Annotated in this window: 57 protein-coding genes (2 of these 57 cut by a window edge); 9 read left to right on the top strand and 48 right to left on the bottom strand. The window is 28.3% G+C overall.

Annotation, left to right across the window (positions count from 1 at the left end):
* From GPX08_RS09475 to GPX08_RS09360, 24 genes are all read right to left on the bottom strand, one after another.
* Nucleotides 1–250, bottom strand: the start of a protein-coding gene (locus GPX08_RS09475) for a PTS sugar transporter subunit IIC (RefSeq protein WP_156626572.1). The gene continues 1,070 nt to the left of window position 1, outside the view; 250 of the gene's 1,320 nt are visible here — the first part of the coding sequence; it begins with the start codon at nucleotides 248–250; the stop codon falls past the left edge of the window.
* A gap of 93 nt (nucleotides 251–343) precedes the next feature.
* Entirely contained in the window at nucleotides 344–685 is a 342-nt protein-coding gene (locus GPX08_RS09470) for a PTS sugar transporter subunit IIB (RefSeq protein WP_156626571.1), read from the bottom strand.
* Between the two features lie 31 nt (nucleotides 686–716).
* Nucleotides 717–1,019: a PTS lactose/cellobiose transporter subunit IIA gene (locus tag GPX08_RS09465; protein WP_156626570.1), complete on the bottom strand. Its 303-nt coding sequence runs from the start codon at nucleotides 1,017–1,019 to the stop codon at nucleotides 717–719.
* 489 nt (nucleotides 1,020–1,508) lie between these two features.
* Nucleotides 1,509–2,213: an MgtC/SapB family protein gene (locus tag GPX08_RS09460; RefSeq protein WP_156626569.1), complete on the bottom strand. Its 705-nt coding sequence runs from the start codon at nucleotides 2,211–2,213 to the stop codon at nucleotides 1,509–1,511.
* 179 nt (nucleotides 2,214–2,392) lie between these two features.
* Nucleotides 2,393–3,376, bottom strand: coding sequence for a PHP domain-containing protein (locus tag GPX08_RS09455; protein WP_156626568.1), 984 nt, complete (start codon nucleotides 3,374–3,376; stop codon nucleotides 2,393–2,395).
* On the bottom strand, nucleotides 3,363–3,833 hold the full coding sequence (locus tag GPX08_RS09450) for a hypothetical protein (protein ID WP_156626567.1): 471 nt from the start codon (nucleotides 3,831–3,833) through the stop codon (nucleotides 3,363–3,365). Before GPX08_RS09450 ends, GPX08_RS09455 begins: the two co-directional genes overlap by 14 nt.
* Nucleotides 3,834–3,858: 25 nt before the next feature.
* Nucleotides 3,859–4,317, bottom strand: coding sequence for a hypothetical protein (locus tag GPX08_RS09445; RefSeq protein ID WP_156626566.1), 459 nt, complete (start codon nucleotides 4,315–4,317; stop codon nucleotides 3,859–3,861).
* Between the two features lie 90 nt (nucleotides 4,318–4,407).
* The gene (locus GPX08_RS09440; RefSeq protein ID WP_156626565.1) at nucleotides 4,408–6,288 is read right to left on the bottom strand and encodes an HTH domain-containing protein; all 1,881 of its coding nucleotides are present in this window, start codon (nucleotides 6,286–6,288) and stop codon (nucleotides 4,408–4,410) included.
* Nucleotides 6,289–6,423: 135 nt separating this feature from the next.
* A complete protein-coding gene (locus GPX08_RS09435) occupies nucleotides 6,424–7,533 on the bottom strand; it encodes a PTS fructose EIIBC subunit family protein (RefSeq protein WP_156626564.1) in 1,110 nt (369 codons plus the stop codon).
* A gap of 67 nt (nucleotides 7,534–7,600) precedes the next feature.
* Nucleotides 7,601–7,909: a PTS fructose transporter subunit IIB gene (locus tag GPX08_RS09430; RefSeq protein WP_156626563.1), complete on the bottom strand. Its 309-nt coding sequence runs from the start codon at nucleotides 7,907–7,909 to the stop codon at nucleotides 7,601–7,603.
* A gap of 455 nt (nucleotides 7,910–8,364) precedes the next feature.
* Nucleotides 8,365–9,345, bottom strand: coding sequence for an MsnO8 family LLM class oxidoreductase (locus tag GPX08_RS09425; RefSeq protein WP_156626562.1), 981 nt, complete (start codon nucleotides 9,343–9,345; stop codon nucleotides 8,365–8,367).
* Nucleotides 9,346–9,549: 204 nt separating this feature from the next.
* A complete protein-coding gene (locus GPX08_RS09420; RefSeq protein WP_156626561.1) occupies nucleotides 9,550–10,188 on the bottom strand; it encodes a nitroreductase family protein in 639 nt (212 codons plus the stop codon).
* A 74-nt stretch (nucleotides 10,189–10,262) separates the two neighbouring features.
* Nucleotides 10,263–10,742: an Rrf2 family transcriptional regulator gene (locus GPX08_RS09415; protein WP_156626560.1), complete on the bottom strand. Its 480-nt coding sequence runs from the start codon at nucleotides 10,740–10,742 to the stop codon at nucleotides 10,263–10,265.
* Between the two features lie 586 nt (nucleotides 10,743–11,328).
* Nucleotides 11,329–11,481, bottom strand: a complete 153-nt coding sequence (locus GPX08_RS09410; RefSeq protein WP_136007378.1) for a cytochrome C551 — start codon at nucleotides 11,479–11,481, stop codon at nucleotides 11,329–11,331.
* Nucleotides 11,482–11,874: 393 nt separating this feature from the next.
* Nucleotides 11,875–13,326 carry a family 1 glycosylhydrolase gene (locus tag GPX08_RS09405; RefSeq protein ID WP_156626559.1) on the bottom strand — a complete coding sequence of 484 codons (1,452 nt, stop codon included), beginning with the start codon at nucleotides 13,324–13,326 and terminating at the stop codon, nucleotides 11,875–11,877.
* 12 nt (nucleotides 13,327–13,338) lie between these two features.
* Complete coding sequence (locus GPX08_RS09400; protein WP_156626558.1) at nucleotides 13,339–14,190, bottom strand: MBL fold metallo-hydrolase; 852 nt, start codon at nucleotides 14,188–14,190, stop codon at nucleotides 13,339–13,341.
* Between the two features lie 36 nt (nucleotides 14,191–14,226).
* Nucleotides 14,227–15,603, bottom strand: coding sequence for a PTS beta-glucoside transporter subunit EIIBCA (locus GPX08_RS09395; protein ID WP_156626557.1), 1,377 nt, complete (start codon nucleotides 15,601–15,603; stop codon nucleotides 14,227–14,229).
* 122 nt (nucleotides 15,604–15,725) lie between these two features.
* Complete coding sequence (locus tag GPX08_RS09390; protein ID WP_156626556.1) at nucleotides 15,726–17,501, bottom strand: HTH domain-containing protein; 1,776 nt, start codon at nucleotides 17,499–17,501, stop codon at nucleotides 15,726–15,728.
* 267 nt (nucleotides 17,502–17,768) lie between these two features.
* Nucleotides 17,769–18,317, bottom strand: coding sequence for an NADH peroxidase (locus GPX08_RS09385; RefSeq protein ID WP_156626555.1), 549 nt, complete (start codon nucleotides 18,315–18,317; stop codon nucleotides 17,769–17,771).
* Nucleotides 18,318–18,558: 241 nt separating this feature from the next.
* On the bottom strand, nucleotides 18,559–19,509 hold the full coding sequence (locus GPX08_RS09380) for an ABC transporter substrate-binding protein (RefSeq protein ID WP_156626554.1): 951 nt from the start codon (nucleotides 19,507–19,509) through the stop codon (nucleotides 18,559–18,561).
* Between the two features lie 164 nt (nucleotides 19,510–19,673).
* Complete coding sequence (locus GPX08_RS09375) at nucleotides 19,674–20,429, bottom strand: ATP-binding cassette domain-containing protein (protein WP_156626553.1); 756 nt, start codon at nucleotides 20,427–20,429, stop codon at nucleotides 19,674–19,676.
* Complete coding sequence (locus GPX08_RS09370) at nucleotides 20,426–21,379, bottom strand: iron chelate uptake ABC transporter family permease subunit (RefSeq protein ID WP_156626552.1); 954 nt, start codon at nucleotides 21,377–21,379, stop codon at nucleotides 20,426–20,428. The genes GPX08_RS09375 and GPX08_RS09370 overlap by 4 nt, the downstream gene beginning before the upstream one ends.
* Nucleotides 21,379–22,314, bottom strand: coding sequence for an iron chelate uptake ABC transporter family permease subunit (locus tag GPX08_RS09365; protein ID WP_156626551.1), 936 nt, complete (start codon nucleotides 22,312–22,314; stop codon nucleotides 21,379–21,381). Before GPX08_RS09365 ends, GPX08_RS09370 begins: the two co-directional genes overlap by 1 nt.
* 537 nt (nucleotides 22,315–22,851) lie before the next feature.
* A complete protein-coding gene (locus GPX08_RS09360) occupies nucleotides 22,852–23,643 on the bottom strand; it encodes a GTP pyrophosphokinase family protein (RefSeq protein ID WP_156626550.1) in 792 nt (263 codons plus the stop codon).
* 155 nt (nucleotides 23,644–23,798) lie between these two features.
* On the opposite strand from GPX08_RS09360, the gene GPX08_RS09355 reads away from it, so the two are divergent.
* Entirely contained in the window at nucleotides 23,799–24,539 is a 741-nt protein-coding gene (locus GPX08_RS09355) for a DUF2225 domain-containing protein (RefSeq protein ID WP_156626549.1), read from the top strand.
* A gap of 1 nt (nucleotide 24,540) precedes the next feature.
* Nucleotides 24,541–25,515, top strand: a complete 975-nt coding sequence (locus GPX08_RS09350; RefSeq protein WP_156626548.1) for a chemotaxis protein — start codon at nucleotides 24,541–24,543, stop codon at nucleotides 25,513–25,515.
* Nucleotides 25,516–25,670: 155 nt separating this feature from the next.
* Here GPX08_RS09350 and GPX08_RS09345 read toward each other — a convergent pair whose 3' ends face one another.
* From GPX08_RS09345 to GPX08_RS09325, 5 genes are all read right to left on the bottom strand, one after another.
* Nucleotides 25,671–26,078 (bottom strand): hypothetical protein, encoded by a 408-nt coding sequence (locus GPX08_RS09345; protein ID WP_156626547.1) that lies wholly within the window; start codon nucleotides 26,076–26,078, stop codon nucleotides 25,671–25,673.
* A gap of 741 nt (nucleotides 26,079–26,819) precedes the next feature.
* Nucleotides 26,820–27,818, bottom strand: coding sequence for a sensor histidine kinase (locus GPX08_RS09340; protein WP_156626546.1), 999 nt, complete (start codon nucleotides 27,816–27,818; stop codon nucleotides 26,820–26,822).
* Nucleotides 27,815–28,474: a response regulator gene (locus GPX08_RS09335; protein WP_156626545.1), complete on the bottom strand. Its 660-nt coding sequence runs from the start codon at nucleotides 28,472–28,474 to the stop codon at nucleotides 27,815–27,817. Before GPX08_RS09335 ends, GPX08_RS09340 begins: the two co-directional genes overlap by 4 nt.
* 58 nt (nucleotides 28,475–28,532) lie before the next feature.
* The gene (locus tag GPX08_RS09330; protein WP_156626544.1) at nucleotides 28,533–30,512 is read right to left on the bottom strand and encodes an FtsX-like permease family protein; all 1,980 of its coding nucleotides are present in this window, start codon (nucleotides 30,510–30,512) and stop codon (nucleotides 28,533–28,535) included.
* Nucleotides 30,502–31,272 carry an ATP-binding cassette domain-containing protein gene (locus GPX08_RS09325; RefSeq protein WP_156626543.1) on the bottom strand — a complete coding sequence of 257 codons (771 nt, stop codon included), beginning with the start codon at nucleotides 31,270–31,272 and terminating at the stop codon, nucleotides 30,502–30,504. Before GPX08_RS09325 ends, GPX08_RS09330 begins: the two co-directional genes overlap by 11 nt.
* A 740-nt stretch (nucleotides 31,273–32,012) precedes the next feature.
* On the opposite strand from GPX08_RS09325, the gene GPX08_RS09320 reads away from it, so the two are divergent.
* Nucleotides 32,013–32,186 carry a hypothetical protein gene (locus tag GPX08_RS09320; protein WP_156626542.1) on the top strand — a complete coding sequence of 58 codons (174 nt, stop codon included), beginning with the start codon at nucleotides 32,013–32,015 and terminating at the stop codon, nucleotides 32,184–32,186.
* A gap of 373 nt (nucleotides 32,187–32,559) precedes the next feature.
* Here GPX08_RS09320 and GPX08_RS09315 read toward each other — a convergent pair whose 3' ends face one another.
* From GPX08_RS09315 to GPX08_RS09240, 16 genes are all read right to left on the bottom strand, one after another.
* Entirely contained in the window at nucleotides 32,560–32,751 is a 192-nt protein-coding gene (locus tag GPX08_RS09315; RefSeq protein WP_156626541.1) for a PspC domain-containing protein, read from the bottom strand.
* Between the two features lie 48 nt (nucleotides 32,752–32,799).
* Nucleotides 32,800–33,531 (bottom strand): lantibiotic immunity ABC transporter MutG family permease subunit, encoded by a 732-nt coding sequence (locus GPX08_RS09310; protein ID WP_156626540.1) that lies wholly within the window; start codon nucleotides 33,529–33,531, stop codon nucleotides 32,800–32,802.
* A complete protein-coding gene (locus tag GPX08_RS09305; protein ID WP_156626539.1) occupies nucleotides 33,528–34,289 on the bottom strand; it encodes a lantibiotic immunity ABC transporter MutE/EpiE family permease subunit in 762 nt (253 codons plus the stop codon). Before GPX08_RS09305 ends, GPX08_RS09310 begins: the two co-directional genes overlap by 4 nt.
* On the bottom strand, nucleotides 34,289–34,990 hold the full coding sequence (locus tag GPX08_RS09300; RefSeq protein WP_156626538.1) for a lantibiotic protection ABC transporter ATP-binding subunit: 702 nt from the start codon (nucleotides 34,988–34,990) through the stop codon (nucleotides 34,289–34,291). The genes GPX08_RS09305 and GPX08_RS09300 overlap by 1 nt, the downstream gene beginning before the upstream one ends.
* Before the next feature lie 249 nt (nucleotides 34,991–35,239).
* A complete protein-coding gene (locus GPX08_RS09295; protein ID WP_156626537.1) occupies nucleotides 35,240–36,577 on the bottom strand; it encodes a sensor histidine kinase in 1,338 nt (445 codons plus the stop codon).
* Nucleotides 36,553–37,227 (bottom strand): response regulator, encoded by a 675-nt coding sequence (locus GPX08_RS09290; RefSeq protein ID WP_156626536.1) that lies wholly within the window; start codon nucleotides 37,225–37,227, stop codon nucleotides 36,553–36,555. The genes GPX08_RS09295 and GPX08_RS09290 overlap by 25 nt, the downstream gene beginning before the upstream one ends.
* Nucleotides 37,228–38,073: 846 nt before the next feature.
* Nucleotides 38,074–40,566, bottom strand: a complete 2,493-nt coding sequence (locus GPX08_RS09285; RefSeq protein WP_156626535.1) for an NAD(P)-binding protein — start codon at nucleotides 40,564–40,566, stop codon at nucleotides 38,074–38,076.
* Nucleotides 40,567–40,799: 233 nt separating this feature from the next.
* Complete coding sequence (locus GPX08_RS09280) at nucleotides 40,800–41,087, bottom strand: metalloregulator ArsR/SmtB family transcription factor (RefSeq protein ID WP_156626729.1); 288 nt, start codon at nucleotides 41,085–41,087, stop codon at nucleotides 40,800–40,802.
* Between the two features lie 88 nt (nucleotides 41,088–41,175).
* On the bottom strand, nucleotides 41,176–41,829 hold the full coding sequence (locus GPX08_RS09275) for a helix-turn-helix domain-containing protein (protein WP_156626534.1): 654 nt from the start codon (nucleotides 41,827–41,829) through the stop codon (nucleotides 41,176–41,178).
* A gap of 117 nt (nucleotides 41,830–41,946) precedes the next feature.
* Nucleotides 41,947–42,183 (bottom strand): NrdH-redoxin, encoded by a 237-nt coding sequence (locus GPX08_RS09270; protein WP_156626533.1) that lies wholly within the window; start codon nucleotides 42,181–42,183, stop codon nucleotides 41,947–41,949.
* A gap of 83 nt (nucleotides 42,184–42,266) precedes the next feature.
* Nucleotides 42,267–42,590: a hypothetical protein gene (locus GPX08_RS09265; RefSeq protein WP_156626532.1), complete on the bottom strand. Its 324-nt coding sequence runs from the start codon at nucleotides 42,588–42,590 to the stop codon at nucleotides 42,267–42,269.
* A 201-nt stretch (nucleotides 42,591–42,791) separates the two neighbouring features.
* Nucleotides 42,792–43,202, bottom strand: coding sequence for a DUF454 family protein (locus GPX08_RS09260; RefSeq protein WP_156626531.1), 411 nt, complete (start codon nucleotides 43,200–43,202; stop codon nucleotides 42,792–42,794).
* A gap of 310 nt (nucleotides 43,203–43,512) precedes the next feature.
* Nucleotides 43,513–43,803, bottom strand: a complete 291-nt coding sequence (locus tag GPX08_RS09255) for a nitrous oxide-stimulated promoter family protein (protein WP_156626530.1) — start codon at nucleotides 43,801–43,803, stop codon at nucleotides 43,513–43,515.
* A gap of 282 nt (nucleotides 43,804–44,085) precedes the next feature.
* Nucleotides 44,086–45,756: a thiol reductant ABC exporter subunit CydC gene (gene cydC, locus GPX08_RS09250; protein WP_156626529.1), complete on the bottom strand. Its 1,671-nt coding sequence runs from the start codon at nucleotides 45,754–45,756 to the stop codon at nucleotides 44,086–44,088.
* Between the two features lies 1 nt (nucleotide 45,757).
* Nucleotides 45,758–47,512: an ATP-binding cassette domain-containing protein gene (locus tag GPX08_RS09245; protein WP_156626528.1), complete on the bottom strand. Its 1,755-nt coding sequence runs from the start codon at nucleotides 47,510–47,512 to the stop codon at nucleotides 45,758–45,760.
* Between the two features lie 281 nt (nucleotides 47,513–47,793).
* The gene (locus tag GPX08_RS09240; RefSeq protein WP_156626527.1) at nucleotides 47,794–48,135 is read right to left on the bottom strand and encodes a hypothetical protein; all 342 of its coding nucleotides are present in this window, start codon (nucleotides 48,133–48,135) and stop codon (nucleotides 47,794–47,796) included.
* Between the two features lie 163 nt (nucleotides 48,136–48,298).
* Between GPX08_RS09240 and GPX08_RS09235 the strand changes: the two genes are divergently transcribed.
* Nucleotides 48,299–48,526, top strand: coding sequence for a hypothetical protein (locus GPX08_RS09235; RefSeq protein ID WP_156626526.1), 228 nt, complete (start codon nucleotides 48,299–48,301; stop codon nucleotides 48,524–48,526).
* A gap of 140 nt (nucleotides 48,527–48,666) precedes the next feature.
* On the opposite strand, the gene GPX08_RS09230 is transcribed toward GPX08_RS09235, so the two are convergent.
* The 3 genes from GPX08_RS09230 to GPX08_RS09220 form a co-directional block, all read right to left on the bottom strand.
* Nucleotides 48,667–49,353 (bottom strand): serine/threonine protein phosphatase, encoded by a 687-nt coding sequence (locus GPX08_RS09230; protein ID WP_156626525.1) that lies wholly within the window; start codon nucleotides 49,351–49,353, stop codon nucleotides 48,667–48,669.
* A gap of 159 nt (nucleotides 49,354–49,512) precedes the next feature.
* On the bottom strand, nucleotides 49,513–49,764 hold the full coding sequence (locus tag GPX08_RS09225) for a flagellar biogenesis protein (protein ID WP_156626524.1): 252 nt from the start codon (nucleotides 49,762–49,764) through the stop codon (nucleotides 49,513–49,515).
* Between the two features lie 97 nt (nucleotides 49,765–49,861).
* Nucleotides 49,862–51,970, bottom strand: coding sequence for a hypothetical protein (locus tag GPX08_RS09220; RefSeq protein WP_156626523.1), 2,109 nt, complete (start codon nucleotides 51,968–51,970; stop codon nucleotides 49,862–49,864).
* Between the two features lie 162 nt (nucleotides 51,971–52,132).
* On the opposite strand from GPX08_RS09220, the gene GPX08_RS09215 reads away from it, so the two are divergent.
* The 5 genes from GPX08_RS09215 to GPX08_RS09195 all read left to right on the top strand — a co-directional run.
* Complete coding sequence (locus tag GPX08_RS09215) at nucleotides 52,133–53,158, top strand: tetratricopeptide repeat protein (protein ID WP_156626522.1); 1,026 nt, start codon at nucleotides 52,133–52,135, stop codon at nucleotides 53,156–53,158.
* A 17-nt stretch (nucleotides 53,159–53,175) separates the two neighbouring features.
* Nucleotides 53,176–54,246 carry a tetratricopeptide repeat protein gene (locus GPX08_RS09210; RefSeq protein WP_156626521.1) on the top strand — a complete coding sequence of 357 codons (1,071 nt, stop codon included), beginning with the start codon at nucleotides 53,176–53,178 and terminating at the stop codon, nucleotides 54,244–54,246.
* A 48-nt stretch (nucleotides 54,247–54,294) separates the two neighbouring features.
* Nucleotides 54,295–55,371: a hypothetical protein gene (locus GPX08_RS09205; RefSeq protein ID WP_156626520.1), complete on the top strand. Its 1,077-nt coding sequence runs from the start codon at nucleotides 54,295–54,297 to the stop codon at nucleotides 55,369–55,371.
* A gap of 289 nt (nucleotides 55,372–55,660) precedes the next feature.
* Nucleotides 55,661–56,344 (top strand): response regulator, encoded by a 684-nt coding sequence (locus GPX08_RS09200; RefSeq protein ID WP_156626519.1) that lies wholly within the window; start codon nucleotides 55,661–55,663, stop codon nucleotides 56,342–56,344.
* Nucleotides 56,345–56,347: 3 nt separating this feature from the next.
* Nucleotides 56,348–57,671, top strand: the 5' portion of a protein-coding gene (locus tag GPX08_RS09195) for a HAMP domain-containing protein (RefSeq protein WP_156626518.1). The gene runs 104 nt beyond the window's last position; the window shows 1,324 of its 1,428 coding nt (coding positions 1–1,324); it begins with the start codon at nucleotides 56,348–56,350; its stop codon lies beyond the right edge, outside the window.

The following is a 57,671-nucleotide window of genomic DNA, read 5'->3' as shown; positions in this document are numbered from 1 at the left end:
TAAATGGTATATTTAATATATCTGCATTATTAACAAAAAACTCTTTAACTCCACTACCATCTGGGAATAATTGTCCTATAGCTGATATAACTAGCGTAAATGATCCTACCATTAATATTGAAATTAGTGACATCATACCATTTTTAATTGATTGTACATGTCTTTGTCTTTCTACTTTAGCTGCAATTGGACCTAAGTGCTTTTCTAATTTATTAACAAACTTATCCATTTTTCCTTTATTATTTGACATTTTTCTTCCTCCCTCGCTTCTTAACTTTGTATTTACATTTTTCAGTAGTTTTATAATTCTTATAAACTTAATTAATCATTATAAATAACAAAATTATTTGCTTGATTGTATTTTTAAATAAATAGCTTGTTTTAATATATTAGCTCCATTTACAGTTCCATAATCTTTTGTATCAATTACTTCAATTGGTTTATTATGTTGATCACAAATTTTCTTTAAATCTTCATATCTATGCTTAATTTGTGGTCCTATTAACACTACGTCAAAATCATTTATAAATTCTAAAATTTCTCCTGCTGGATGAGCTTCAATTCTTATATCTGTTCCTTCTAACTTTTTACTCGCTAAAGCAATTTCTCTCATTTTATTAACCATAACACCTGTTGATGCTCCTAAGTTGCAGCAAAGTAAAACATGTAATCTATCAAAATTCATAATTAAACACTCCTTTTTATTAATTTAATAATTACTTATTTTTATACATTTCTATAAATTCTTCAGTAATTGTTTCAAATAGTATCGCATTCATCATAGTATCTTGAGCATGCGATAATAATATTGAAAACTCTGGTGTTTTACCTTCCGTTTCTGCTACTATTAACTTAGTATGTACATTATGTGCTTCCATTAATGTATCTTTAGCTTTTTGAAAAGTTTCTTCTGCCTTTTCAAACTCTCCTTTTTTAGCAAAGTTAATTGCTTCTCTCATTGTTGCAAATGCATCTCCTGCATAAGATATTATTGAAAAACTAATCTCTTCATAATTCATACTCTACTTCCTCCTAAATGCTTAGTTAATTGTTTGTTATCTCTTTCTTGATTTAATCTTATATCATCTGAAAACGTATAACAATTATTTAAAATAGTAACTTTTTCTTTCGAAACCTTTATACATGGAACTTATTTTATTAATTAAATTTCAAAAAGTTTCACTTCCGTACTTGTGATTATTCTTTCATATTTATCCTAAGCTTTATAAAAACTATATTTTCTATTAAAATCACTTATTCTACTTTATAAAAGATCTATTTTTAAATATACTTTCCATAAAAGCTTTATATTAAATCTATAAAGGCTACTACTTTTATTCACTATTTAATTTAACTATCCATTAGGGTGAAAATAGGAATATAATTTATAAATCTAAATCTTCCATTTTTTTTATCATTACTCCCTACAATATAACTGTACTTCTTATATGAAATCACTTCAATTTCTTTAATAAGTCTTCTAGGTGACATTTCTATTACATTAATTTTTAACTAATCTTTTTAACATTTTGTATATTTTCATTTATTATCAAATTATTTATAATATCATTTATGTGAACATACCTTGGAACAGAGATTTTGCATATCATCGATTTATACCTATACCCATCTTTTTCCTCTTCTTTATCCACTTCTAACTTAATTGGTCTTATATCTTTTGAATTAAATATTCTAGTTATATACTCTAATGTTTCCTTATCATTTTCATATATAATTTCAAGTTCTACATATCTAGCTCTAGTTATAAACTTCTTTTGAAATCCCTTTAGTGCAGACAGCGTTATTACAATAAATATTCCTCCAATTATGCTTATATTGTAATATCCCATCCCAATTGCTAATCCTAAAATTCCTACTACCCATAAAGATGCTGCTGTTGTTAATCCCCTAATCGCTCCCTTTGAATGCACGATTGTTCCAGCTCCTAAAAACCCAATACCAGTAACTGCTTGTGCTCCTAATCTAGCATAATCTACTTTTATAACTTCTGCTAATTCTGGTTGTAAAGTAACTAATTGCATTGCATTTTCTGCCATAGTTAATTGTATTAAAGAAACTACAGTTGTTCCCATACAAACTAATATATGTGTTCTAAAGCCTGCCGGCCTATTTTTATTTTCTCTTTCATATCCAACTACCCCACCTATTATTATTGCTAATATAAACTTTAATATTATTTCCTCATTTCTCATAATTCACCTCAAAAATATGGAGCTGTCGCACAATGAAAAATTAAGAATGAATAATGAAAAATTAATGAAAAAACTCCCGAAGGAGTTTTGAAAAGAAATTAATTTTAGTAATTCTTCATTTTTAATTTTTAATTCTTAATTTAGACTGTTTGTACGACAGCCCCATTTATTTCTATCCTCTATTTAAAGTAAATTGGATTAGTAAAGGAAATTATGATTTCTTCATTGTCAATATTCCTATAGAGTTCTCCTCTAATCCATTTAAATTCAATATTCTCCAATCTAACCTCTACTTTATCCTTATTATTAATAATGTTGCTATAAACCTCACCATTATTAGTTACTAATTTTATAATATATTTATCATCATCATACTTATAATTGGTCTTTACTTTACTTTCATTAATCATTATGGTTATATCCATATCATTAATCTGATCTTTATTTATAGAATCACCAATATAATAACTATTTTTATCAATATTACATATGATATCTAAGAAGTATTCACAGCCAACAGAAATTTTACCCTTTTTAATTGAATTTATACCATCAAACTTCTCATTATCCTTATGCCCTAGATATGTACATGAAATATATTTTTCTGTCCCATTTGTATGATGCCAATCCCTACCTGATACTGCTGATATCTTATATCCCTTATTTAATAAACTTGTCCACCAATCAAAAGCCTTCTTATTTATATAATTTTTTCCAGGTAAAAGACCTGACCAAACTTCAATATAATCAATATTATTATAATCACTAATTTTGTATTCAAAATGTGAACCTGTGGAAATAGGACCACCTATTGAAAAAGGATGTGCTATCCCAATTAACTTCACATCATTTCGTATATTTTCAATTTTTTCATTTATATTGTCTAGATTCACATCTCGCCATTCAACATATTTATTTAATCCTAGCAGCAATATATGTCCATAAAATGTTGTCCATTCCATTCCTGGTATAATATCTATTTGATACTTTTCACTCATATTGTCTAGCATATTAAATGTAGAAATTGTATTATGATCAGTCATAGCAAATCCATAAAGATTTAATTTTTTTGCCTCACATGACAACTCTTCTATGGTCTGTTTGCCATCACTATGATTTGTATGTGTATGTAGCTCGTAAGGTAACCATTTAAACATAATCATCCTCCAAATCTACAACAGTTATTTTATATTTACACTCCTCAGTAACTAGTGCATGAACACTAACTGTCATTATAAATTCACCTTTTGGAATTACTCCCTTAATAAATCCAGGAGAAGCTTCATCTTTACTTAATATATGTTTTTGAACTTGATCTCTTCTGTGTGCCATACCTCTAAACCCATTTGAATCATCAATAGAAATAGTTATATTGTTCTTTATACCTTTATACTTTTCCCATGACTTAAGCTCACGTATTCTGTCTTCTCCTTCAGTATATTTATTTATTGTATCAACAATTATTTCTTTTTCTCTCTTATGATCTTCTATATATTTTGGTCCATACTCAAATATTACTTGTAACTTATTATATTCTTTAGCTAAGTTTAAATTATGATAAGTATGACAATTTAAATTTTCCTTAGTCAATGTATTTTCTTGCTGAAAAATAACATTCATAGCCCCTCACACTCCCAATAAAATTCTAATCATTATTTATTATGCTTGTTATCTCTTTTAACATTTCCTCTGTAGTTGTTATACTCAATAATTTCTTTGTAAACTCTTTATTCATAAGACTTCTTGCTATTTTGGATAATAATTTTAAGTGGGTAGTACCTTCTTCTTCTTCTGGTACTGCTAAACAAATTGCAACTTCTATAACATCATCATCATCTATTCCACCCCATTTAACACCTTCAGAAAACTTTTGTATAAATACAGATGCCTTTTTTACTGCAATAGATTTACAATGTGGAATTGCTATCTTAAATCCTATACCAGTGCTAAACTCTTTTTCTCTCTCTATTAATCCCCTATAAAACAAATCTTTATTATCAATACATCCTACATTTAAAGCCATTTCTCCAAAATTTCTTAAAGCTTCTTCCTTAATGGTACTTTTATTTATAAACTTTATATTTTTTTCTGTTAATTCTATCATATTTACCTCCAAATATTAGTAAATCTCTTTAATTTATCTTAATAGGTCATATAAGCTTTCTTCGAATTAGTAGACAAATGTTTATTACAATTATTGACTAATTACATTAACAAACTCCTCTAAGCTATTTGCCTCAATTAATTTGTTAATCTTTTCTTCACTAGCTGTATTCCTATTTATTAAAGGAAATAGTATTCTTTCTATACCTATCTTAGGATTTATACAAGATATTATCACAACCCTTACTTCACCATTACCCCACTTAATAGGTTTCTCTAAGGTAACTATAGCCCCTATACTCTCTCCATTTTTTATACAGTGTGGTAATCCAACATTGTTGTTTATAATAGTTTCTGATAACTCTTCTCTTCTCATAATATCTACTATTTGATTATCTGTAATATATCCTTTTTCTAACATATGTCTAAATACACAATCTAAAAGTTCTTCCTTATTATTAAACCTAACTTTGTTGAAAAATAAATCTTTCGGTATCTTGTTAAAATAATACTTTCTAACCTTTATTTTATTTACAATATCCTTTATTTTATTGATATCGTCTTCAATTAAATCATGTCTAATTTTAACTAAAGGCTTCTTAAATAAAGTATTAGTTAAATTTGTAGTACTAACTAATAAATCATATTTATCTTCATTAATAGCTGAAAGCATATAACTCGGAACTGTATGCACTATTTCTACTCCTGATAACTTTTCCTCTAGTTTAGACTTAACTAATTGAGAAAAACCTATACCATTCTCACAAATGACGCATATCTTGATTAAATATCCAAAATTCCTTTCATTTGCAGCAGCAAAATGTAATGCTATAAACCCAATATCATCTTCAGATAGAGATACTTTCATCTTCTGAAGTAAAATATCTCTACAAATTAGTGCACAATTATACGATTCAATATATTTACTTTTTATCATTTCTAATATTGGATTATCTAACTCAACTCCCATTGAGTATCTTCCTAAAGAAGAATGTATATGGGATGCCAAGCCATTAATCAAATGTAAGTCATCTGTATAATCTATTTTCATAACATCTTTTATTTTCTCGATACATATAAACATTAAATCTATTATACTTTCATTATTAACTTCTAATCGTTCACCAGATAAATATAAACTATTATTATAATATGAATTACCTAGTAAAGATGATAAATATATATACTCCTCCATTGGTGAATCCATATTAAAATATGAGAATATTTCTTTAACCGCTGTTATAGTATTTTTATCTAATGTAAAAATTTCTTGATTTTCTAATATAATAAGGTTATTACTCTTAATTCTTTCCATATTTACAAATACAACTTTAGTTATATATTCTATATAGTTGTCAGATTTATATATATTATTATTCATTAATATAGAAATAACTTTTTCCTTTACACTCTCAAATTCTTCTAACCTCATATAGAAATACTCTTGAAATAATCTTTTATTATTAATAATATTTTCTAAGTATGCATAAATTAATTTTCTTTTATCCCTTTCACTACCTTCAACAAAATATCCATAATAGGGCTTATTTTTTAACTTCAAATTATATTTTTTAAGTATTTTTTTTGAATATAAAATTTCTTTACTAATTGTTGACTTACTTATATATAAACGCTCTGATAATTCATCCATTGTAATATTTTCATTTAAAACTAAAAATATTGCTATTATATCTGGTCTTGAACTCTGTTCTCTATTTGAACAAATCCCCAATTCTTTTCCAATAACCTTATTATTAAATATATCTTCATTTATAACTGTCAATATATATCCTTTATTAGAACTTACTATTCTATATCCAAAATCATCATTATCAGATAATAGCTCTTTTAAATATCTTTTTATAGTCCTCGTACTAGTTCCAAGCAGTTCTGCTAACTCTTGACTTGTTACGAAATTTCCATCATTTTCATATAACGTATTAATAATTAGCTTTTTCCTATCTACTGCCACTTCAAACCCTCCTAATATTTTCTTAAATTATATAAATTAGTAATACTAGGATAACTTATTAACATCATAATTTCAAAAATAGAGTTGCCTGAAACAAACAACTCTTTTTTATTTAATTCTAAGTTTTAATTACTTTTATTGTTCTACAGCCATTTTTCTTTGTTCTTTTTTATATAAATAATTTCTTCTAAAAATCATTCCTAATGCAACTATCATTACACCTGTTGCTAATGAGATAAAGAATCCTCCTAAATTAGTTACTAAAGGATATCCATAAAATCCACATGGTACACCCGCAAATGTATGACATCCAAAGTTATATGCCATAGCAGAACCAACTGCTGCACCTGTTACAGTAACTGGTATAGTTCCTAATGGATCTGAAATTGCAAAAGGTAAAGATCCCTCTGATATTCCTAAGAAACCTAAAATCATACATGGAGTACCACTAGTTTTTAATTGTGGTGGGAAAACTCTCTTTCCAACAACATACTTATCTATAATAGTAGCCAAACCTATACCAATTGGTGGTATTATTCCGCCTAACATATTAGGCACGTATGTAAAATTAGTATCAAAATATAATTGCTTTGATATAGTTGATGCTGCTCTTGTTACTGGACCACCAAAGTCAAATCCAACAGCTCCCCCTAATACAGCAGCTAATGCTGTATTACCAGCTTGTCCTATAGTGTTAACTAACCATGTACATCCATAAGTAAATCCTTGCCCGATTGGCCCAACTACATATCTACTCACTATAGCTACCGCTAAACAACCAAATACTGGCATTATAAACATTGATTTTACACCAATATATTGCCTTTTAATCTTTATATGTTTATTCATAAATGTGATTAGGTATCCTGCAAAGAAACCAATTAATAATGCTCCTAGAAAACCTGATTTCATATTATGAGCTAACATACCGCCAAGTAAACCTGGTGCTAGTGCTGGTCTATCTCCAATTGAAAAAGCAACAAATGCAGCTAAAATCGGATACATTAAATTCATAAAGTTTCCACCAGCAATCTTGTTTAACCAAACCATACACTTTACAAATTCACTACTAGATGTTTCAAGTAACTCTAAATCTCCAGGATTAAATCCAAAAGCTTGACCTGCTAAAGATGCAATACCAAGTATAGTACCAGAAGCAACAATTACAGGAATCATATATGATATTCCAGTTAACATATGCTTCTGAACTTCTGTTAACTTTTTATCAAATTTTTCTTTATTCATTTATATACCTCCCAAGCATATACAATCAATTCTTGTATCAATAAAATCCTTTTAATATCAGTAATTATTACCCAATTTTTTCTTTTATTATTTCATCAATTCTTGCAATTGTTGTTTGAAGTGGTACCTCTATTAACTTATCTTTATAATCATCAAATCTTTCACTTTCTCTTATTTTTACTGCTGCAGTTATTATTATTAAATCAGCCTCTTTAATATCTTGCTCAGTCAATCTGTCTTCAATTCCTATAGATCCTTGTGTTTCAACCTTATAATCATACCCCATATTCTTTGCTGCTTGCTCTATTGCATCTGCCGCCATATATGTATGGGCAATTCCTGTTGGACATGCGCAAACTCCTATTACTTTTTTCATAACATTTTTCCTCCCTTTATATAACATTTTTAATATAGATTTAATATTATTTTTATGCAGTTAATTTGTTTATTTCTTACTACACCTAAATCTTATCACCCTAAGTAAAGCATTTCAAACCTCATATTATGTTATTCAGAGTGACAATTCAATATTTTTATATTTAAATAGAATAGGAAGTTGAACTAATTTCTATTTATTACTTAGACTAGTCTTATATCAGTATTTAGAGCACGAAAAGTCCATTTCTACCAATTACATCATCAATGATTTTACATTTCCTAGCTTCTTTATTGTAGTAAAAGTTTATATTAATTCTCTTTGTCATAATAATTCACCTTAATTTTATATAGTAAATTATTCAAAAACTTAAAACTATTCATATAAAAAAGGTGCTGTCGCACAATGAAAAATTAATGAAAAAAACTCCCGAAGGAGTTTTGAAAAGAAATTAATTATAATAATTCTTTAGCTAATAATTTATATGTCCTAAGTTTTGATTCCATTGAATAATTTATTCCAACAATCATAGCCTCATCAATGCCATACTTTTCTTCATTACTTCTTAAAATATCTGCAATTTCCTTTGAAGATCCTACTAACATACGATTGCGATTAGCTTGAATTCTCATCTTATCAATTTCACTATAAGAATGACTCAATGCCTCTTCTGGAGATACAAGAAAGCTTGAAATACCTTTTTCTATATTTAAAAACATTAAATCTAGACTTGCTGCTTCAAACTCAGCTTCTTCCTTTGTTTCTGCTACTACAACAGAATATCCAACATTTATTTGTGGCTTTTGCATAAACTCTGATGGAATAAAGTTTCTTCTATAATCATCAAAAACAGATTCTAATAATCTCCCCCCAATAAAATGTGCATAAGAATATCCAAGTCCAAGCTTTCCTGCTTGAACAGCACTATTTCCACTTGAACCTAACATCCAAGCCTCAGGAAGGGGTGAGCCTATAGGTGCTGCAAAAGCCTTTTTATTTGGGTGATTATTACTAATATACATTAATGTTTCTGATATTTTACTATATAAGTTATGCATTTCTGGATCTTTTCCTTGAGATAATGCAAGCATAGATGCATAATCCCCACCAGGTGCACGACCAATTCCAATGTCTATTCTATTAGGATTCAATGTACTAAGCATATTAAATACTTCTGCAACCTTATAAGGAGCATAATGCATTAACATCACCCCACCTGTTCCAACACGTATATTTTTTGTTACAGAAGCTATATGTGCTACTAATATTTCCGGAGCTGTACAAGCTAATCCTTCACTAGAATGATGCTCAGAATACCATATTCTATGATACCCTAATTCATCTGTAACCTTAGCTAACTCTATTGTATTATTCATAGTATCAATAGCTGTATTTCCCTTTGATATTATACCTTGATCTAAAACACTTAATTTCATATTTAAACCTCTCCTTCTATTTAAATAGCTATTGCTATTAATTTTTTATAATATAGAAAACACCCTATAGATAGACATTCTCATCTTGTCTAACTATGGGGTGAATTTTATATTAATAAACTATAGTCTACATCTAAATAATTACTATTTCATAGTTTCTAAGCTTTAATCACCTCAGACTTAAAAAACTCTAGATTACCAACTTTACTTCCACTGTGCAATTTGGTCAACTGGGAGACGTACCGATTTAAAGCCATTGTCAGCTGATTTACCAATTGAAATAAGCATAACTGGAACATAACGATCTTTATCTAAATCGAATACTTCTGCAATCTTATCCTTCTCATAACCACCTATTGGACATGTATCATATCCATGTGAACGTGCTACAAGCATTAATTGCATAGCTACAAGACCACCATCAATTAATACTGTCTCTTTATTTACTTGTGGATCTACTGTTGCTGCATGTGCTGTAATACCTCTTATTTGTTTTTCCTTAACTTCTATAGGCATATATCCAAGCTCTACAGCCTTACTGTAAATTTCTTCACTATAATCAAAATTCTTAAGATCTCCAAATATAGCTATTACTGCTGAAGATGTTTTAACTTGAAGTTGATTAAAACTTGCAAGTGGCGCAAGTTTTTCTTTCCCTTCCTTGCTTTCAATTACAAGAAAACGCCATGGCTGCATATTAAGTGAAGAAGGTGCAAGTGTTGCTTCTTCAAGTATTTCTGCCATCTCTTCTTTGCTTATTTTTACAGATGTATCATAGGTACGAATTGAACGTCGTCCTCTTAAAATTTCATTAAAATCATTAACCTCTTGTGTATTTCTCATATTTGTAATCCCTTCTTTTCATATTATTTATAAAATTTCCTTAATGTCACCTTGAGTTTTGTATAATGCTTTTATTACAAAACCATATTTTCTTTTATCCATTCTTCTAAGAATTGTACTTTAGGCTTAAAATCATTTTTCATTTTTTCATATAAGGATGCTATTGTTTCACCCTTAAGTACAGACTTCCAAGACTCCTCAGCTTCATTCATTAATCCTGTTAGTAAACACCCACAATCTTCATATTCTAATTCAAGCATATCATTTAACACACCTCTAGAATAATAAAGAGATTGCTGTCCTTCTATAGCAAGATATATATCATATATCCTAATATCTTCTGGTCTTTTACTTAATCTAAATCCGCCCTTAACACCTGGTACAGAAATAATTAAATCTGCATTAACTAACTTTCTTAATAATTTTTGAAAATATGTTGAAGAGGCACCCAATTGCTGACTGATTACTTCTCCTGGTAATACAGCCTTATCTGGTAACATATTCAAGATAAGTATTGCATACACAGACTGTTCAACCCCAGTTTTCATCTTCATTATAAGCACCACCTTTATACATACCCTTTTTATAATTTTTATTTATTTTAGATAATTCGGATAATTATTATCCACTTTAGTTTATCATAAAGTGTATTTCAAAGTCAACTTTTCCATTTTATCAATTATATTCTCTTACTATCATTATTTACATTAGTGTCAATTGCTATAGAAAAAGTCTCAAGAAAAGTAGCCCCAATAATACCTTAACTAAATAAATACTTCTGTAATTAAGTTACATAAAAAATATTAGTTTTAATTTAATATAGTAAATACATAAAATTTTATTTATATAATAAGGAGAGTTTTAGTGATGATAAAATATATTATTGCTCCAATTATTGGCGGATCATTAGGTTATTTATATTATAAAAAAATTGGTTGCGCTAGTGGAACATGTCCAATAACTTCGAATCCATATGCTTCTATCATATACGGGTCTATAATGGGTCTATTATTTGCTTCTTAAAACTATATCAATAAGTATATTAATATACTAAAAAAACAAAAGGGCTGTCTCACAAACAGCCCAAATTAAGAATTAAAAAAGGTTGTAGTATAAACTACAACCTATAACAATCTAAAATTATCTTCTATTTTGTTCTTTTCTTGCTCTTCTACAAGATACGCATCTTGTTGGCTCGTTTTCGAATCCTTTTTCTTTATAGAATTCTTGCTCTCCTACTGAAAATATGAATTCGCTTCCGCAATCTCTGCATGTTATTGTTTTATCTGACATAAATAGTCCTCCTAAAATTAAAGATTCTAAATTGATATAATAATCTCTAAATTATGAGAAACTATTTACCTAAATGAAACTTTTTATTGTTAGCAACTTTGCTACTCATTTATAATAACACACCTTTTGTTCAATAACAACCTTTTTTGTAAATAATTTTTCTTACAACCGATTTTTAACAAGAAAAATAGCCTTTAGCAAGGTATATAAGCACCTAAAACTATACTCCACACTTCTAATTAAACCACTTCTACATTCACTACATTTTCATTATAGTTATACAAGAAAAGGAAGTCATAATCTGATCTGCTCCTCTATAGTTACAGCTTTATTATTTAAGCTATCTACTATAAAGAGATCTTATCAAATCTGACCTCCATTTATCATACAATCCTAGTCTAAATCTTCACCATTAGTTTCTATAACTTTTTTGTACCAGTAAAAACTATCTTTTCTTATTCTTTTATAATCGCCTGTTCCATCATCATGACGATCTACATATATAAAGCCATATCTTTTATACATTTCTCCAGTACTTGCACTTACTAAATCTATAGGTGCCCATGAAGTGTATCCAATTAAATCTACTCCATCAGCTATAGCTTCCTCCATAGCTTTTATATGATCACGCATATAGTCAATTCTATAATCATCATGAATCTTACCATCTTCCACCTTATCAGGTGCACCTAGACCATTCTCTACTATCATTAATGGAATTCTATACCTATCCCACAACTCGTTCAATGTGTAACGTAATCCTTCTGGGTCTATTTGCCATCCCCATTCAGATGCCTTTAAATAAGGATTTTTAACTCCTCCCATTAAATTACCACTTACTTCTTCTACATCATCTTGTACACTAACACAATTTGACATGTAATAACTAAAGCTATAAAAATCTACTACACCTGCTTTAAGTAATTCAATATCTCCTTCTTTAAATTCTATATTTATATTATTTTCTTCCATCCATCTAAAGATATAAGAAGGATATTCACCACGAACTACTACATCACCTGAAAACTTATTAAGAATTCTATCTTTACGTTGACATTCCAATACATCCTTCGGATTACAAGTTAATGGATATTGAGTTATATGACCAATCATACATCCAACTTTGTTCTCAGGATCAATTTCATGTGCTGCAATTACCGTAGCTGCACTAGCTAAAAATTGATGATGTAAAGCTTGAATTTGCTCTTGCATAGATACTTTCAAATCACCTTTGGCTATATCTTCTTTGCTATTTAAATCTTCTTTATTTATTAATCCTAATGACTTATAGGCTCCCATTTGTAAAACGCCAAAATTAATTTCATTAAAAGTTAACCAGTACTTTACTTTTCCTTTATAATATTTCATAACAGTCTTTGAATATTTTACAAAAATATCAATAGTCTCACGACTTAAAAAACCATTATATTTTTTTACAATTTCCCAGGGAATATCAAAATGGCTTAAAGTTACTATGGGCTCTATATTATATTTTTTACATTCAAGAAATATATTTTCATAGAATAGTAAGCCTTCTTTATTAGGTTCTAAGTCATCTCCATTTGGAAAAATCCTTGCCCAACTAATGCTCATTCTAAAACATTTAAATCCCATTTCTCCTAATAATGCAATATCCTCAACATATTTATTATAAAAGTCTATTGCATTATGACTAGGATAATATTCACTTTCATTAATAACTGGCGTAAACATTCTAGGCTTTGATGCAGTTCCACCCTTTACAAAATCCTGAATTGTTAAACCTTTGCCCCCTTCTTTCCAACCACCTTCACATTGATTAGCAGAAATGGCTCCTCCCCATAAAAAACTTTTTGGAAATCCCATGATTTCACCTTCCTATCTTTTGATTTTCCTTCCAATATACTCACTTAATCTATCATCTGAATAAATTAAATTTACGCTTTTATAAAAATGTTGATAACCATTCCCCATAAAAGATCTGAATTCTTTATCATTTTTATAATTATCTATTAATTCTCTTTCAAGACATTCTATCTGATCTTCCACATATGTAATATCTATAGGTGATTTTCCGTGTGCTGGGAAAATATCTTTTATTTCTTCTTTATATTTCATAATCTTTTTTAGACTATTTAAAGCTGTTGAAAATGGTGCTTGGTGATCCCTTGTTGCAAAATACCAAATATTATGCCCTGTAACTTGATCTCCACTAAATAGTCTTTTATTTTCCTTATCTAAAAGCATAATATGACCATAGCTATGCCCAGGTGTGTGAATGACTTCTAACTTCTTATTTCCAAGATCAATTACATCATTATCCTGTAAAAAATGTGGAGTTACTTTATTTAGAATTCTAGTCTCTATAAACTCTTCTTTATTTATTACTTTTCCTAATGACGGCATTTTATTAATTCTATATTCAACAGCTTTTGTTCTAAGTTCTGAATTATCATTCCATAGTAATTTTCCATAGTCTAACTCATGAATCCAAATCTCATCAAAATGCGAACTCCCTAACCCATGGTCTGGATCACCATGACTTAATACTAACATAATTGGTAAATCTGTGATTTCACGAATTAAAGGTTTTATATCTTCATAACCATATCCTATATCAAAAACTAATGCCCTCTCACTACCTATTATTAAATAGCAATGTACACTCTCTGTTTCTGTAATTACGTATAAATCATCGGATAATTTTTTTATTTTATTTAATTCTGACATTTTGTCACCTTCTTAAATTCTTGTAATATCATATTCCTACTCATAACAGCTATCATCAAATCCAATTAACCATGTTGCTGCAAAACTTACTACAATAGTTAAGATTATTGCTATAATTGCAAAATAGAAATTAGTCATAGTTCCATCAGGATTTAGGAAAATAGGCATAGTAAAGAATGATGGTGCTCCAAAGCTATATACACGTACACTAAAAATTGCGCAAAATACTGCATTTACAACACATGCTATCCAAGTTGCAATTAATGGCTTTTTCATACGTACAGAAATACCATATAATGTAGGTTCTACAACACCAGCTAAAAATGATGTTAATGCACAAGAAGATGCTAATGTACGTAAGTTTGAGTTTTTAGTTTTTATCATACATGCTAATGCAACTCCAAATTGAGAAAAATTCATACCAATAAATGCTACAAAAAGCATATTGTCATATCCTACAGTGCTAAACATTGTCATAACTAATGGTATAAGTGCTAAGTGCATACCTGTTAGTACTAATAATGGTACAAGACTTCCTATAACTAATACAGATGCCCAAGGAGCAACATTATTTATTGATGTCATTAATTTACATAAAAGTTCTCCAAGGTAACTACCAATTGGACCTGTTACACATAACATAACTGGAATCATTATTATTAAAGAAAGTAATGGTCTAAATACAAATTTAATTGAACTTGGTACTATTTTATCAACTAATTTTTCTACATAACTGAAAGCAAATATTGTTAATATAATGGGAATTAATGTAGATGTATAATTAACTGTTCTTACTGGAAGTCCAAATAAATCTACATATGATCCAACTTCAGTAAGTCCTATTAATACTGGACTAATCATTATACCCCCAAGAAAAATACTAATCATAATATCAGTACCAAATTTTTTAGCTGAAGTATAGGCTAAAAGTATAGGTAAAAAATATAGTGCTGCATTTCCAACCATATTTATAATAGTGTAAGTACTACTTTCTGGATTTAATCCAAACCTTGTTAAAATTACAAGTAAGGCTGAAATCAAACCACTACACATTATTAATGGTATAGCTGGTCCCATAATAGCAGATAAAACATTTAATAATTTTGAAAAAATGTTTTGCTTATTAGACTCTATTTTTTCAGCTGAATCATTACTAGTACCTAAGTTATATTTTTTTGTTATTACATTAAATACCTTAGTTACATCATTACCTATAATTACTTGTATTCCTCCCACACTACTAACAGCACCTAATACACCATTAATTTTTTTTATTTCTTCAAGGTCCACAACATCTAAGTTTTTAAGTTCTGTACGTAACCTAGTTGCACAGTGATAAATTTTTGTGATATTTTCTGGGCCACCTAGCTTCTCAACTATTTTCTTTCCAAGCTCATCATAATTTTTACTCATAATTTATCTTCTCCGTTCCTCTTAATTATTACGTTTACATTTGTATTATAATATTAAAATTCCCCATAAGAAACTTGGTCTTTTTCGCTATTAATAGCGAAAAAGACCAAGCTACAATATATTTACACATATGAATTTAATATTGTTTTTACCAAATCAAAAAACTTCACCATATCCTCATCGCCTCCATAATGAACAATAAGTAGTTTTGAAATTTGCTTTCTCTTATATGTAAATGCGTTTTTTACTATAACCTCTTTAATACTACTTTCTTTTGTTCTAGAATGTGATGTTACACATAAAATTTTACTTCCTATACTCTCTATTGAAACTTTATTATCCTTATTTACTTTAAATCTTCTTAATAGATTATCTAATGTTATCTCTTCATCTTTTTCAACCCCATAAAATTCACGTCTAAAATATCTATCATACATTTCCTTTACGTTATTATCAGCTTCTACCTTTTCTATATCTTTTATTTTTTTTCTAATGCTTTCTATTTCATCTGATATTATAAATTGATTAATAAGGAAAAACCTTTTACTTTTTAATGCTAGTTCTTCTTCTGTTGTTATAAATAGCTTATATTTAGAAATATATTCTTTTTGTTTTTGTTTAAATATGTATAACGGTATAGTTTCAATTTCAGTTATTCTTTCACCAATGTAATACTTTAAGTATTGCTGCAAATTATATATAATTGATGCACTCTTATCACTAACAAGAAGAAGCTTAACTTTCTCTCTATTCTTCTCTATAGCTGCTGTAAGATATAAAACTAAATAATCTAATTCAGATTCTGGAATGTCAAACCCTAAAATTGAGCATAGACATGTTTTTAATAAATGTTGCTCCAATGGATATCTAATAGAAAGCTCTTTTGTATAGTTTCCAATGTTAGTTCTTCCACTTAAAATCCTTTTCTTCATACGCATAATATGATTAGCTATGATATCAATTAATTCCTTATCCATATTGAAGTTATAGCCAGTTTGCATATATACTTCTTTTTCAAATCTATTTAAAGAGTCTATAATCATTTGATTTTCTTGTCTTTTCTTTTTTATCAAATTCAACTCTTGAACTCTTAATTGAATATAATATAATTCTGAATTGCTAAAGACATAATTAATTTTCTCTTTTACTTTTAAGGATATTTCAATCACTAAATCCTCAATATCAATATCGTTATTTTCTAGTTCTACTTCTTCAAACATTAACTTGGACCTAAGGATACTAATTGAAAGAAATCTTATAAAATCCTTATAAGATTCACCTGTAGCAATAATATCATAATCTATAAATAATTTAGATATTATATCACTTAATATTTCTTCATAATAATATATATTATTGAATTCATCTATTCCTAAAATAGTAGCGTAGTCTACTTTATTTTCCATAGCCTTCATACAAATTATTCTTTTCCTATTTTCAGAGGCTTGTATACGAATCCCCTTAGATGCTGACACTTCAATATTTACGCCTAAAGTTCTCTCTATAATCCTTCTAACTTGTGCTAAGTTAGTATTAATTGTAGATTTAGATAAAAATAATTTATCAGCTATGTCCCCAATTTTAATATAGTCTTTTTCAAAAAGTAGTAACATTAATATTTGCTTAGATCTCCCATAAACCCCCTGAGAATTTAGCTCTTTTTTATCCTCTGAATTTTGTATATCATTAAAAATTATGTCGGAACAATCTAATAAATATCCAAGCCTATTATTGGATAAAATTACAGGTTTATCTTGATACTGCTCATTAATTTTTTTAATATCCATCTGCAAGGTTTTCACACTTACTCCAATAGTTTCAGCTAATATTGAGCCTTTTACCCATTCTCCAGCTCCCTTTAAAGCTGCTATTATTTTAAACTGTCTTTCAGTAAACATAATTACACCTTCCTACAATAGATATTTCTCTGATTATAAAATAAACTTTTTATAATTTCTTTTTTAATTGTATCATGATTATTTAATTAATGTTACATTTCTTAATAATCCCCATTAAACCTCAAAAATAATTTTTCTATAAAAAAAGCTACCTAATAAGGCAGCTCCATAACTCTAATTTCAGAAATTCATCATTAATTATTCATTTTTCTTAAACTAAAAGAGGTTCAGTACAATATTGTACTAAACCTCTTTACTTATATAATCCTAGTTTTGACCGAAGTATCTGTCTAATAATCCCTTAAATGCTTGTCCGTGTCTAGCTTCATCTTTACACATTTCATGAACTGTGTCATGGATTGCATCTAAGTTTAATTCTTTAGCTAATTTAGCTAAATCCATCTTACCTTGGCAAGCTCCGTGTTCTGCATTAACTCTAGCTGTTAAGTTAGCCTTAGTATCAGCAACAACAACTTCCCCAATTAATTCTGCAAACTTAGCAGCATGTTCTGCTTCTTCGAAAGCAATTCTCTTATAAGCTTCTGCAACTTCTGGGAATCCTTCTCTATCAGCTTGTCTTGACATTGCTAAGTACATTCCAACTTCTGTACATTCTCCCATAAAGTTAGCTTGTAAACCTTCCATAACTCTTGGATCTACATCTTTAGCTATTCCTACTCTATGTTCATCAGCCCATGCTAAATCAGCTGATTGTTCTATAAACTTATCTGCCCCAACCTTACATACTGGACATTGTGCTGGTGGCATATCCCCTTCGTGAACATATCCACATACTGTACAAACAAATTTCTTCATTATTAAACTCCTCCTCTTTCACAACTAAATTTTCATTTACATATTTTAAATATTTGCTATAATTTTTCTTAGCGGTAATTAATCTTTTAATTAATAATTATTATCCGCTAACAATGATTATTATATAATAGTAATTATTGTTTGTAAAGAGGAAACTTAAAATTTTTTAAATAAAAAATCACCTGTAAATTTAAGACTGTTTAAAAGTCTCTTTACAGGTGATTTTAATCTTTAAAACTTCTTATTTAATTCCTACTGCTGTTTCCATATCTGAAATAATAGTATCTATTGCCATTATTCCACTTCCACCAACATACCATGCTTGTGGATCAACATATACAATATGTCCATCTTGATAAGCCTTAGTTGTCTTTACTAATTCATTTTCTATAGCTTCTTTAACTGATGCTTGAGCTCCAGTTATAGCTCCTCTATCTAAAACAAGTAAGTAGTCTGGATTCTTTTCTTTTAAGTATTCAAATGAAATGTTTTGTCCATGGTTAGATGATTCAATATTAGCATCAGCTGGAGTAAATCCAAATTTGCTATAAACCATATCATATCTTGATCCTTCACCATAAACTGATAATGAACCTTCATTAAACATTGCCATTAAAGCTGTTGTATTATTTTCTTTTACCTTAGCATTTACTGCTTCTAATCTCTTATTGATGCTTTCTAATTCAGTAGTAACGCCTTCTTCTTTATCAAATATCTTACCTAAAACTTTAGCATTATTTTCTGCTGAAGCAAATATATCACTGTTAGCTGTACCTAAGTATAATACTGGAGCAATCTTCTTTAAATCTTCATAGTATGATTCTTGTCTACCTTCAATTATAATTAAGTCTGGTGCTGCTTCATTTATTTTTTCTAAGTCAAATTCTTTTAAAGAACCTAAATCAACATATTTTTCATCTTTATATTGTTCTAAATATGATGGTAGTGAACCCTTTGGAAGAGCAACTGGCTCAACCCCTAATTTAGTCATTATATCTAATGAACCATAATCTAATACTACTACATTCTTAGGGTTAACTGGAACTTCAACTTCACCCTTTTGATCAGTAACTACTACTGTCTTGCTTTCTTCTTGTGCTTGTTCACCTGAACCACCTTGAGTTCCACATCCTACGACTCCTACTGCTAATAACATAACCATACCTAAGATGGCTGCGATTCTTTTTTTCATTATATAATACCTCCGGTTATTTAATTATTAATTGATATTTGATAATTATTGATGTAATTTGTTCTAAGTTACTAAAATTTATTATTTATAAAGCTTGTATAAAATTTCTCTGTTTATTTTTTTAATAAATAGCTATTTAATTAAATAATTTAATTTTTATATTTTTAGAAATAAATACATATTTTTTGATTATCTACTTCTTTAATATTGAAATTCATATCATAAAGACGCTTTAAATTATTTTCAGTTATCATTTCTTCTGTTGAAGTATGATTAACTAATTTTCCGTCCTTTAGAGCTACTATTGTATCTGAATAACATGATGCAAAGTTAATATCATGAATTACTATTACTATAGTTTTTCCAAAATCATTTACCATTTGTCTAAGCATTCTCATCATTTCTGCTGAATGCTTCATATCTAAGTTATTTAGCGGTTCATCTAAAAGTATGTAATCTGTATCTTGAGCTAATATCATTGCAATATATGCTCTTTGTCTTTGACCACCACTTAACTCATCTATATATTTATCTTGAATATCTGTAAGCTTCATATAGCTTAAAGCATCCTCAATAAACTTTTCATCTTCCTTTTTAAGCTTTCCTTCACAATATGGGAATCTTCCAAAGGAAACTAATTCTCTTATAGTTAATCTTATATTTAAATTATTATTTTGCTTTAGTATTGATAGTTTTTTAGATAACTCTTTAGAATCCCAAGCTTTTATTTCTTTTCCATCTATAAAAACTTCACCTGAATCAGCATCTAAAAGCCTTGAAATTATTGATAAAACTGTACTCTTACCAGCTCCATTAGGTCCTATAAAAGAAGTTATCTTTCCTTCTTCTATATTAAAAGAAACATTATCTACAACTTTTTTACTTCCATAACTTTTATTAATATTTTTTATTTCTATCATAGCTTACTCTCCCTTAATAATAGATTTATAAAGTATATTCCTCCGATAAAATTAATTACTATACTTATAGTTGTAGTAAAGTTAAATACTCTTTCTACTAAGAACTGTCCTCCTACTAAAGCAATTATGCTAATAAGAGTTCCAACTATAAGAAGGACTGAATGTTTATAAGTTTTCGTTATTTCGTAAGTTAAGTTAACAACTATAATTCCTAGGAAGGTTATTGGACCAACTAAGGCTGTTGATAATGATACTAATATTGCTACTATTACTAATATCTTTTTACTAAACTTATCATATTCTACTCCTAAGTTTACTGCTTGTTCTCTTCCTAAGGACATAACATCTAGCTTATTAAAATCCTTATATAGTAAAATTGCTATTATAGCTAGTATTATTACTGAAACTACTAATATCTCCGTATTAACTAAGCTAAAGGAAGCAAATAATTTTGCCTGCAAAGCATCAAATTCATTAGGATCTATAAGAACCTGCATAAAAGATGACATACTTCTAAATAATGTTCCAACTACAGTACCTACAAGTAGTAAGAAAAATATATTGTTTCTTCCACTCTTAAGAACCACCTTAAATAAAATCATTGCTAAGATTACCATTAAGGTTCCTGATACTAAAAAGTTAACTGTTTTATTAACCATAAATATTGATGTTGATCCAAAGATAAATACTACTATGGTTTGTACTAACCCATATAATGAATCTAACCCAATAATACTTGGTGTTATGATTCTGTTATTAGTTATTGTCTGGAATAAAAGTGAAGCTACTGAAATAGTGCTTCCAGCTATTAGAATCCCTAATACTTTTGGAATCCTAAGAGATAAATTAAATCTATAGTTTTTTGCATTTAATCCCCATACTACAAACAATACTAAGAATGTTATTGCAAGCACGGACATTATAATTATTTTTTTCTTATTATTTCTCATTATTTATTCCTCCTAAATATTAGATAAAGGAATATTACAGCTCCAATAACTCCAATAGTTAAATCTATAGGGATTTCATACGGTGCAATTATTAATCTGCTAATAATATCACAAGCTAGTACAAAACTTGCACCTAGGAGAGCAACTATAGGCATATTTTTCTTAAGGTTGTCCCCTTTCCATATAGAAACTATATTAGGTATTATAAGTCCCACAAAAGGAATACTACCTACTGTTATTACAACTAACGATGAGATTAATGCTACTATTGTAATTCCTATGTTAGTAACCCTCTTATAATTTAATCCAAGGCTTACTGACATTTCCTCTCCCATACCTGCTAATGTAAATTTATGTACATACGAAAAAGCTATAATTACTAAGGGAATACTCAAATAAAGTATTTCATAGTTTCCTTTTAAAACAGTTGAAAAGTTTCCTTGTAAAAAGGCTCCCATACTTTGATTTAAGTTGTATTTATATGCAAAGAAATCTGTTATCGATCCTATTACATTACCAAGCATAATACCAACAAGTGGTATAAATATTATATTCTTTATTTTTATCTTCTTTAGGATAGCCATAAATATAAATGTTCCTACTAAAGAGAATATAAATGCTAGCATCATTTTCTGAAATATATTAGCTGATGTAAATAATATTAAAGAAAATAGAACTCCAAGTTTTGCTGAATCTACTGTTGCTGCTGTACTAGGTGATATAAATTTGTTATTACTTATTTGTTGCATAATAACACCACTTATACTCATTCCTACCCCTGCCACCAATATACTTAAAAGTCTTGGTAATCTACTTATCATAAGGATTTCTATATCCTTAGACTCCATATTTAGAATGTTTATTTCTGATACTCCGATAAAGATTGATATCACTGATAGTATTATAGTAATAATCAATAAAGATTTTTTAGTCATATACTCACTCCCGCTATTTGATAATCCGTATCAACTGAATACTATTATAATTGATAAAGATTATCATTGTCAATATATTTAATTATCTTTTTGTACATTTTTTAGAAACATTTTCTAATAAGTGAAATTCAATTAATAAAAGAGGCAGTATCAAATTAATTTTTTAATTTGATACTGCCTCTTTTATCTATTATTTTACTATTTATATAAATATAATTCTCGAATCTTTTTTAGTGATCAGTTTTTACTTTGATTTACTGCATGACGTGATATTTTCATATAATCATCTACTTCACTTACCGATAAACAGTATATATACAATAAATTTATAGTTTTTGGTTTACTTTAAATTTACTTATAAAAAAGATACTATTTCGTTATGCTTATTGCGAAATAGTATCTTTTTTAATTCTCAACCAAAGAAAAAAGTATGCATCCTAGTCAAACCTATACTACTTTTTCTTAAATTTCTTTTACATTATTATTCTTTTCTCATTATTAATTATTAAGAGTAAAAATATCAGCAAACTGATATTTTTACTCCCTATATTTACTTACTTCTTTTTTTACTAGTACTAATAAATTATTAAGTTCATTTATTTCGCCATCTTCAACTAACTTGTTTAATGAACTTTCAAATCTACTTGCTTCAGCGCTCTTCCCATAAGATCTTAATACCAATATGTTATGCATTATATTTGAAATTATATCTGATTTAATTTCAAATAACTTTTGGGCATCTTTTATTTCATCTTTAATATCTAGCATAAGTTCATCTAGTTCAAAGGCTGCATCTGCTGCTTTTTTAAGCTTTTCTCTTACTACATCTGGTAATTGCTTTTTATATTTATAATTTAGTGAATGTTCTATTGTAGCCCAGAAATTCATAGATAAAGTTCTTATTTGAAATTCTGCTAATATCTCTAGTTGTTCTTCAGCCATGTTAATAGGATACTTTATTACTATATGATAACTTCTATATCCACTTTCCTTAACACCTCTAACATAGTCTTTTTCATAAAGGATTTGCATATCACGCCTTCCCCTTAATATTTCAACCACCTTATCTATATCGTCTACAAATTGACACATAATCCTAATTCCAGCTATATCTTCAACTTCATATTTAAGCCTATCTAAAGGAATTTCGAATTTATTTGCCTTTTCTAAAAGGCTAGATAGCTCTTTAACTCTACCTGTTACAAATTCTATAGGTGAATATTCATTTCTTTTTCTATATTCCTTTCTTATGCTTCTAAGTTTAACTTTTAGTTCTTCTACCGCCTGTTCATAAGGCATGAAAAATTTTTTCCAATCATGATTAACCATATTCATCACCCTTTTCAAACTTCACCTTAATCATTATATCAAAAATCTAAAAAAGTGTAATTATATTATTGAATTATTATTTAAAATTCATATATCTACATTTAATGCTATATTATGCTATAATTAGATATGACTACAAATTTGAGGTGATACATATGATAAATACTAATATAGATAAACGTAATGAGACTATAAATACTAAAGAATCCTCATCTACACTCGATAATGATACTAAGAAAATTAATAATTTATTTTTAAAGGAAGTTAATTGTCCAATATGTAAAAATTCCTTTAAAACACCAACAATGAAAGTTAATGCTCCAAGAGTTGCCTCAAGAGACTCTGATCTTTTTATTAGATATGTTGAGGACAACCCTTATTTTTACGAAGTATGGATTTGTCCATTTTGTGGGTATGCTGCTTTAAAAACTGATTTTCCAAAGCTTAGAAATTTTCAAGCTAAATTAGTTAAAGAAAAAATTACTCCAAAATGGGTTAATAGAGAATATGCTCTACCTTTTAATGAAAGTATTGCAATAGAAAGGTACAAGCTAGCTCTAGTGAATTCTTTAATTATTGAAAGTAAGTCTAGCACTAAGGGAATAATTTGTTTAAAAATAGCTTGGATGTATAGACTTCTATTAGATGAAACTAATGAAAAAAATTACTTAAAACAATCTTTAATTGCACTTGAAGATGCATATACAAATGAGAAGCTACCTATTTACGGTCTAGACAGATTTTCCATTATGTATCTTATTGGTGAATTAAACAGAAGAATTGGTGAAGAAACATTAGCACTAAGATGGTTTTCAGAAGTCATTACATCTATAGGTGCTCCACAAAAAGTAAAAGAAATGGCTCGAGATAGTAAAGATAAAATTAGGAGGTACTAATATGGGTTTATTTTCTAGATCTAAAGGTAATGCTTTAGTTGAAGAAAAAACTAAAATTGAAAATGTAAACGAAACGCCTGCTTATGAGGTGAATGAAAAAGACGAATCAAATGAAATTTTAAAAGATGAAATGGCTAAATTAAGTCAAAGCAGCTCAAGCATTTCTTCAGCTGTTCATGAGGTAAATAATTCTCTTTCCTCATTAACTAATGCAACATTATCACAAGCTGAGGAACTAAGTAGTGCAAGTGAAATCTTAGAGACTTTTAATCATCGTATGGAACAACTTGCATATAATATAACTAATGTGCAAATCTCTGTTTTAGATACTGATAAAGTTGCTGATGAAGGTTTAAATACCTTTACTGATTTAGATAAATCATTAAAATCCTTACAAGAAGCATTTACAACAGTTAGTTCTACTGTTAGTTCTCTAGTTTCAAAATTAGAATCTGTAAATTCTATTACAGACTCAATCAGCCAAATTGCAACTCAAACTAATTTATTATCATTAAATGCTGCTATTGAAGCTGCAAGAGCTGGTGAAGCTGGTAAAGGATTCTCAGTAGTTGCTGGAGAAGTTAGAAAACTTGCTGAAAACTCAAAGCAATCTGTAGAAAGTATAACTAATATATTAGATGATATTAAATCTGACATTTTAAACACATCTAAATCAATGCAAGCTGCAAATGATGTTATAGATAATCAACAAAAAACTCTTCAATATACTAAGGGAAGCTTTAATAATATTAAAACTTCTATAGGTGAATCTATAACAGAAATTGATAGCTGTATAGAAAATCTTACTGTAGCCTCTGGAGAAAAAGATAATGTTTTATCAATAATGGAGAAAGTTTCTACATTATCTCAAGAACATTCTGCACTTTGTGAAGAGATAGCTGCAAATATGGATCTTCAAGCTGGAAGTCTGGAAGAATTAGATGGTACAATTTCAGTGTTAAATAGTAACCTGTAGGTGCTCTTTTATAATTAAAAATTTAAAATGAAGAATTAAGGAAGTAATTTCGAAGAAATTACTAAATTAAAGTATGGGAGCTATTGTTATTGTTTTTTTCTGATAACAATAGTTCCCTTTTTCAATTAACAATTATCATTTAACAATTATTTTTGTTAATCATCTCCCTTGTCCAGGGATAAAATAGCTATTATAAAAGATATTACTAAAATTGATAAATCTGATGCAGATACACTTTCCATAAAATAATCAACTATTGCCATAGTAATTCCTGTTCCAAGGGTATCCATTAAAATAAATAAAACTCTCTCTATTTTTCTATCAATTTTCAAAAGTAAATTCAAAGCTTTTGGTACAGCTTTGATTATAATTTCCAGTGGAAAACCTACAACTGCAACTATTGTAAAATATAAAATAACGCTCCCTACAGAATTATATCTAAACCCAAAAAGTCTCATAATACCACCACCTAAAATAGCCAAAATAGATATAATGGTAATAAGTAAAGTTACGACTAATCCATAACCAGTAATAGATTTAACAATTCCTTTAAAATTCTTCATAGGATCTCCTTATCAAATTAAAATTTTCATTAGTTAATATTTTTATTATATAACTTTTTTATAAGTAACCCAAATTATCTCTACATTTTGATATAAAGATTAATTTGCATATGATAAAAAATACAAAGGCATATTTATTTAATATTTCAATATCAGTAGTAACACTTTTTAGCTTTTTCATAACTATAAAAATAGATAATGATTCAAGACTACCTCAAAATATTAATACTGACTATCATATGAATACATTACCATATATTTATATAATATTGATTTGTTTAACTGCTTTAGTTCTATTAAAGCTATATAAATTTATAAAAAATAAGAACAATAGCATCAAGAGCATCAAGAGTAAAAAAATATGATATCTACAATTCCATTTACTATGTGCTAAACAACTATTATTTATATTGGATACCTCCTTGTACTATAGTTTTTTGTCGGCAAACTTACCATAATTTTATAATGGAGTTTTTTTATTTCTACTCACCACTAGAATCTTTCTAGACCCCCTGGTTAAACCCTTATTATTCTAAATACAAAAAAGCCCGCACAAAGATATAGTTTGTAAGAACCTTTAAATCTGTTGTATATTCAGTTATTAGTGATATGCTGTTAGGTTATGTTTGATTGTGTAGAAATAATACTTAAAGCTTTCCATAACACAAGCCCCATTGAAGCACTTTATAGGCAGATATTTATTGCTTGTCCTTATTGCATTGTTATATTTCAAAATTACTCTTAAAAGTTATGAACCGTTCCTTTAGGGAATGTGATTGTCAATCTCGTATATTCATTCTCTTTAGAAACAATATTTAATTTCAGACCTAATCTATCGCATAATTTATTAGAAAGGTATAACCCCATACCTGTTGCATTTGACTTATTTCTGTTTGAACCAGTAAATCCTTTTTCAAATACTCTGGAGATTTCAGACGACTTTATTCCACAGCCATTATCTTCAATTATCAGCAATATATTTGTGCCGTTATCTTGACTAAATATCGTCAATCTATTTACCTGCTTATTAAAATATTTAATTGAATTTTGCACAATTTGAGATAGAATGAACATAAGCCATTTTTCATCTGTATAAACCACATTATCCATATTATGTATATCAATATTTGCTTTATTATCCATAAGAGCGTGACGGAATTTCAAAATGACGTTGTGCATAACTTCTCCTAAATTCAACTGCTTTACAAAATAGTCCTTTTCTGTATTTTCACTTCTAGCATAATAGAGCATTTGTTCCACTAACTTAAATATCTTATCAGCTTCTTTTTTAAGTGTGTAGTTTTTGGTGTTATCGAAAGTCAATGATAAAGCACTAATGGGTATTTTGATTTCATGTGCAAAGCTCTCTACATATTCTTTATATTCCTGCTTTTCTTCTGTAATTTTACCGATTTCATCATTCATAGACTTGCAGGCTCTTTTTAACGCATAGTAATAGGCTTCATTTTGAAGTTCTTTTGGTTTTGGTAAAATATCAGCGATATAGTAGCTTTCTCTTAGTTCGTCAACTAAATCAATGATATGTTGTGATGTCTTTCGCTTTTTTCTATACAGACACCATTGGAAAGCTCCCTGAACAGCAATAAAAAATACACTTAAAAAAATGACAAATACTATATCTATACCATAGAAAATCAATAGAAATGCAACCAATGCCAAAAAGAAAATCTGAAATAATATTTCAAATATCTTTTCTTCTAAGAATGTAAAAAAACTCATAATTTCCAGCCCTTTCTTCGTATATTTTTCAATAGATGAACGATACCAATTTCTTTCATTTTCTTTTTTAATCTAGTCATATTAACCAGCAGAACATTTTCATCTAAATAGTATTTATCATTCCATAATTTTTCTAGAAGTTCCTCTTTGCTTATCACTTTATCTTCATTCATAAAGAAATAATATAAGATACGAAACTCATTTCTCGTCAGTTCAATACTTTTATCTTGATACTTCAATATTGATAAATGCAAATCAAGGGTACAATCTTTTTTGACAAGCTCACGGAAATTATTCGGGTTTGACAATTGCAATGCACGCTTGATCTTCTCAAGAAGAATAAGCGTGTCATAAGGCTTTGTGATGAAGTCAATTCCGCCCACTTGAATACTTTTTAATTCGTCAGCATTTGTATCTCTGCTTGTTACAAAGATAATGGGTACTGGCATGATTTGTTTTATTTTTCTGCATACTTCATAGCCATTTTCATACGGCAGGTTAATATCAAGCAGAACCAGCTCCACGGAATATTGCTTTAATTCTTCTGTCAGATTTTCAAAGTCAGTCAATAAGATTATTTCATATCCTTGTGTGTTCAATAATTTAGAAAGCTCCAGACGAGTGATTTCATAATCTTCAATAATCGCTATTCTCATTTTCACACCCCCTTGATTTATCATTATAATAATTTCACGGCAGGAGAGCTAGAAAAATCTAACTCTCCTCATTGATATTTCTTTTGAAACCGATATACGTTGCAATCCAATAAATTCCGTATATGAAGAAGAAAATTGCCAAACCACCTATGAAATAGAACAAATAAGTATATTGACTTTCCAATAAAACTTGATAAACATTGTTTATTGAAGTCAGCATACAAAAACTTGCAATAATAGAATAAACAACTGGAACACCAAATAATATCAACAATTGTTTTCTGATTGTCTTAAATAGAGATTTATCACTTACTCCCAATCTTCGTAATGTCTGATAGCGATACTTATATTTCGTAGCGTCACTTAATGACTGTACTGCAAGAATTGTTCCAACAGCAGAAATTAGAATAAATGCAATATATAAAGCAATACTTGCAACTATTGCTGTCATTGAATTTTGCTGTTCAATCGCAGTACCTCTTATGGATACTCTATAATATTCATTATGTGTTGTTCCGTCTTCATCTTCTACTACCAATAAATGATTTAATTCCGTTGCTATCTTTTCTTCTAATTTTGCAGCCGTTTCCTCTTTTGTATCAACAATTAAATGTTCTTCTAATATTTCCAGTCCTTCTACATATTCATCAGGAATAACAGCCATAAATCTGCCTCTACTCGTCATACTAAGCCAAAAAGATTTTGTGTCAATTCCTTTTAAATGTAAATCTCTATTAGAAATTTTAAGATTTTTTATATCATTGTTATCTTCAACTATATAAAGTGATTGACTATCAGTTAAAAGAAAATACTCATTTTCTTTTAATTCTATCGTATCCATTCCTCTTAATTTCAATAAAGTATTGTAATCACTTAACTTCATCACTGGATCAAATTTATAAAATTGTTCGTCTCCATAAAGACTTTGTAATTGATGATTTGGATCTTTATAAACATTATATTCAAAGGTTTTATTGATTGTATAATCTTCATCAATCACAGCTACATATTCATTAAAGTCATCAAATGGTTGTTTTTGGTCAAAGACATGAACATCATACGGTGCAGTCTGTTCTATACTGCTCTTATACACACCTTTATTGATACTAGAAAAATTAAGACACAACAAAGATAAAAATATCAATAGAGAAAGTGTCCCAAACGTAAAACTCATCGTTCTAGCCTTTGAAGCAAACACTCTTGTAACAAAAAGATTATCTTTTTTGTATTTCATCTTTTTGTTCTTTAGCAGAACAGACAACAACATATCCGCACAGCTTATAGATACACCATACATACTGATAATAAGCAAAATTATACTAATCAACATGTATGTCATGGTTGATTGTTCGTTCATTTTTTCAAAATTACAACGGGAGTTCCATAAAAAGAGAGAAGCAATCCCAAGAATAATACTTATAATAAAGATAACATTTCTCTTTTTATCATTACGGAACATTTTCTTTTCGTTTTGCTTATCAAAATAAAGGAAATCATGTACCGTCATTTTTCTAATTCTTCTCAAAAGATTAAGCAAAACTAATACATATATTGCAAAAAAATATATCGCAAGCAATCCTATGGAAATAAGATTTAAAGAAATAAATATAACCTCTGGAATACCCAACATTTTTACAATGACTAATGATACAAACTGGCTGAATAAAAATCCTAAAGGAATAGACAATACAAATGCCAGAAATCCTAGTAAAATGTTTTCCAGAACTAACAAACGGGCAATTTCTTTTTTCTTTATTCCAAGAAGCATGTAAGTTCCTAATTCTTTGCTTCGTTTTTCAAACATAAATCTTGTCGTATAATTAATCAAGAAACATACAACAAATACAATGACGATATTCACAAAAGTTAAAACATTTTTAAATGTGTTCATACCAGACGATAGCTTTATGACTTCTTCAGAACTTACTATCAGATTAAATGCCAGTATGAGTGAAAATGAAATTGTAATGGTTATCAGATAAATCAAATAATCTTTTAAATTTCTTTTTGTATTTCTAACAGCTAATTTACCTAACATTTCCCACTTCACCTCCGAGCAAGGTTAATATATCCAGTATTTCATTGAAGAAATCTTTTCTGCTTTTTTCCCCTCTGAAAATTTCATTGAATATCTTACCGTCTTTCAAGAACAAAATACGTTTACAGAAAGACGCACTAAACGGGTCGTGTGTTACCATTAAAATGGTAGCCTGCATTTTCTTATTGATGTCAGACATTATTTCTAGTAACAATCTGGAAGATTTTGAGTCCAAAGCTCCCGTTGGTTCATCAGCTAATATCAGTTTCGGTTCATTGATTAAAGCTCTCGCACAAGCACAACGCTGTTTTTGTCCGCCCGAAACTTCGTAAGGAAATTTCGATAAAATATCTCGAATCCCTAATTTATCAGCTATAGCATGAACCCTTTTCTCAATATCAGCAGGGTTCTGTTTGTTAATGACTAATGACAAGGAGATGTTTTCTTCAATCGTCAAGGTATCTAAAAGGTTGAAATCTTGAAAAATAAACCCAAGATTTTCACGGCGGAAATCTGCAAAATCCTTATCTTTAATTTTGGTAATATCTTGATTATTGACAATGATATGTCCACTAGTTACGGTATCAATCGTCGAGATACAATTTAAGAGAGTAGTCTTTCCAGAACCACTTGCTCCCATAATTGCAACAAATTCGCCCTTGTCTACATACATAGAAATACCATCTACTGCTTTTGTTATATTACCAGTATTTCCTCCATAATATTTTTTTACTTGTTCTAAATTTAAAATATGTTTCACTAAAATCGCTCCTTTCTTCCTGCCACATTTATTGATTTTGGAATACGATTAGATTATATCAAGGACACTATCCAATTACACTTACAGTTTTGAAAGTAAACTGATACACAAAGCCTAACATTTTACCCGCAATACCTTGGCAACGCTATTCTTCTTCTACGTAAATAGCACAAATATTTGGAGTCAGATCCTTTCTGTTATGAAAGTCATTTTCTATTTCTCCAAGTCTACCCACAATTTTATCTCCACTCATCACTATATACCATTGTGGAATAGCATTTTCATTTTTCAGACATTCATCAATACTTTCAAGATATGCTTCAGACGGTATATTCCACTTTTTATGAAACCATTTTACAACAGGATTCCTTAACTCTTGTTGTTCTTGTATTTCATAATTCTATAATTACCCATATTATATTCCCTTCAAAAAGTACTAATTTATTCTACTTAAAAATTAATACTATTATAACATTTTGCCACTTTTTATAGCTCTATAGAACCGCTAAATGCCTATAATTTTGTATATAAATCTAGGTATCCATCTATTTGATTCCCACTGCTCTCCATTTCATTAAACTATCACAGATAACCCCTTTCCATTTTATTCTTGTGTATATATTCTACATAATTATGGTATAATTCTAAAGTAATATTTTGAAATCTGTAGTGGATGGCTACGGAGGTTTTGAACGTTTTATCTCCCTAGGACTATTGGTGATATTCATCATAGTTAGGGGGTGGTATTGAATATGCTAGAATTAATTATAAAAAGCTTAGTTGCTATTTATATTATTAGATTGGTTTTAAAACATAATCTTTTCATATCTAAGTTAATAATAAAGATTAAATTTATTGGTCTTTATATTGAACTTAATAGCAAAGAGAAAAAGCACCCATCCGCCAAAGAATAGTGCTTTTAACTCTTAAATTAATATCATAAATTTTATTCAATAGCCCTAAAACAAAATAAATGTTCTAAGACTTAGCTTAGTGTTGACGCACTAAGCTTTTCTAACTATATTATATCAAATTATTATAGAAATTAAACATATAAAAAAAAATTAATTAAATAACATACTGAATAAAAAAAGAACAAACTTCTAATTTATCCTCCGGTAAAAAATACCAACCTATTTTGTAATACAATTATATATCATCCTAATACTATATTACTCAATTTTTAAAAATCGAATATTCTTAGTTAGTTCATAATAATCTTAGATTATCATAAAATCTAATTATAAATTTAAATTATCAGAGAGAGTATTATGTATAACTATCTGTTTAATTTTTAGGTTCTTTGGGAATAAAAATTGCAAATATAATATATGCTAATATTCCACTTCCATATGCTGCACAAAACACTCCACAAAGTAATCGCACAATCTTAGAATCTACATCAAAATATTGAGCAATTCCACCACACACTCCAGCAATCAATTTACCTTCTCTAATCCTATATAATTTTTTCGTCATAAATATAGACATCCCTTTCTTTGTATTAACTTAATCTTTACCTGTATTTTACTCTTGTGTTATTTTTCCTTCCCATTTGTTAAACCATAGAATTGATAAAATTAAAACTATCAAAGTCAGTATGAGCATAGAAATAATTCCCGAAATAATAGGTATACTTGAAAAATTAAAATAGTTTTCTAAAAATCGGACACCACATTCCCAAGGAATGATTGGCCAAATTTTATCTCCAATGGCAGTTTCAAAGTAACCTGCTAGAATTGTACCTGATATTCCTAGTAATATAGAAACACTAGAACCAAATCGAAAAGCAACTGGTAAATGTAACGAATATAAAAACAAGTTACTTAATAAGAATATTGGAAATATACCAATATATGAATTCAATGGAGCTACATTAGTATCTAAAAATAAATTGACTACAATATAAAAACATACTTCATACAATATTAAATTTATAGCTGAAAGAAATACCATAAATAATAATTTCCCTAGGTATATACTTGTTCGAGATTCCACTAGACCCAAAGTATTTTGAATTACATTAATATTTCTATCCAAGTGAGTAAAAACAGACATAACAATACCTACAAAAATTGGATAACATATTTGTAATATAACGAAAAATACTCTCACGTCAGTAATGATACGATATCCTCCAATGGTGTAATAATATAAAAATAATAATGTTATCACTATAGGCGATAACAAATGCAATAAAAAAATTGGAGTCCTTTTAAATTTGATAAAGTTAGAAAGGAACTCTCTCAAAATTGTCATTTACGATACACCTGCCTTCTATACCAACGTGAAAATAATACAGTAAGAACAATTACAGTAAATAGTGAAATTAAAACTAACATCAAACTTTGTCCTAGACTTAGAATATATCTTGAGCCAGATTCAACTAATAATCCATTTGGTAGAACCCCAAATAATGTAGTCATAAATCTTGCAGTCCAGCTATATGGGAAGATCAAAAATAAAGGAGTCAATGCAAAGAATAATCCGCCGAATGCGCTAGCAAATAAATTTAATAGCATAGAGCCAATAAACCCAACTTTTTGATCTAAAAATAAGCATAAAGGAATCTGCCATAATAAGGAAATCCACAATAAAATGTATCCTAAAATATAATATCCAATATAATCAACTGCTACTGAAAATCCTGATAATATGAATTCAGAGATAATAGATATAAATGACAGTAACAATGATATTACTAAAAGATTAAGTGCTATTAAAATCGTTTTAGAAATAAATGTTTTCTTTAGATCAATAGGCAAACTATAAATAGTTCTGTATTTATGCTTTTTTTCTTTGTTATTCACTTGATGACATAAAAACATAACTGACAATGATGCAATTGGTATACTCCAATTGCAAACTATAGAACTTGAAAAGCCTCCTAAACCAATACCAACAAACATGAAAACCATCGCTACCAAAATTAAAACTAATGGTATTAATATGGTGAGCTTTCTGAACAGTGAGTGCCTAAATTTTAGATTTTCTGCTTTTAAATATGCTTGTAACATTAGGATTCACGCTCCTTTTTAATAATATCCATAAACAACTGCTCCAAATTTTCATTTGCATCAATTTTATCTTGGTATAGGAGTGTTCCATTATATATAATTCCAATATCATCTGCAACTTGTTGTACTTCGTTTAAAATATGACTAGATATAATAACAGAAATTCCTGAGTCTGCTAAAGTTCTAATCATTTTTCTTAATTCTTCAATTCCAAAAGGGTCTAATCCATTTGTAGGCTCATCTAAAATAAGCAGTTTTGGATTATTTAATAGCGCTAATGCAATGCCCAGCCTTTGCTTCATTCCTAAGGAAAAATCTGAGGCTTTTTTATTTTTTACATCCATCAAGTCCACTTTTTGTAAAACTTCACTACATTTATTCAGTGGAATACCTAAAAGAATTGCACGCACTTGTAAATTTTCAAAGGCTGTTAAGTTCTCATATAATGGAGGTGACTCAATCAACGAACCAATATTCAACAAATCTCTTCGAGTCCATTTGTGATTATTGAATAGTATTTCACCTGATGTTGGGGTAATAATTCCAGTAATCATCTTTAATAAGGTAGATTTACCTGCACCATTAGGTCCTAATAGACCATAGACAGAATTTTTTCTTACAGCCATAGATAAATCTTTTACTGCATAGGTCTTTTTAAATTTTCTAGAAACACTATGTGTTTTTATAATATACTCCTGCATTATTATATCCTTCTTTCTTTTTGTATTTAACAGAGACTATTCCATAGAATACAATTTCTATTAATTGTTACTACTATGATTTTTCCATAATCATAGTAACAATCAATTATAAGGATTTTATAAGGAAACAGAAATATATTATTGAAATAAAAAAATAAGTCACTAGAATACGTTCCAGTAACTTATTTCTTTTGATTGATGAATTAGTAAATAGTGAATTAGTACTTATTTAATGTTTTGGACTATTAGCTAGTGTGTAGTGAATTTAAGTGTTACCACCCCGCCAGAATCGTAGTTTTGTAATTTAATCTGTCCTGCATGCATTTTTACTACTTCCAAAGCAAACCATAAACCAAGACCATTATGCTCACTTTTAACACGAGCTGTATCATCACGCCAAAGACGTTCAGTTGCATGTTGTAATGCTGCATTACTGAAACCAGGACCTTCATCACGCACAATAATTTGCCATCCGCCATTTATCATTTTACCTTCTAAATAGACATTTCTCCCCACCGGTGTATATTCAATAGCATTTTGTACTATGTTTCCCAAAGCACGAAGCAAACGGTCTTTTTGAATATTTGCTATACCTTCTAACTTATTTTGTTTTTGCAAATAAACTTTCTTATTTTCTGCAATAGGAATATTATTTTGATATAACTCATCAAGTATATCTGATAATCTGATTTTTTCAAATTCTTCATCCATACCTATAGAAGTTTCTAGTAAACTTACTACATACTGTTTTGCTCGATTACTGCTTGACATGATTGTCTGCACCATTTTTCGGCTATCATCTGGTAGTTTTTCTTCTAACAGAAGTTCAGCATTACCACCTATTAGTGTGAGTGGCGTTTTTAAGTCATGCGTAAGTGCTTCTATTTCTGACTGACGTTCTTGTTGCGCCAACCATTGTAAAGATAAAGAGTTATACAATGCCTTTCGCATATGTTCCATAGCATCAAGTGCCTGATCATACTCACGTATGCCAGCATGAGGAATTTCAAACTCCAACTCTTGTGCAGCTACTTTTTTACTTACTTCACCAAATAGTTTCAATTTACTAGCAAGTCTATGGCGAAGCCACAAAGTATTAAAGAATAAGCAAAGAATCCATGCAATAGCTAGTGTAGCCCACCATAGATATTCGAAAGGAGGCAACATACTTCGTAAAGTAGGGTTTACGAACTCTTTTCTGTAATTCCAATGAATAACTATGGTACTTCCATCTGAGTAAGTATATTGTGAAGTATGTATGTCATTTGTATTTTCCCTTAAATAAACAGCCAATCTTTCTAATTCTTTTCCTTCTATATTGCTATAAAGCATCTTCCCACTTTTGTCAAATAAAGCGTACTTTGCTAGAAAATTATTATCTGGTAGAACAAAATTTTGAGGTTTTGCAGCTAACATTTTCTCCACTTGTTGGTTAGACATTGATCCATGATAAATAATCTCATTTTGTTGAAGTAGTTGTAAGGTAATCAACCATATTATGCAACATAAAAACATACTTCCCAGCATAACGATAGCAAACCTTAAAAGTACAAAAGAAAGACTTATAGAATGTTGTCTTTTCGCCACTTGTAGCCTACCCCCCAAACAGTTTCAATAGGATTAAGTTCATAAACTTTTAGTTTAGCACGAATATTTTTTATATGTTCTACAATAGCTGAGGCATCCCCATTGGCATCAAAACCAAAAACAGCCTCATATAATTGTTCTTTGGTAAATACTTGTCCTGTATGTAAAGCCAAGTGTTCACTAATTGCATATTCACCTTTAGTAAAAGGTAGCGTATCTTCACCTACAATAGCCATTTTTTCTTGCATATTAAAACGCACACCACCTCGGCTAAATGTGTGAGTAGGTTGACGAACTTCTCGACGTAGGTGAGCATTTACTCGCGCTCGTAATTCTGCAATGCTGAAAGGCTTCTTAATATAGTCATCAGCTCCTAATCCAAATCCTTGTACAATAGCTGTATCTTCTGCTTTAGCGGTTAAGAAAAGAATTGGGCAATCCACTTCAGAACGTATACGGCTACAAAGGGAAAAGCCATCTTCACCTGGCATCATTACATCTAGTAAGAGAAGATCGTATTGTTGACATCTCGTAGACTGTATTGTAGTAGAATCTACTTCAGTATCCACTTGATGACAATCTTTTTCCAAAGCAGTACGTACTAAATCTAGCATATCAAGGTCATCATCAATAACTAATAATTTCGCCATATTCTATCCTCCGTAAGTTTAAAATATATTCTAGTAGTTTCATATTTGCATATTAAATTTTCTCTAGTAGTTCATAAAAAATATAATTCACTTCCATTTTCTGTACGTTAGACAGTAGAATCATCATAATAATAAAAAATGATATCCTAATTTTGTTATTAACATATTATAATATAATTTTTTTCATTTCTCTACTGATATTTTTATATAAATTTACCAATACTCATCTGTAAAATCAGTTGACTATTCCTTAAATAGAGAACTTTTAATATTACCTTGAAATATAGGAAGCATACTATTAGGTCTTCAAAACTAAGAATGCTAGAGCGCTAAGATAATTGATAATATTGCTAATGTAATTATATTTAATTCTATTTCAATGACTGAATGTGTGATTAAACAATTAACAATAATTGTTTAATCTCAGCCACATCTGTGTTTCTTCCTTTAGTACCAACCCATCCCACAATTTATTATAATAACAGTAAAAGAACTTTATACATCTTTATGCGGAGGTCCGACTTGGAGCCTGCGACGGATGACCGAGCATAAAATGTATGAAACTCAGCTCGCCTGAGTTTCTTCCTTCAGTACCAACACATCCTCAAAATTTATTTATAATAAAAGAACTTTATGTATATTGATTCCATATGTCGACTTAGAGCTTGCAAGGTCGACTGAATAAAAAAATTATAGAAACTCAGCTTGCCTGAGTTTCCTCCTTCAGTACCAACACATCTCAAAAATTTATTTATAACAAAAGAACTTTATACATTTTTATGCTGAAGTCCGACTTGGAGCTCGCGACGGAGGATAAAGCATAAAATGTATAAAGTTCTTAGTTTATTATATAAATAAATTTACGTTAGATTCGTTTGCTTCACCTAAGTAGTATCCTACTCCAGCATAAGTTATTCCATCTATTAATTCTTCTTTCTTAATTCCCATTACATCCATTGACATTGTACATGCAACTATTTCTATTCCATTTTCTATAGCTGCTGACATTAAGTCTTCTAATGATTGGATGTTTTTATTTTTCATGACACCTCTTATCATTTTAGCGCCCATTCCACCCATGTTCATTCTTGATAAACCAAGTTTTTTACTTCCTCTTGGCATCATCATTCCGAAGGCTTTTTCTATAATGTTTTTAGGTGTATTAACTTTTTCTGGCTTTCTTAAAATATTTAATCCCCAGAAGGTAAAGAACATTGTAACTTTTTTACCCATAGTAGCTGCACCATTTGCTATTATAAATGAAGCAATTGCTTTATCTAAATCCCCACTAAAGACTACCATAGTTTGTCCGTTCTTATTTTCTACTATTTGATTTGATGAGGAAGATGCTAATGTCTTATCTATTGTATCTGAATTTCTATTATCTATAGAATGTCCTTCTCCATTGCCTTTTAAAATAGTAGCTTCAATTATGCCTTTATTCTTTTCAATATCTAAAAGCTTATTATTAGTTGTTCTAGACCATGCTTCTATATCTCTATAGAAACCCTCATCTGATGCTCTTACCTTTAACACTTCTCCCTCTTCCATCATATCCATCATTTGTTTTACTTGCATTAATGGTCCTGGACAAGATAATCCTGTAGCATTTAACTCTCTAATTTTATCTAAGGCAACTTCTTTCATTGCTAAATCTTCACTCCTATTGCTAATACTATTATTTAAATCCTTAGCCTCATACTTCCAGTTAACATAACTCTTGTATCCACCATTTAAATTTTTAGCCTTATATCCATGTGCTTTTAAAATTCTAACAGCTATATATCCTCTTATACCAACTGCACAATATACTATTATTTCTTTATTCCTATCTAATTTATCTAAGTTGTTTCTTAATTCATTAACTGGTATGTTAATTGAGTTTTCTATACTTCCTAAAGCTACTTCTGATTCATCTCTTGTATCTAATAGGATTTGTTTATCTAGATCTAGATTTTCTAAATCTTCTATGTTAATTATATCTACTAATTCATTCGCTTCATTTTCTGCAATAAATCCTGCCATATTAGCTGGAGATTTGGCTGATAAGAATGGAGGTGCATATGCTAAGTCTAGATCTTTTAAATCTTCCATAGTTCCACCAAATTTAATAGTTGTAGCAATTACATCTATAAATTTATCTACACCTTCGTATCCTAATACTTGAGCTCCTAGTAATTTACCATTTTCAGCATCATATAATACCTTAATGTTTAGGTTAGTTGCATCTGGATAATAACCAGCATGGCTTAAAGGATGTAGATATACTTTCTTATAATTTACATTATTTCTCTTTAAAGCTTTTTCATTATTCCCTGTTGCAGCCGCTACCATATCAAATATTTTTATAATAGCTGTTCCAAGGCTTCCCTTGTATTTAGAATCAATTCCAGAAATATTATCTGCAATTATTCTTCCTTGCTTATTAGCTGGCCCTGCTAGAGGAATATAAGCTTCTTTTCCACTTACATAGTCTTTTACTAATACTGCATCTCCTCCTGCATATACTCCTTTAACGCTTGTTTCCATTTTTTCATTAACAAGTATATGACCTCTTTCTCCAAGGCTTATTCCACTATTTCTTATAAAACTTGTATCTGGAGATACCCCTATAGCTGAAATAACTATATCCGTCTCTACTTCTCTATTATCTTCAAGTACAACCTTAACTGTAGCTTCCTCATCTTTAAAGGCTACTACTTTCTTATTTAAAATTATACTAACCTTGTTATCATTTAATTCCTTTTCTATTAATCTAGAAAATTCTTCATCAAAGTTAGATAAAAGATGTGGTGCTGCTTCTACTATAGTTACATCTAATCCCTTATGCTTTAAATTTTCAGCCATTTCTATACCTATGAAACCACCACCTATAACTACAGCTGATTTCATTTTAGAGTTATATGAATACTCTTTTATTCTATCAACATCTTTTACATTCCTTACTGTAAAAATTTTATTACTGTCTATACCTGGAAGGTTTGGTCTAATAGGCTTAGCTCCTGGAGCTAAAATTAAATAATCATATTCTTCTTCGTATTCATTACCAAATGATTTTACCTTAACCTTTTTTTCCTTAGTATCTACATCAATAACTTCACTATTAACTCTTACATCAATATTGAATCTATCTTTCATTTTTTCAGGAGTTTGTAATAATAAACTCTCCCTGTCTTTTATAACTTCTCCAATATGATAAGGCAATCCACAATTAGCAAAGGAAATATGCTCACCTTTTTCAAATATTACTATGTCTATATCTTCCTTTAGTCTTCTAAGTCTTGCTGCAGCAGAGGCTCCACTAGCTACTCCCCCTACTATTAATGCTTTTTTATTCATTAAATTTCCTCCTAAAATATTAATTAAAATCATTATATCATTATATTCAGATAATTGGATATAGTTTTTGTAAAAAAAGTATCTAAATATTTTATCGATTCATTCAATCATATTACTTACATAATATGATTACTAGCATATTGTGTACTATAATTAATAAAATTCTTGATACTTTCTCTTGTTACTTCTATTCATTAAAAAATTTTATTCTTCTGTAATTATCTTCTTCTCAATTAATTTTCTTCAATTATTAGAGCCTTAATTATTTCTTCTACCCTTTTATCTACTACTTCATAAACTATTTCAAGGCCATTTCTTTCCCCTTTAATAATTCCTATGCTTTTTAATTTTTGCAAATGTTGTGAAATAGTTGACTGAGGCATCCCTAAGCAGCTATGCATATTTGTTACATTGCAGCATCCCTTTTCTAAAAGGTTTTTTACTATACAAATTCTTACTGGGTGTGCTAATACCTTTAAGAATTCTGCGACTTCTTCGTATTGTTTGTAATTACTATCCACCATACCACCTCATTTATTTTTTCCCATTTTACATCAATTGATTACTATATTCAAATTTTAAAACATTGTTAATATTTTGTCAAGATGATTAGTAAATCCAATTCTTAATTTTTATCTTTCCTCTTCCAAGTTCTACTATGCCCCTCTTCTCTAGTGACTTAAGACTTCTGCTTACTACCTCCCTAGAAGATCCTATATCAGCAGCAATTCTTTCGTGAGTTGTATAGATTATTTTACTACCATTATTGTTAGACATTGTAGTATTAAAATAATCTATTATTCTATTTTCTATACTATCAAAGGTAACCTTCTGTAACCCTTCAACAACATCTTCAAACTTAATATATAAATTCTTAAATATATACTTTAAAAAGCCAGTATTATTAAGCAGATACTTCTTAAATAAATCCATTGGAAGTATCGCTATTAAGGCGTTTTCTTCTACCTCAGCAAATGATACTTCATCTGATTCTGTTAAAGCGCAGAGAATAGTATTAAAACAGTTGTCCCCCTTTCCTAATCTATAAAGAGTAATTTCTTTTCCATCATCACCTAACTTATAAACTCTAAGCCTTCCTCCTAATATAAAAGAAAATCCTATGCAACTTACTTTGTTATTAAATACACTTTCTCCAACTTTATAATTATTTAATATTATTCTATCAGAAAACAAATCTAGTAATTCTTTATCAAATTCCTTTAAAAACGGATAACTCTTACATATCTCTTTTATTACATCCATACTCCACCTACATATAAAAATTCATTTGAATTACTAATTTTCTAAAATAAAAAAAGTAAAACTACTTTAATTGTAGCTTTACTCCTTTTATTTATCAATACTTCCTATATATTAATATTATTTAAGCCCTAATAAATAGTCAATTTGTCTCTTATCAAATCCAACTACTATATTCCCATTTATATCTAAAACAGGAACTCCTCTTTGTCCACTCTTATTTACCATTTCCATAGCTGCTTGTCTATCGTAAGAAACATTTAACTCTTCATATCCAATGTGATTACTTGATAAGTAGTTCTTTACCTTTGTACACCATGGACATGTATTACTTGTATATACTTTTATATTATTCATTTTGAATTCCTCCGAATCATAAATTCTATTATGATATAAGTATATTCCTAAGTGCCTTTTTTGACTGTAACAAAGTCACAAAATTATTTTATAACAGCTACAACTAAGAATAGATATACAAAAAATCCAATAGTACTAACTATATGAAGTTTTCTAGATATACCTCTCCTTTTTATTGATAAATATCCTGTTATACCAATGGATAGCATAACTAAGGTAAAACCTATATATTTAATAAAATCTGCACTTCCTATCTTTTGAATTAAAGCAAAGCACATGGTTGCTACAGATAAAGTACCAATAGCAATATGAGCTTTTCTATAATTGAACTTCCTTATTTTGAAAAGCTTTGGTATATAATATATTATTAGTGCTAACATAAATAAATTTGATGATATTCTTTCCATAGTTCCTCCAATTATATATGTTTCAATAAGTAATCTACATTTTTAGTACTTATGTTATTTTAAGTAAAAATGTTTTAAAGTAAGCTACATCAATTGAAAGCATCGATCTTTTAATTTTTATATAAGTTGTCAAGCTATTTCAATTTCTTAACGTTCTAATATGAAGTATAAATTAATAAAATGTAGAAACTTTATTGCAACTTATAGTTCTTCTTTAAGTTTTCTAAGTGCTTTTTCTTCTGGCAAAATAGTCTTTATTCTAAAGATAAAATAATAGAATTTAAATAAAATAAGTACTACTATAAATCCCTTCATAAATAAGCTATCTATAAGTATTAACGGAAAGGCTAGCATAAAGTCTGCAAAAGCTAATAAAGTAACTTTCTGTTTCAATGTCATTGCCCTTTCATTTACAAAGGATTCTAAATGATTTTTATATAACTTTGTATTTATAAACCAATTATTAAATCTTTCAGAGCCCCTTGCAAAACAATAAGATGCAAGTAATAGAAATGGTGTAGTTGGTAATATAGGTAATGCTACACCTATAGCCCCTAATACTACTGCAATAAGACCTACTGTTATATAGATATATTTTTTAATAGACTTCATAATAATTCCCCTTTTTATTTAATAATTTTCCACATATAGATTTTTATTTATTTCTAATAGTAACTAAAAAACCTTGATAATATTTTTCAATATTTATCTAACTCCTAAAGAATTACCAGCTTAAAATTCAAGGATCAATTGGATAAAAATTCACTCTAAATTGAAATATTTAAATTAAAACACCTAAATCCCAATATTAAATTGAAGTGATTTAAAATAAATCAACTAAAATCCCTGTTCTTAAAAACTCACCTATAAGTTTTTTCCTTAATTATTAATTATTAAATGTTAACTGTTAATTGTTAATTCACTAATATGTCATGTGTCTAAATAATTCTATTGGATTATATATAAGTAGCCTCGGACCTGAAAATCTCATAACTTCTTTAACTTTTTCTTTCATATCCTTCTTATAGCAATGTATTGGACACTTAGCACATGTACTTTTTTCTTCTCCGAATTTACAATAGCTAAGTCTTTTATGAGCATATTCTAATAGCTCTTTACATTCCTCACATAACTCCTTATTCTTATGTTTTTTCTTACAATAAATATTTATCATAAGCTCAATAGTTCTTTTTTCCCTTTCAACTTTAGTCATATATCTCACTCCTACGCTCCATATAAAATATATTAATGTGTATATTAAAAACACCTTATAGATACTGATAATCATTATCAGTGTATCTTTTTAAATAAGGGGCTGTCGTTAAAACAGCCCAAGTTAAGAATTAAAAATTAAAAGTGAAGAATTTAATAATTATTGATGTAATTCTTAAATAATTACTAAAATTAATTTCTTTTCAAAACTCCTGAAGGAATTTTTTCATTAATTTTTCATTATTCATTCTTAATTTCTCATTGTGTAACAGCACCTTATTTCTTATGCTAGTTCGATTTTCTTATTTTCTAATTTATAAACCTTATCGCATATAGCAGTTGTAGACTTTCTATGTGAAATAAGAATTATAGTTTTATCTTCGCAGTTTTCCTTAATAGACTTAAGTATTTCCCCTTCATTTAGAGCATCTAAATTACTTGTTGGTTCGTCTAATATAAGTACTTCACTATCTTTTAAGAAGGCTCTAGCTAGTCCAATTCTTTGTTTTTCTCCTGAAGATAGATTTGATCCAAGTTCCCCAACTTTAGTATCATATCCTTTAGGTAATGTTAATATAAAATCATGAATTGATGCTTTTATGCATGCTTCTATAATTTCTTCTTCAGTAGCATTTTTGTTTCCTATCTTAATGTTCTCTTTAATAGATTCATTAAATAAAAATGTTTCTTGGCTTACTAATCTTTGAGTATTTCTTAAAGATTTTGTATTAACTTCTTTTATGTTTATATTGTCTATTTTTATATCCCCTGAATTTACATCAAAGAATCTCATTATAAGCTTAATAAATGTACTCTTACCTATTCCACTTTCACCTATTAATGCAACCTTATCTCCTTTTTTAATATTGATATTAGTTCCATCTAATATAGTTTCTTTTCTGTTTGGATAAGAGAATGTTACATTATTGTATCTTATATCTTCACAGTTTATATCTGCTTTTCCTTCTACTTCTTCAACTAATGGATTTTCATCTAAAATCGCAAATATTCTCTCTGCACAAGCAAAGGTTTGAAGTAATGTGTTTGAAAGATTACTTAAGGCAACTACTAGTCCAAAAGAAGACGCAATTACTACTATAGCTACTATTGCAGCTGTAAATGTAATATCTCCTGATAAGAACTTGTGAATTCCTAGAACTACAAAAGTTAATATTGCTATCATAATTGTAAGATCTGTTAAAGCTCTTATTATTCCTTCATGTTCTTTTATCTTATCTAAGCTTTTATTTAACTTAGCTGAATTTTCTTTTATTTTTTCTAATCTTTTTTCACCATTTTTAAATAGTAATACTTCTTTTAAGCCTCTTAAAGAATCTAAAACATAGTTATTACTTTCTCCAAAGGCATTTCTGTAATTTACGCCTGCTTCTTTAGCAAAACTTGAAGATGCATATGGAATTACAAAACCAATTATTAAATAAAATATAGCTGCAATTACTCCAAAGATAGGGCTTATTGTAAATAATACTATAGCTATTATAGAGTTTGTTATAATTGCTATTGAAATTGGTGCTATTGTATGAGCATAAAATACTTCTAAAAGCTCTATATCAGAAGTTATTAATGCTATTAAGTTTCCTTTTTCCTTGCCTTCAAGCTTAGCTGGTGCAAGCTTTCTTAATACTGTAAAAATTTTATCTCTTAGAATATATAAAATCTTAAAAGCTATATAGTGACCTGATAATTGCTCTCCATATCTTAGAAATCCTCTAAGTATGGCTGAAACTGCCATAACTATTAATGCTCCTTTGAAGGATACAAAAGTTATATCTCCAATATAAGCCCCTAAAGCAACTGCTCCAAAAGCAGCAATAGAAATAGCTGCTAGAAATCCTAAAACTCCTAGAGATATTGTTATTAACATTATTGGTGCTAAAGGTTTTAGTTCAACTATTAACCTCTTCATTATTTGGAAGCCTGATCTTCTTTTCATATTAACAAACCTCCCTAATTTCTTCTAATTCATTTTGTTTATTAACCATGTTACTATAATATCCTTCAGCCTTCATTAACTCATTATGAGTTCCTTCTTCTACTAAAGCTCCCTTATTCATAACATATATGCTTTTAGCTTCTTTAACATTAGCTAATCTATGAGATATAACTAATATAGTCTTATCCTTAGAAAGTTCATATATAGCTTCCCATATAGCTTCTTCACTTTCTACATCTATATTTGATGTAGCTTCATCAAATATTATCATCTTTCTATCTGCAAGTATTGCTCTAGCTAGAGCTAATCTTTGCTTTTGGCCTCCAGATAAGGCACTTCCAGCCTCACCCACGTTAGTATTTAATTTATCTTTTAAGCCTTCTATAAAACTATCTAATCTTGATACTTTTAAGGCTTCATTTATTTCTTCTGTAGTGGCATCCTTTTTACCTACTAAAAGGTTATCTAATATACTTCCATTAAATATATAGCTATTAGTTGATATTAAAGCTATATTTTCATATATAAGATTTGAATCTAAGTTTTCAATATCTTTTGAGTTTAATAGAACTTGTCCTTTATTAACTTTGTGGTTATTTAGGATTATTGAAGCTATAGTACTCTTTCCAGAACCACTTTCTCCAACTATTGCAACTATTCCCTTTGGTGTTATTTCCATATTAACATCCTTAACAACTTCTCTTTCTCCATCATAGCTGAAAGTAACATTTTTAAGACTTATATTAATATCATCCTTAATTTTCTTTATAGAATTATCTACCGCTTTTTCTCTTTCCTTAGCATCTAGAATCCCAAAGATTCTATCTGATGCTGCCATACCATTCATAGCTATATGGAAGTAAGATCCTAAAAGTCTAAGTGGTATAAAGAATTCTGAAGATAAAAGTATTACTATAAGTAAACTTCCTGGAAGTAAATCACCATTACTAAATTGAATTAATGCTACTATAGTTCCAAGAGCTGCTCCTCCAAATGCAACTAAATCCATTATTGTAATAGAATTTAACTGCATACTTAAAACCTTCATAGTAATTTTTCTAAACTTCTCAGCTTCAACATTCATCTTTTCATGTCTTTCTTCATCTATATCGAAAACCTTTAATGTAGTAAGTCCTTGAAGGTTCTCTAAGAAGCTTCCACCTAGGTCTGAATAGCTTTTCCAGTAATCCTTTAAAATCCTCTTTGCAATCTTCATTATTGCAATAATAGAAATAGGAATAAGAGGTACTGAAAGTATGAATACTAATGCCGCTTTAAAAGATACAAAGCTCATAAAAATAAATAATGTAACTGGTACTAATAAAGAATAGAAGAATTGAGGTAGATATTTCCCAAAGTATATTTCTAACTGCTCTACTCCTTCTACCATTACTTGGACTATTGAAGATGTACTTTCTACACTGCTATATCCTGTACCAAGTCTAAGTAATTTTTTATATACAAGTTCTCTTAAAGTTGTCCTAGCCTCTGATGAAGCTAAATTTGAAAACTTCGCATATAAGATATTAGAAATAAATCTTATAGTTAAAAGAATAACTATAATAATTCCTGGTTTTAAAATTGAATTGAGATTTATATAAGTTAATTCACCAGTGTAAACTTTATTAATAAACTGTCCAATAAGAAAAACAATTATTATGTTGCAAATGATTGCAAGCCAGTTTACTAGTATAGTTAGTCCGATATACTTTTTCGATTGGCTACATAAGTTTATTAGCCTTTTATTGATCATCATAATATCTTCTCCTCACTTAATTGATATTGATACTCATTTATACATGATAATTACATTTGATAGTATAGCCTAAATGATATCCATTTTCAATAGTAAATTAAAATTTTAACATGTTTTTTTCTAATTTCACTAATAATCTCCTCTGTAACATCTAGAAATATCCAATATAAAAAGGTGTATTTCACATTAATGAAATACACCTTTTTCTTATAATTGGAATAAAATTAATTTCTATTTTATTTATTTTTAATTATTAATTAAGGGCTATCTTTTGATAGCCCTTATCTTTTATATATTTGAATTTTTCTTTTAATATTTTCATAAATAAAGCTTATGATTAAAGATGTAACTATTAACAAAATAAGACCTATAAAGCTAAAAGTACTGCCATTTTTTCTAAAGGTGATAAAATTTAGGATATCTAAATCTAATAAGTAACTTAATATGTAATATCCAATTATGGTACTAAGAATAATAATATAGGCACTCCTTTTATCTTTCTTTGTTATATTATTTTTACTCTCTTCTTTTCTTTTATTAACTAACTTGTTATCTTTAACTATCATAACTAATCCAAATACTACAACTAATAAAATAACTATCTGAAATAATAAATTAATCATATTAAACCCACCTTATTTAAAAGTAAATATTTTCCTCCCTATTATATACCATTATATATTTATTTACTATTAATTGTTATTAAAAAACTTCTACTTAAATAAATCCCTTAATTATGTGAGATACATGATATAATTGTAATATAATGTATTTACGGGGTGTAAAATGGACACTATAATAATTCTAACCTTATTAATATTATCTATAATATATATAGAACGGCTGTATAAAATGAAATTTAAATATGAAAAAAGAAGAGAAGTTAAAGTTTTACAATTAGCTATTTTTGCTTTATCTATAATTGCTGTAATAACTGGTCTATGGGATATATTTATACTAGTTTTTATACTTATATTAATTTTACTTTTCTTACCTAAAAAATTTTATAAATAATCTACTATCTACGTATTTCTTTGTTTAAAATATTGTTGGTAGACTTACATACTTATTAAATTAACTAAAAAAAGAAACTCAGCTTTCCTGAGTTTCTTAAATTATTTTTTCATTATTAATTATTTCATTCTTTATTAATCCTAAAGTATTTTTATAGGATCAAAATTTAAATAATCGCAAGAAGTTATTATATATTCAGTTCCTTCAAAGTCTCCTGAAAAGGCAGTATTTAATGATGGTCCATGTAAATGACCATAAATCACCTTTTCCACTCCATATTCTTTAAATAATTCTGTGAAGGCAGATGGTTGCCCCTTATCATTTAGTGGTGGATAATGAATCATAACTATAAACTTCTCATATCCAGCTTCTTTTGCCTTATCTAAAGATAGTCTTAATCTTATTAATTCCCTATCAAATATCTTCTTATCTTTTTCAGTAAATCTATCTGTTCCTTCAAGTATCCATCCTCTTGAACCACAAATAGCATAATCTTCATATATGTAGAAGTTATTTTGTAGGAACTTCATATCTTCATACATATTATTAAGCTTTGATATTCCACCCCACCAATAGTCATGGTTACCTTTTGATATAATCTTTTTGCCAGGTAATGAATTAATCCAATCTAAATCTACCTTACTATCATTTGATCTCATTGACCAAGATATATCTCCTGCAATCAATACCATATCATTTTCTGTAATTTTATTAGTCCAATTTTCCTGTATCTTTTCATCATGCTTAAGCCACTTATCTCCAAATATATCCATAGGCTTATCTGCTGCATTAGCAAGATGAAGATCTGAAATAGCGTATAAAGCCATTAATTTAACTCACCTTTCTAAAATTTAAAATTAAAAATGAAAAATGAAGAATTATTTATGTAATTCTTACAGAATTACTAAAATTAATTACTTTTCAAAACTCCTAAAGGAGTTTTTTCTTTAATTTTTCATTCTTAATTTTTCATTCTTCATTTAGCGCTAGCTATCTAAATCTGTAATATATGCAATTATATGTGCTACCGCTTCATAAATATCCGCTGGTATATATTCACCAACATCTACATTGCAAAGTAAATCTGTCAATTCCTTATTATACACTATAGGAACATCATTTTCTTCTGCTTTTTCAACTATTTTATCTGCAATATGTCCAATTCCACTTGCAGTAACTATTGGAGCTATTAAATTCTCTTCATATTTCAAGGCTGCTGCCTTTTTACTCCACTTCATTATATCCCCCTGTTTTACTTACCTTTCTATTATATTGTTCCTTTTTCATATATCTATATAAATTCTTTTTTCTAAATTAATTAATTTAAATTATTTCTTAAACCCTTCTATCTAATGAAATTCCAGAGTCAGGATTAAAGAAATCCCTACATGTAGTTAATGAAACTTCTTCAACTTTCTTATCAACCCTTACATCTACTAAAAATCCCATAGTTTCTATATTGGATATTAATTTGTTTTTTGCCATATCTATTATTTTAACAAATTTCTCTTCACATTTTAAATCAATATCTATTTTTTTATCTAAAACTTTCATATACCCATCTACTATGCCTAAATTCTTCGTATCTATAGTTATTACCATTTTAATATTTGTACTATCAATTTTTTTACTATCTTTTCTTTTATCCTTAACTATAATCTTACATGGGTATTCATTTTCCCTAACCTTAACTGGAATATCTGCATAATAATATTCTGTACTTAACTTATTAAATAATTTTATTTCATTTATATTATTTTTAATAACTTCAATAATCTTATCTGATAAAATATTTTCATTTTTTATAGAATTTATAATGTCTTTTATTATTTCTTTACCAGCTTCTCCAGTATTATTAATAGATGATTTAATTATATCCTTGCTTAGAAGTTTTGAATTTAAATCTTCTGTTCCAGATTTAATACTATTTAAACTATTTAAAACTTCATCATTATTTTTAGTTCCAGCTGCTTTTATATCTTTTGCATTAATATTAGAATCATTTAACTGACTTTTAAGTGACTCCTCTTTTTCAACTATTTCTTGATATTTTAAGTTTATCCCATCTGTTAACTTAGTAAACTCCTCTTCTGTTAAAGTTATCCCTTTGCCCATAAGATTAGATAATACAGTTTCAGCTTCTCCCTTAGTAAACTCTAAAGCATTAGTAATTCCTAATGCTTCATTATTAGATTTATTAACATAGCTACTGAAATTATCTATTAATGAATTTTCTCCTATTTCATTGTATTCAGCAATAACTGACTTAAGGTTATTTATGAACTCCTCTGGCTTTAGGTTATTTATTAAATTTGATAACCTATCAAACTCAGCACTTGTAAAAGATGCTCTTCTATTCAATAGTATATCTCTTAAGCTTAAATTTAAATAATCCTCTGTTTGACCAGAAATTGATTTTAAAATTGATAATAAGCTTACCTTAGAACTTTGAGTTTCTGATTTTTGATATAAGGCATTTAATGCTTTATTTATACTTTTACCTTCATTTTGATTTTCATTATTAGCCTTACTTAATAATTCATTACCTTCAATAGAGTTTTCTATATTACTATCTAATGTCACTGTTTTTTCTAAATTGGAATTAATTTTTTCTAATAAATTGTTATCCTTCCCCAATAAATCACCTTCATACTCTCCTTGTAACTCTATTGCTGATTGTGATAATAGTTCATTAAGTTCTTCCATACTTATACCCATATTATTCGCTAAAGCTTCCTTTAAAAACGTAGCTTCTCCTTGAATATTATTAAGAACCTTTAATATACTATTATCTCCTTTAAAAACATTATTGTATGCCTTAATATTGTCCTTTGTAATCTCTATATTATTTTCAAATAATAATAGTAAATCTTCCTTACTTAAGGTTTTAAAAACATTTAGGAATTCTTTAAGTTCAGCACTTACCTTATTTCCTTCTGTACTTTCAGGGGATATTCCCTTTGTCTCTAGGTACTTTGAAATAAACTCATCTATTTCACTTTCATTAAGATTAATCTTATCTAAAAATTGTCCTAGTGCTTGAAGCTCCTTAATATTTTCTCTAGTTAAAGGTATATTGAATTTAACCATAGACTTTAGTAGATCAATATTCTCTTTACTAAGTCCTTCTTTCGTTATTATATTTTCAAAGTCTCCAGAACCTAAATCTTCTATATCTATATTTTTAGCTACTATTTTTAGTTTAAGTTTTCCTTCTTCAAAACCTTCAACTTCAAATCTATGAAAGCCTTTGCTTAATGAGTCTATATCTCCATCTATCTCCGCTTCAAATTCCCAACCATCTACTAACTTTATAACTGCTTCTTTTCCATCTTTCTTTACTATCTTCCCTGAAAATCTCTCCCCAGTATCGAAAGTCATCTTACTACTTATTCTTTTATTATTTATATTATAGGAGTTACCAACATTAAAAATTCCTGGCATAATTTCACCTCATATTATCATCTATATTACTTATAATATCGTGTATATAAAAAAAAATCTTAACTTTTGATTTGGAAACATCTTGGAAATATTATTATTATCTTTAGAAAATATTGCCTTATATAATAAAATCAAAGATAAAAATTAGAAGGAGGTTTTATTATGATAAGAAAAAAGCTAATAGAAATATTAATATCATCTATTATTTTAGTTCCCTTGTTATTTGTCTCTTGTAATAATTCTACTAAAAAAATAACTATATCAGAAGATACTCAAACTGAAATTGCTTTAGAAGAAAGTGAAGTTTTAAGTGCAATAACAGATGGTGAGAAACTTATCGATGAAGGAAAATTTGAGGAAGCAAAAGAAGAATTCATTAAAGCAGTTAATTTAGATAAGACTAATAAGGAAATGTACCTAAGAATAAAAGATAAATACTTATCTGTAGATAAGACAGATGAAGCTTATTATTTTATTAAAACTGCTGTTACAAATAATGTGGATGTTGAAAATATGAAATCTGTATTAAAAGATATATCTGACAAATTTGAAAAAATAAACATTCAAACTTCAGTATATCAAAATAGCAATTATTCATTGCCTCAAGAAGTTTCCACTATGATTTCAGGTGAACAAGTTAATATTCCAGTATCTTGGGAAAACCAAGTAGTAGATACAGCCAATATAGGAACTTTCACTTTTCAAGGATATAACGAGGAGTATGGAAGAAATGCAGTATTAGATCTTACTGTCTTAGAAAATTCTTACGAAAGACAATATGGTTTCTTAAAAAATATTAAAACTGAGAATGGAAAGACTTATCTATATGTTGATTTAATAGAACTCTATTTAGGATATGAAGCTTTACCTGAAGCTATAAAAGATAATAAAGCTGGATATGACGAAGAAAGAAAAGAATACTTTATACCTGATCCAATTTATATTAGAAATAATTATAATACTATTTCCACTTATTTAGTTGATAATAATACCTCTTATTATTTATGCGCCCATAATTTTTTTCCAGAAAAATCAGAATTAAAATCTGGAGATGAAGTACCTGTTTCTTTAGATGAATTTTCTGCAATGAATACTAAGTATCTCAATGATTCTAACTATGGGCTAATGGTATGGTTCGATATAAAGAATGGTACAGTAACAAAAATTTCTCAGCAATATAGACCATAATATAAAGGAGAATTAATATGTTTAAGAAAGTAAAAAAATACGGAATAATTTTTATCATTCTATCTTTATCAATATTTTTATACTCTTGTACTGATAGTACAAAAAAAGTTACACTTTCTGAAAACACTGGAGAAGATATATTAGTAGAAGAAGATGAAATAGCTGAATACCTAAATACTGCAAATAAACTTCTTTCTGATAATCAATTTACTGAGGCTAATGATTTATATAATAAAGCACTTTCTTTAGATAATACAAATAAGGACTTATATATAGAGATTAAAGATAACCTCATTAATTCAAATAGATATGAAGATGCTTATACTGTAATAAAAAGAGCTATTGATAATAATGTTGACGTTGAAGAAATGAAATCTGTATTAAAAGATATATCTGACAACTTCGAAGTTATTAAGTTATCAAATTCAATTTATCAAAATAGCAATTACTCATTACCTAAAGAAGTTTCCACTATGATTTCAGGTGAAGAAGTTAATATTCCAGTATCTTGGGAAAACCAAGTAGTAGATACAGCTAATATAGGAACTTTCGCTTTTCAAGGATATAACGAGGAATATGGAAGAAATATAACTGTAGAACTCACTGTTTTAGAGAATGTTTATGATAAGCAAATAGGCTCTATAAAAAAAATATATACTTCTAATGGAAAAACTTATATAGATATTGATTTAGTTGAATTTTATACAGGTGAGGAAGCTTTAGCTGAAGCAAAAAAAGATAATGCTGCTGCTTATGATGAAACAACAGAAGAGTATTTCCTTCCATTCGGCAATTATATAAGAAACAATTATAGTACTATAACAACTTATGAAGTTTCAAAAGATTCCATTTACCAACTATATTTTCTTGATTTATTCGCTTTAGGTTACGATAGTGAATCACAAATACCTGAACTTAATACAGTTTCTTATGAAACTTTTAAAAGTTATATTGATATGAGATACAAAATGCAAGTAGATTCTGGACACGTTGTAAATGGAGAAATTGAAAGCACTGCTACAACATTATCATGGATTGAACTTAAAAATAATACAGCACAATCTATATATAGAAGATATGCATTTTAATAAAATACCCCCAGTATTGTATTCAACAAAAATTAAAGGAGAATTAATATGTTTAAGAAAGTAAAAAAATGCGGAATAATTCTTATCATTTTATCTTTATCAATATTTTTATACTCTTGTACCGATAGTACAAAAAAAGTTACACTTTCTGAAAACACTGGAGAAGATATATTAGTAGAAGAAGATGAAATAGCTGAGTCTATAAATACTGCCAAAAAACTTCTTTCTGATAATCAATTTACTGAAGCTAATGATTTATATAATAAAGCACTTTCCTTAGATAATACAAATAAGGACTTATATATAGAGATTAAAGATAACCTTATTAGTTCAAATAGATATGAAGATGCTTATAATGTAGTTAAAAAAGCTATTGATAATAATATAGATGTAGATAATATGAATAAAATAGCTAAGGATATTGCTTCAAATTTTCAAACTATACAAGTTAACTATTCAACTTATGAAGAATCAAACTTTATCTTACCATCTACTATTACTACTACATTGGATAATAAGGAGGTTACACTAATTGTGGCTTGGGATAATTCCTCTGTAAATACAAAAAAGGTTGGTGAATACTCTTATAAAGGATTTAGTGAAGAGCATTTTAGAAATATTGAAGCTAAGGTTAATATTTTAAATAGAAAAGAAAAGGTTATTGGCTCAATTAAAAATATATATACTTCTAATGGCAAAACTTATATTGATGTAGATTTAGTTGAGTTTTACTTTGGAAGTAAGATAGCATTACCTGAAGCTATGAAAGATGATAATGCCGTGTATGATGAAGAAAGAGGAGAATATTTTCTATCTGATGGTTATTATATAAGAAACAACTATACAACTATAACTACCTACGAGGTTTCAGATAATTGTAATTATAAATTATTAGAACATGATTTAGAAGAAAGACTAGGTTATGAGATTGATAATAAAGGAACATCCGATATTAATTTTGATTGTTCAGCTAAAGATTTTAAGGAAGTTATAAAATTATATAATGAATTTGAAAAAGAAGAATTTGATGATAAAGGTAGACCAATTACTAATAGATCAAAATTGTGCTGGATTGAATTAGATGCTGGAATAGCTCAATCTATATATAGACAGTACACACCATAGCTGCTGTCGCACATTGAATAATTAAAAAATGAAGAATGAAAAATTAATGTTAAAACTTCTAGAGAAGTTTTTATAAAAATGTATTTTCAGTAATTCCTAAGGAATTAGCTAAATAAACTGGCTTCCCCAAATACTATCGTAGTTTTTTCATTCTATTTTTTAGGGACTGTCTTTATGGCAGTCCTGATTATTTCTCATCTATTCAACCACTCTTAATAATGTAAACTATTTATTATTTTGTAAAAATTTGTTATAATTAAGCTATATTACTTTCTAAAGGAGGTAGGAAATGAATAATGAAATATTAATTATCGAAGATGATAAATCAATAAATGACATACTATTTCACACATTAAAATCAGAAGGATATCTTCCTTATAGTGCATTCACTTTAAAAGATGCTAGAAATTATTTAAATATTAATTTGCCTGACTTAATATTATTAGATTTAAACTTACCTGATGGAGATGGATTTCAGTTATGCAAAGAAATAAACTTAAATAACTCTATTCCAATTATAATACTTACTGCTAAAAATGATATTGTGGACAAGGTTCTTGGCCTCGAACTTGGTGCAGATGACTATATTACTAAACCCTTTCATATTAAAGAGGTAATAAGCAGAATTAGAGCTATTTTTAGAAGAATAGAAAAGACTACTAATGGTACTAATTCTAGCTTTACCAATATAAATGAAAGTGTGAAAATTAACTTTAAAAATAGAACAGTCTTAAAAGATAATGAGCTTATGCAACTTAAACCAAAAGAGTACGAGCTTCTTGAATTCTTTGTTCAAAATAGGAATAAAGTTTTCTCCAGAGAACAGCTTATTGATAATGTTTGGGAGTTTTCTTATGATGGTGATTTAAGAACAGTAGATATTCATATAAGAAGACTTAGAAGTAAACTAGATACTAAGGGTACCCCATCAATAATTGAAACAGTTTTCTCTGTCGGATATATTATGAGGTAGATTATGAAAATTAAATATAAATTCACCTTAATTATTACAAGTATTCTTATTATTTTGGGACTCTCCCTAAATATTTCTGTAAGAAAAATACTTAAGGATAATATGGAAAGTTCAATTACCTCTTCAATGAAAGAAGTTATGAAAAGTACTAGAGAATCTATAAAATATACCTTATCTCAAAGAAACTACTTATATAAAGATAAGGCTTTAAAAGAAGAAGCAAATTATTTACTAGATTATATATCACAAAACTTTGATAGTACACTACAAATTTGTGATATTAGTGGAAATGTTTTAGCTTCAAATCTCTCATTTAAACCAATAGAAATAAGTCAAAACCTTAGTGAAGTTAAGGCAGGTAAAACTATAGTTAATATAAAGTATCAAGATAATAAACTTATAGGAATTCTTTCCTACCCTATAATAATAAATGAAAGTTATATTGGAATTATAAATTTAAATAAAGATTATACTCCTTTATATGAGGAATATTATAAAGCAACAAATATTTTAACATTAATTGAAGTAATATTAATAATCTTTATATTTCTATTATCAACTAGGTTAACTAATAAAATAGCAAAGCCTATTACAAACTTAACTATAGCATCAAAAAGCCTTGGAGAAGGTAATTATGATGTATTATTAAACACTGAAGGTACTGATGAAATATCAATTTTATCTAGGGAGTTCCTTAATATGAAAAATAAAATTAAAGAGCAAATATTAGATATAGAAAGTGAAAAAGAAAAGGTGGAAAAATTAGCACTAAGTAGAAAAATATTTTTTGATACAGTAACTCATGAACTTAAAACTCCACTTACTTCAATAATTGGATACTCAGAAATGATATTAGAAAATGTAGTAGATGATGAAGAATTCAAAAAAAGAGCCGTAAGTAGAATATATTCAGAAAGCCAAAGATTAAATACCCTTGTATTAGAAATAATAAAAATATCTAAAGGTCTTTCTTCAATAAAAGAAGAATATATAGAATTTAATATAAAGGAACTACTAGAACAAGTAATTTCTGATATGTCTATAAAAGCTGAAAAATATAATTTAAACATAATCTATAATTTAGAAGATAGTATCTTAAAGATTAAAGTTAATAAAATAAAAGAAGTGTTTATAAATTTAATAGATAATGCAATTAAATACTCTATTAACAATAATGATAATAATATTGAAATCTGCGGATATATAAAGGACAACTTATACAAAGTTTCAATTATTAATGAAGCTAATCCAATTCCAGAAGAAATATATAGCCATGTTTTTGAACCCTTTATAAAAATTAATTCAGATGAGGACAACTATAGTTCTG

Source organism: Clostridium tertium, from assembly GCF_902652255.1.
Taxonomy (GTDB): Bacteria; Bacillota; Clostridia; order Clostridiales; family Clostridiaceae; genus Clostridium; species Clostridium tertium_A.
Note: the sequence above shows the minus strand (reverse complement) of the source record. Positions and strands in the feature narration are given on the sequence as shown.

Bases quoted from the DNA above. Each gene is read 5' to 3' on its own strand.
- GPX08_RS09470 (WP_156626571.1), bottom strand. From the start codon at position 685: ATGAATTTTGATAGATTACATGTTTTACTTTGCTGCAACTTAGGAGCA.
- GPX08_RS09465 (WP_156626570.1), bottom strand. From the start codon at position 1,019: ATGAATTATGAAGAGATTAGTTTTTCAATAATATCTTATGCAGGAGAT.
- GPX08_RS09460 (WP_156626569.1), bottom strand. From the start codon at position 2,213: ATGAGAAATGAGGAAATAATATTAAAGTTTATATTAGCAATAATAATA.
- GPX08_RS09455 (WP_156626568.1), bottom strand. From the start codon at position 3,376: ATGATTATGTTTAAATGGTTACCTTACGAGCTACATACACATACAAAT.
- GPX08_RS09450 (WP_156626567.1), bottom strand. From the start codon at position 3,833: ATGAATGTTATTTTTCAGCAAGAAAATACATTGACTAAGGAAAATTTA.
- GPX08_RS09445 (WP_156626566.1), bottom strand. From the start codon at position 4,317: ATGATAGAATTAACAGAAAAAAATATAAAGTTTATAAATAAAAGTACC.
- GPX08_RS09435 (WP_156626564.1), bottom strand. From the start codon at position 7,533: ATGAATAAAGAAAAATTTGATAAAAAGTTAACAGAAGTTCAGAAGCAT.
- GPX08_RS09430 (WP_156626563.1), bottom strand. From the start codon at position 7,909: ATGAAAAAAGTAATAGGAGTTTGCGCATGTCCAACAGGAATTGCCCAT.
- GPX08_RS09425 (WP_156626562.1), bottom strand. From the start codon at position 9,345: ATGAAATTAAGTGTTTTAGATCAAGGTATAATATCAAAGGGAAATACA.
- GPX08_RS09420 (WP_156626561.1), bottom strand. From the start codon at position 10,188: ATGAGAAATACACAAGAGGTTAATGATTTTAATGAAATTTTAAGAGGA.
- GPX08_RS09415 (WP_156626560.1), bottom strand. From the start codon at position 10,742: ATGAAGATGAAAACTGGGGTTGAACAGTCTGTGTATGCAATACTTATC.
- GPX08_RS09410 (WP_136007378.1), bottom strand. From the start codon at position 11,481: ATGTCAGATAAAACAATAACATGCAGAGATTGCGGAAGCGAATTCATA.
- GPX08_RS09405 (WP_156626559.1), bottom strand. From the start codon at position 13,326: ATGGGATTTCCAAAAAGTTTTTTATGGGGAGGAGCCATTTCTGCTAAT.
- GPX08_RS09400 (WP_156626558.1), bottom strand. From the start codon at position 14,190: ATGTCAGAATTAAATAAAATAAAAAAATTATCCGATGATTTATACGTA.
- GPX08_RS09395 (WP_156626557.1), bottom strand. From the start codon at position 15,603: ATGAGTAAAAATTATGATGAGCTTGGAAAGAAAATAGTTGAGAAGCTA.
- GPX08_RS09390 (WP_156626556.1), bottom strand. From the start codon at position 17,501: ATGTTTACTGAAAGACAGTTTAAAATAATAGCAGCTTTAAAGGGAGCT.
- GPX08_RS09385 (WP_156626555.1), bottom strand. From the start codon at position 18,317: ATGAAGAAATTTGTTTGTACAGTATGTGGATATGTTCACGAAGGGGAT.
- GPX08_RS09380 (WP_156626554.1), bottom strand. From the start codon at position 19,509: ATGAAAAAAAGAATCGCAGCCATCTTAGGTATGGTTATGTTATTAGCA.
- GPX08_RS09375 (WP_156626553.1), bottom strand. From the start codon at position 20,429: ATGATAGAAATAAAAAATATTAATAAAAGTTATGGAAGTAAAAAAGTT.
- GPX08_RS09370 (WP_156626552.1), bottom strand. From the start codon at position 21,379: ATGAGAAATAATAAGAAAAAAATAATTATAATGTCCGTGCTTGCAATA.
- GPX08_RS09365 (WP_156626551.1), bottom strand. From the start codon at position 22,314: ATGACTAAAAAATCTTTATTGATTATTACTATAATACTATCAGTGATA.
- GPX08_RS09360 (WP_156626550.1), bottom strand. From the start codon at position 23,643: ATGGTTAATCATGATTGGAAAAAATTTTTCATGCCTTATGAACAGGCG.
- GPX08_RS09355 (WP_156626549.1), top strand. From the start codon at position 23,799: ATGATAAATACTAATATAGATAAACGTAATGAGACTATAAATACTAAA.
- GPX08_RS09350 (WP_156626548.1), top strand. From the start codon at position 24,541: ATGGGTTTATTTTCTAGATCTAAAGGTAATGCTTTAGTTGAAGAAAAA.
- GPX08_RS09345 (WP_156626547.1), bottom strand. From the start codon at position 26,078: ATGAAGAATTTTAAAGGAATTGTTAAATCTATTACTGGTTATGGATTA.
- GPX08_RS09340 (WP_156626546.1), bottom strand. From the start codon at position 27,818: ATGAGTTTTTTTACATTCTTAGAAGAAAAGATATTTGAAATATTATTT.
- GPX08_RS09335 (WP_156626545.1), bottom strand. From the start codon at position 28,474: ATGAGAATAGCGATTATTGAAGATTATGAAATCACTCGTCTGGAGCTT.
- GPX08_RS09330 (WP_156626544.1), bottom strand. From the start codon at position 30,512: ATGTTAGGTAAATTAGCTGTTAGAAATACAAAAAGAAATTTAAAAGAT.
- GPX08_RS09315 (WP_156626541.1), bottom strand. From the start codon at position 32,751: ATGACGAAAAAATTATATAGGATTAGAGAAGGTAAATTGATTGCTGGA.
- GPX08_RS09310 (WP_156626540.1), bottom strand. From the start codon at position 33,531: ATGACAATTTTGAGAGAGTTCCTTTCTAACTTTATCAAATTTAAAAGG.
- GPX08_RS09305 (WP_156626539.1), bottom strand. From the start codon at position 34,289: ATGTTACAAGCATATTTAAAAGCAGAAAATCTAAAATTTAGGCACTCA.
- GPX08_RS09300 (WP_156626538.1), bottom strand. From the start codon at position 34,990: ATGCAGGAGTATATTATAAAAACACATAGTGTTTCTAGAAAATTTAAA.
- GPX08_RS09290 (WP_156626536.1), bottom strand. From the start codon at position 37,227: ATGGCGAAATTATTAGTTATTGATGATGACCTTGATATGCTAGATTTA.
- GPX08_RS09285 (WP_156626535.1), bottom strand. From the start codon at position 40,566: ATGAATAAAAAAGCATTAATAGTAGGGGGAGTAGCTAGTGGAGCCTCT.
- GPX08_RS09275 (WP_156626534.1), bottom strand. From the start codon at position 41,829: ATGGATGTAATAAAAGAGATATGTAAGAGTTATCCGTTTTTAAAGGAA.
- GPX08_RS09270 (WP_156626533.1), bottom strand. From the start codon at position 42,183: ATGAATAATATAAAAGTATATACAAGTAATACATGTCCATGGTGTACA.
- GPX08_RS09265 (WP_156626532.1), bottom strand. From the start codon at position 42,590: ATGGAAAGAATATCATCAAATTTATTTATGTTAGCACTAATAATATAT.
- GPX08_RS09260 (WP_156626531.1), bottom strand. From the start codon at position 43,202: ATGAAGTCTATTAAAAAATATATCTATATAACAGTAGGTCTTATTGCA.
- GPX08_RS09255 (WP_156626530.1), bottom strand. From the start codon at position 43,803: ATGACTAAAGTTGAAAGGGAAAAAAGAACTATTGAGCTTATGATAAAT.
- cydC (WP_156626529.1), bottom strand. From the start codon at position 45,756: ATGAAAAGAAGATCAGGCTTCCAAATAATGAAGAGGTTAATAGTTGAA.
- GPX08_RS09245 (WP_156626528.1), bottom strand. From the start codon at position 47,512: ATGATGATCAATAAAAGGCTAATAAACTTATGTAGCCAATCGAAAAAG.
- GPX08_RS09240 (WP_156626527.1), bottom strand. From the start codon at position 48,135: ATGATTAATTTATTATTTCAGATAGTTATTTTATTAGTTGTAGTATTT.
- GPX08_RS09235 (WP_156626526.1), top strand. From the start codon at position 48,299: ATGGACACTATAATAATTCTAACCTTATTAATATTATCTATAATATAT.
- GPX08_RS09230 (WP_156626525.1), bottom strand. From the start codon at position 49,353: ATGGCTTTATACGCTATTTCAGATCTTCATCTTGCTAATGCAGCAGAT.
- GPX08_RS09225 (WP_156626524.1), bottom strand. From the start codon at position 49,764: ATGAAGTGGAGTAAAAAGGCAGCAGCCTTGAAATATGAAGAGAATTTA.
- GPX08_RS09220 (WP_156626523.1), bottom strand. From the start codon at position 51,970: ATGCCAGGAATTTTTAATGTTGGTAACTCCTATAATATAAATAATAAA.
- GPX08_RS09215 (WP_156626522.1), top strand. From the start codon at position 52,133: ATGATAAGAAAAAAGCTAATAGAAATATTAATATCATCTATTATTTTA.
- GPX08_RS09210 (WP_156626521.1), top strand. From the start codon at position 53,176: ATGTTTAAGAAAGTAAAAAAATACGGAATAATTTTTATCATTCTATCT.
- GPX08_RS09205 (WP_156626520.1), top strand. From the start codon at position 54,295: ATGTTTAAGAAAGTAAAAAAATGCGGAATAATTCTTATCATTTTATCT.
- GPX08_RS09200 (WP_156626519.1), top strand. From the start codon at position 55,661: ATGAATAATGAAATATTAATTATCGAAGATGATAAATCAATAAATGAC.